Origin of the sequence: Ensifer sp. Root558, assembly GCF_001427045.1 — a bacterium.
Taxonomy (GTDB): Bacteria; Pseudomonadota; Alphaproteobacteria; order Rhizobiales; family Rhizobiaceae; genus Ensifer; species Ensifer adhaerens.
Genome location: NZ_LMGC01000003.1, coordinates 54,969 through 109,702 on the forward strand (window position 1 = coordinate 54,969; position 54,734 = coordinate 109,702).

Genomic DNA, 54,734 nt, shown 5'->3' on the forward strand with positions numbered 1-54,734 from the left:
TCCTTCCAGACCGAGTTCGAGACGAAGAGCGTGTAGCCCTCCTCCGGCACGCTGTCGCCGCGCAGCAGATGGAAGGAAACGAAGCCGGGCATTTCGGAAAGGCTGGAATCGCGCCCCTTCCACACCGCTTCGAAAGCCTCCTCGTGGCCGATGGCGATACGAAAACGGTTCATGGCAACAAACATCTTGGTCTCCTAGGTCCTTTCGCCGATACGGCGAAACGATCTGAATCTTTAAACGGACGCAACCCCGCACGGAAAACCGCTTCGCACTTTTCCTGGAATTGCTTCCTAGCTTACGCATTTCCGGACGGAAAACCGCTTCGCACTTTTCCTGGAATTGCTAGGCACTTTCCTTCTTGAGGGCGGCATCGCTTGTGGCCCGTGGAAAGGCGAGGATAGTTCCTTCCTTCGGCTCCGCAAGCCCGAACGGGTCGCGCACCGGCGGGCGCGCCTGCCAGGTGGGGAACTCGGCGACGTTGGTATTCTCTTCCACCATCCGCGCCCGTCGCGTCAGGATCTCGTAGAGCTCGGGCACCAGGCCGTCGCCCTGCTGGGCCGCCAGCTTGTGCAAGCCGATCATCATGGCGAGGTCGGGACGTTCTTCGTTCATTGCAAATTCTCGTCTTGTCTTTCAGAGGATTAGCGCTCGTTGCGGCTGGTGGTCAGGTCCTGGAGCGCGCGTTCCAGGCTCGACTTCGAGCCGTTGCGCAGCGGCACGAAGGCCTTGCCCCACTTCTTGCAGCCGGTCTTCACGCGAAGACATGCGTCATGGCTGATGCAGTCGATCGGGCAGAAGACGCAATCGACAGACGGCAGCACGCGGTCGATACGCGAAACGGCCTCACGCAGGCCACCGTCGTGGTGCAACAACTCGGCGCCGAAGGAGCTGGCGATTTCGCGCAAGTGCGCCACCTGGCAATCACGGCCACCGACATACAGGAAGCTGCGCCCTTCGAGCGTCGCCTTGCCGGCCTCCTGGCGGGCCTCGACCGGTTCCGAACCCGAGCGACCCTTGCCGTTCTTCGCCGCATTCTGGTGACGCTTGCCGCGCATGCAATCTTCTCCGTCTGGTCGCGCAACAAGGGCCTTCGTCAGGCAGCCGGTCGCATCGGGATATCCTCTCGACACACACCCTTCGGCTGCGTGACGAGGGCAACCTATTAAACTTGATAAACAGAGTAAAGTATAAACAGGAGTTTTCTAATCATATTTTTTCTTGCAGCTTCTGCGCGAATCCCACCAGCAAGGGGAGAAGGTCAGCGGACGGTCGCAACCATCGGCACGATGAAGGATTCGGAGCTTGGCGCTCCGGCCGGAAACGCCGGGAATGGCGCAGCGCGGCGAACCGCATCGATGGCGGCCTCGTCGATCGCCGGCGAGCCGGAACTGCCCGCGAGGCTGACACGCGTCAGGTTTCCATTCGACGTCAAGGTGAAACGAACGGTCGCCGTGCCGGATACGCCGTCGCGTCTTGCAGCCGACGGAACCTTGAACCGGCGTGTGATCCGCTTGCGGATCTTGCCGCCATAGTTCTCCATGTTGGCGTTGCCGACCTCGGACGCGCGGCTGTTGCCATTCGCAGCGGACGAACTGCCATTCTCCTGGCCGTCCTGCTTGCCCTTGACCTGATTTTGCGCCTGCTCGCCCTGATCGCCCGCCTTCTTGCGGGTGACCTTCTTCTTTTTCACCGGCTCCTTCTTCGGCTCCGGCTTTTCGACCTTTTCCTTCTTCGGCTCCTCGGGCTTTTCTTCCGGCACGACAGTCTCGACCGGCGCGACGCTCGCCGTCACCACAGCCTCGGCGACTTGCAGGGTAGGCATTTCCTCGGCCGGCAGGATCACGTCTGCCTCCGTCGCCGTCAGGTCGTGGGGTTGCTCTGCAGCGATCTCCTGCGTGGGGGCAACATCCTCGACCGGCTGGATCTCGGCGGGCTGAACCTCCTCGGGCAGATCTTCCGTGGGCTCGACGATTTCGGACACTTCACCCGACTGAAGCGTTTCCTCGAATGCATCGCCGAGAAGCGCCACTTCGACGCTTTCGCCACCCTGGATCAGATCCAGTTGCGTCTCGGGCGGGCTGCTACCAAACAGCGTCGCGAGCACGACGCCGTGGGTTGCAAGCGATAAGACGGCGGCCCCGCTCCAGATGACGATACGCTTCATTTCAGCCTTACCTTCGTCGCACCAGGGCGACGCAAACCTCATGCTCGGATTGCCGGACGCGCTAAGCCCCAGTCCCGCTCACCCCTTGAGTTCGACCGCCGACTTAGAGCCGGTCTTGATCCCGCTCATGCAGGCGCCCGGCTGAACCCCGTCGCCGACACAGGCCGGCGCGTCGTTGATCAGCAGGCTCTTCACCGCATCGCAGTTGGTGCCGGGCAGATCGAACTGGCGAACCTTGGTCTTGCCGGCGGGAAGGTCGCGGAAATCGAGCACGGCCATGCGTTCGACCAGCCCCTTCTGGTCGAAAATGACGAACTCGAAGGAAACCTTGCTCAACGACTGCGCGAATTCGTTGCCGGCAACGAAGGTGAGCTTGCAGCCCTTCTGGGACGGCGCCACCTCGTTGAGCTCGATGGTCAGCCCCCCAGCCGCTGCGGTCTCCTGCGCCTTGGCAGCGGTTGCGGCAACGAGAGCCGCAAGAGCAACGGAAACAATCGGAAGGCTGGGAAACTTCATGACGACACCACTCCAAAGGATCGAGCACACCACCGAACGCCGGCCGCACGCCCTTGTCCACAACCCGGCAGCAACTAACTTGAGTTTATAAGTCCGGTATTGCGTCCATAAATAAATATGAGTAATGAAGTCAAGATAGTAATCGAATTGCACGGCGGGAAATGCGGGGAAATCAGCGCGGCCTGCCCACTCGAAACGGCCGAAACACAGTGACCAACGACAACAATCTCGCACGCCCCTCGGAGCCTCCGGTGCTGACCGGACGGGCGCAACGGATCATCGAAAGTCGCGAGCTCTTCGGCACCGAAAACGAGATTCTCATTTCCCACGACGGCGCGATCTACCGCATGAAGATCACCCGCCAAGGCAAGCTGATCCTGAACAAATAGGCAGATGAAAATGACCGAGAGCCTTCGCCCCACTCCCGTTGAAATCCGCGCCTACCGCGCTGAAAACCCGAAGTTGCGCGAGCGTGATATCGCAGCCCAGCTCGGCGTTTCCGAAGCCGCGCTGGTCGCTGCCGAATGTGGGCTGACCGCCGTTCGTATCGATGCCGACGCCAACCGCTTCCTGTCGCGCGTCGAAGAGCTCGGTGAAGTCATGGCGCTGACCCGCAACGAAAGCGCCGTCCACGAAAAGATCGGCGTCTACGAGAAGATCACCACCGGCGAGATGGCGAGCATCATACTTGGCGAACAGATCGACCTTCGTGTTTTCCCGAGCGCCTGGGCACACGCCTTCGCCGTGACGAAGACGGACGACAAGGGCGAAGTCCGCAAGAGCCTGCAGTTCTTCGACAAGTGGGGCAACGCCGTGCACAAGGTACATCTGCGCGCCGCATCGAACGACGCAGCCTACGAAAAGCTCGTCGCGGATTTCCGCCTCGACGATCAGACGCAAGAGTTTGTCGCCGACACCAGCGTTCAGCCGACCGACGACAAGCCGGAAACCGTCGTGGACGTCGTCGAGCTGCGTGAGCGCTGGACGAAGATGACGGACACCCATCAGTTCCACGGCATGTTGCGCAAGCTGAAGATCGGCCGCCGCCAGGCGCTGAGCAACATCGGCGACGATTTCGCCTGGCAGCTCGACCCGCAGAGCGTCGAAGCAATGATGCGGGCAAGCGCCGAAGTCGAACTGCCGATCATGTGCTTCGTCGGCAACCGCGGCATGATCCAGATCCATTCCGGCCCGATCGCCAAGATCGCGACGATGGGCCCCTGGCTCAACGTCATGGATCCAACCTTCCACCTGCATCTGCGCACCGACCACATTGCCGAGCTCTGGGCCGTGCGCAAGCCGACAGCCGACGGCCATGTCACCTCGATCGAGGCGCTCGACGCCAAGGGCGAAATGATCATCCAGTTCTTCGGCAAGCGCAAAGAGGGCCTGGCGGAACGTCCCGAATGGCGCTCGATCGCCGAAGGCCTGCCGCGCCTCGATACGACGGTTGCCGCCTGAGCGAGAGAATAGGATACGCAAGATGATCAACGGTCTCGACTTCCGTCGCCTTCGCCGCTCGGGGCTGGCGCTCGGCGCCTTCGCCCTTTCGGCGACCTTCCTGCTGCCGGCAGTGGCACCCGATGCCCCCGCCTTCATCCGGACGGCCATGGCCGAGGACACGCAGAAGGCCGACGTCTCGCGCGTCGTTTCGGTCGGCGGCGCCGTCACCGAGATCATCTATGCGCTCGGCGAAGAAGGCCGTCTCGTCGGGCGTGATTCCACCAGCACCTATCCGGAAGCAGCAAAGACGCTTCCGGATGTCGGTTATATGCGCCAGCTCGCGCCCGAAGGCATCATTGCGGTCAATCCGAGCGCCATCGTCGCAGTCGAAGGCAGCGGCCCGCCGGAGGCGCTGGCGGTGCTGAAGGAGGCCAACATCGCCTTCACCAGCGTGCCCGAGACCTTCGACAAGGCCGGCATTCCCACCAAGATCCGCGCCGTTGGCGCTTTTCTCGGCGTCGAGGACAAGGCCGAAACGCTCGCCAAGAGCGTCGAAGCCGACCTCGATGCAGCCGTGGCGGAGGGTGCCGCGCGCGCCGACGGTGAGCGCAAGCGCGTGCTGTTCATCCTGAGCACCCAGGGCGGCAAGGTCATGGCCTCCGGTCAGGGTACCGCCGCCAACGGCATCATCGAACTCGCCGGCGCGGTGAACGCCGTCGGCACCTTCCCCGGTTACAAGGCACTCACCGACGAAGCGATCGTCGAAGCCAAGCCCGACGTCATCCTGATGATGGATCGCGGTGGCGAACACGCCGCCAAGGCGGAAGAACTCTTCGCCATGCCGGCATTGAGCCTGACCCCTGCTGCCCAGAACAAGGCGCTGGTGCGCATGGACGGCCTGCACCTGCTCGGCTTCGGCCCGCGCACAGCAAGCGCCGTTCGCGAACTGAATGCCGCCATCTACGGGAAGAAGGCCAATGCCTCGCAGTGAGGCATTGGGCCGCGGCATGCGCCTGACCGGATTGGCCGCCGACATCCGCAACGAATGGCGTGCCGGCAACCGCTCGCGGCTGGCCCGGCTTCTCGTCGTCGCCCTCGTGGTAATCGCCATCGCCACCTTCGTCGGCTCGATCATGACCGGCGCGGCCGACGCGTCGCTCGCCAATGTCTGGCGCTGGCTGATCGGCGAGGCCGACCAGGCCCTGAGCATTCGCGACCGCATCATCATTCTCGATATCCGGCTCCCTCGCGCCGTGCTCGGCATGCTCGTTGGCGCGTCGCTTGCGGTTTCCGGCGTGGTCATGCAGGGGCTCTTCCGCAATCCCCTGGCCGATCCCGGCCTCGTCGGCGTTTCCTCGGGCGCGAGTCTTGGCGCCGTGCTGCTGATCGTGCTTGGAACCGCCACCTTCGGGCCACTATTTGCCCTGTTCGGTTTCTATGCGCTGCCGGTCGCTGCCTTCTTCGGCGGCCTCGTCACGACGCTTTTGCTCTACCGCATTGCCACGCGCGGCGGGCGGACCTCGATCGCCACCCTGCTTCTGGCCGGCATCGCGCTTGGCGCGCTGACCGGCGCCGTCACGGGCGTGCTCGTCTTCATGGCCGACGACAAGCAATTGCGCGACCTCACCTTCTGGGGCCTCGGCTCACTTGCCGGCGCCAACTGGACGAAGATCCTGGCCGCGGCGCCGATCATTCTGCTTTCGCTCGCCGTCACCCCTTTTCTCGCCCGCGGCCTCAATGCGATCACGCTCGGCGAGGCGGCAGCCTTCCACATGGGCATTCCCGTCCAGCGGCTGAAGAACGTCGCGATCGTCAGCGTTGCTGCGGCGACCGGCGCGTCGGTTGCCGTCAGCGGCGGCATCGGCTTCGTCGGCATCGTCGTGCCGCATCTGCTGCGCCTTGTCATCGGCCCCGATCACCGCTACCTGCTGCCGGCCTCGGCTCTGCTCGGCGGCACGCTGTTGATCCTTGCCGACATGATCGCCCGCACCATCGTTTCCCCGGCGGAACTGCCGATCGGCATCGTCACCGCTTTTATCGGCGCACCGTTCTTCCTCTGGATCCTGCTGCGCGGCCGTTCGAACATGGGATTGTGAGCGAAGCCATGATCAACGTTTCCAATCTCTCCGTCCGCCTCGGCGGGCGACCGGTCATCCACGGCGTTTCGCTCGAGGCCCGACCCGGCGCGCTGACGGCGATCGTCGGCCCGAACGGCTGCGGCAAGACCACGACGCTGAAGGCCATTTCCGGAGAGCTTGCACCAGCAGGCGGGACGATCCGCATCAACGGCCGCGACCTGCGCGGCCTGAAGCCCTGGGAACTCGCGTCGATGCGCGGCGTGCTGCCGCAATCGACCGTCATCTCCTTCCCGTTCACGGTGCGAGAAGTGGTTCGGCTCGGGCTTGCCGCCGGCGCAAACGCCGACGCCGCCCTGCACGACCGGATCGCGGCGGAAGCGCTCGAAGCGGTCGATCTCGGCGGCTTTGCCGGGCGTTTCTATCAGGAGCTGTCCGGCGGCGAGCAGCAGCGCGTGCAGCTTGCCCGCGTGCTTTGCCAGATCTCAGAACCCGTTACCGATGGCCAACCGCGTTACCTTCTGCTCGACGAGCCCGTCTCCAGCCTCGATATCCGCCACCAGCTGGGCATCATGCAGCTCGCGCGCAACTTTTGCGAACGCGGCGGCGGTGTCGTCGCCGTCATGCACGACCTCAATCTGACCGCCATGTTCGCCGACCACATGGTGATGATGAAGGCCGGCAAGGTCCGCGCCAGCGGCGCGCCGGCCGAGGTACTGACGGACGAGACGATGGAAGCGGTCTTCGGCTGCCGCATGCGGGTGGGCGTGGCTCCGCCGGCGCCCGTGCCCTTCGTGCTGCCGCAAACCGCATCGCTCTGACGCCAGCGCACGTCCTCATTCTTCCGAGAGCCAACACCAAGATTTATCGAAACAATTTCCGCACTTGCGCGTTGTTCTCCCGAAGCGCCGGCGTGGGCCTGCAGTTGTGCCCGCCGGTTTGATCAGGAAGCGCCGACCGTTCGCGGCCGGCGCATGTGTGAAAGGGAGTATTCGTCATGGCGTCAGGCCTCTTCTCCGGTTCGAGCTCGCGTTCGACAAAAAGCAACGGCAAGCTCGCCGACATCTCCATCGAGGAACAACTGGGCGAATTGCGCAATGATGTGGCGACGCTTGTCGCCCTCTTGGCCGATCGCGGATCGACGGCTTCGCAGCAGGCGCGCAGCAAGGCACAGGATGCCCGCGAACAGGCTGAAGCGGGCCTCAGCGAACTGTTGGCAAGCGGTGAAGATCTGCTGGCCGAGCTTCGTGATCGCTACGCCGGCACGGAAAAGCAGGTTCGGCACGCCGTGCGCGAACATCCCGTCGCAACCCTCGGCGCCGCCGCCCTGATCGGTCTGGCCATAGCCGCGCTTCTTCGTCGCTGAAGAAGATGCAAGCCGTTGAGGCGGATGGGTTGCACCCATCCGCTGAGATCGAGGGGAAGATGATCGAGGGCAATTCATGGGACCATTGACGGCAGCCCTGACCGCGCTCATGAGCGCCGATATCGGCGCGGCCACTGCGCGCGTGAAACGCAACGCGATCTTGTGGGGCATTATAGGATTGCTGCTTGCCACGGCCTATGTCTTCGGCCTCGCAGCCGCGTTCCTGTATCTCAGCGCACTTTACAGTCCGGTCGCAGCCTCCGCCGCGATCGCGATCGCGTTTTTCGTGACCGCGCTGGTGCTGTTCGGCATCATGGCGATGCTGCAAGGACGCGACCGCCGCCTGGCCGAGGAGCGTCGCCGCCGCAGACAGATGCAAACAAACCTGACACTGCTTGCCGCGGCGGGCATCCTGCGCAAACAGCCGCTGCTTGCGGTCGCCACCGCTCTAGCGATCGGGGCACTCGTGGGAACTGGCAAACGGCGCGAGCGGCGACGGACGACTGACGATTAAGCACGGGCTTCCCAACCCGGTGCGGGCCTTTCCCTCCGAACGTTGGTGTCTGGCAGGAGAGCCTTGCGCGCTTGCGCCTTTCGGCCGTCCCGATTGCGATCAACGCCTTAAAGCGGCAGGCGAATGAGCGCAGTGACGCCTGCCGGCAGATATTCCACCTTGACCGAGCTGCCCAAGACCTTGTCGAGGCTCCGCTCGATCAGGATCGAGCCGAAGCCGCGCCGTTTTGGCTCGCGCACCGGCGGCCCGCCGACTTCGGTCCAGGTGAGATGCAGAACGTTGTCGCCATCCTCGATCATGTTGCGCGCCGTCAGAACCACCTTCCCCTTCGGCACCGACAGCGACCCATATTTGACGGCGTTGGTGGCAAGCTCGTGCAGAACCAGACCGAGGCCGACCGCCTGGTCAGGCCCGAGCGATATCTCGTCCTTGTGGATCTCGATCTGCTCGGCATAGCAGTTGACATGCGGCAGCAACTGCTTGGCGATGAGGTCGGCGAGCCGGATGGTGCCCCATTCGTGATCGGAAAGCAGGCCGTGCGCTTCGGAGATCGCCTGCAATCTCCCGGCAAAGGCGGTCATGAATTCCGCCGGATCGCTGGTCTGGCGCAAGGTCTGACGGGCCAGTGACTGCAGCATCGCGAGCGTGTTCTTGACCCGGTGGTTGAGCTCCTTCAGCAACAGCCGCGTGCGCTGTACCGACGCCTGCTGGTCGGTGACATCGATCGTGACGCCGATGAACGTCAACGGATTGCCCTTGCTGTCGCGATCATGCACGCGGCCGCGCCCGAGCAGCCAGCGGCCGGTGTCGCCGACGCGGAACATGCCGTCGTACTCGTCGTCGGCCTTCATCGCCTGGCGTAACTTGGAAAAAGTCGCGCCGCGATCGTCGATATGGATCGCTCCGAAGATCTCGCGGGCGCCGACGAAGCTGTCGGCCGGCAGTCCGAACATGCGTTTCATCGCGCTGTTACCGGCAATGACCCCGGAGCGGATATCCCACAACCAACTGCCGATGTTCGCTGCTTCGAGCGCCATTGCGTGGCGCTGCTCCTCGCGTGACAGCGCCGCCTCTTTCAGCGCGCGCCGGCGCGCTTCGTCCTTGATCTTGAAGAGGGAAGCGGCCAGCCCGGCGAGCCGGCTCAGCTGGTCCATCAGCGCCTGTGGCACGTCGGCGCGCGGCTTGTCGTCGAGAACGCAGACCGTGCCGACGGCCTGCCCGTCGAGCATGATCGGCGCGCCGGCATAAAATCGCAGGAACGGCGGCCCTACGACCCGCGAACGTCGCATGAACCGCGGATCAGTCGACGCGTCGAGCACGACGAGACTGGCGTCGGCTTCGGCCGCCACTTGCACGCAGAAGGACTCCTCCGACGACGCCCGGCTCTCCGTGGTTCCGACGGCCGCTTTGAACCATTGCCATTCGCGGTCGATCAAGGTCACCAGCGCAATCGGCGCGTCGAACAGGCCGGCCGCAATTTCAACGATGCCGTCGAAGTCCCGATCCGGCACCGCCATGTCGGGCACGGTCGCGTGCAAGACGCTCAGACGTTCAGGCGCGTCGAGCAGCGTCATGACGGGCGGGTCTGTCCTTTCAGTCCTCATGCGCATTCGGTCTCAATTCCCAATCTGAGCGGCTTGGGGAGCCCTTGCAGGCTGCACCCGCATCTCGCTCGGTTCTGGGCATATCGACCCAAAATCGTCATGATTTGCGCTCTGCCTCCACCACCCGCCTGCCCCCTCGGGCACAGGCGTCAGTGAAAGCAGGACACCGCCGCTTTTGCAACGGTGTCCGGCTCGAAACTTTCCTCAGGAAACAAAGGCGCGCGACGTGATCGGGGCCGACGTCTCGTCGGGGCCGTAGTCGTTTTCGCCCTTCACCTGAAGAATGTCCTGCAAGCGCTGGCGCGCGCGGTTGACACGGCTCTTGATCGTTCCGAGCGCGCAGCCGCAGATCGTGGCCGCTTCCTCGTAGGAAAAGCCGGAAGCGCCCACGAGGATGATCGCTTCACGCTGGTCGGGCGGCAACATCTCCAGCGCCTTGCGGAAATCCTGCAGGTCCAGCGAGCCGTATTGTTCAGGATGATGGGCGAGAGACTCGGTGAAATGTCCGTCGCTGTCCTGAACTTCGCGTCCGCGCTTGCGCATCTGGCTGTAGAGTTCGTTGCGCAGGATGGTGAAGAGCCAGGCCTTCATGTTGGTGCCCATCTCGAAGTGGTCCTGCTTCGCCCAGGCCTTCATGATCGTGTCCTGAACCAGGTCGTCGGCACGGTCGTGACGTCCGATCAGCGACATGGCGAAGGCACGCAGACTCGGCAACGCGGCCAGCATCTCACGCTTGAAATCATTCTTTTCGGATGACATTCCGGTACTTACTCCCTGCCCTGCAGCGCCGATTGCTGCTCGGCCGCGTCGAGTTTTTCCAGAAGATCGAGAAAACGCGCGGGTATCGCCTCTTCCTGCACGGACTGATAGAGCGCCTTCAGCTTCGCTGCAATTTGCGCATTTGGATCTTCTGTCCATAAGGTCGTGCCGGTGGTCCGCCCTGCCCCTGTTTTATGTTTCATTTTCAAACTGTCGCCTTCAAGTGTCGAAATCGCCAAAACTGTCCATAGCCGCCATAACGCTGTTGAAAATTGAAATGTTCCCTCGCGGAACCTTTTTTTACGCGGAGCGTTCTCGCAACGTCACCGTAAAACGATTTTCGAGGGAGTTCCTCTATGACTTTGTCCACGCGGATCGCACCGCTCCTGCCGTATCTGCGCCGCTACTCACGCGCGCTAACCGGCTCGCAGACATCAGGCGACGCCTATGTTGCCGCCGTTCTCGAAGCGCTGATCGCCGACACGTCGATTTTCCCCGAAGCAAGCAATGATCGCGTTGGCCTGTTCCGCCTGTTCACCTCGCTCTTCGGCTCGTCGTCCGTGCTCGTGCCTGAACCAGTTTCTCCGTTTGCCTGGGAGCAGCGCGCGTCGATCAATCTCGCAACCGTCTCGCCGCTTGCCCGCCAGGCATTCCTTCTGGTCTCGGTCGAAGGCTTCCGGCCGGAGGAAGCGGCCGAAGTTCTCGATGTCAGCATCGACAAGGTCGGTGGCCTGCTCGATCGCGCCTCGCAGGAAATCTCGCGCCAGGTCGCGACCGATATCATGATCATCGAGGACGAACCGCTGATCGCCATCGATATCGAGCAGATGGTCGAGAGCCTTGGCCATCGCGTCACCGGGATCGCCCGCACGCGCGACGAAGCGATCGCGCTCTACAAGAAGACACGGCCGAGCATGGTGCTTGCCGATATCCAGCTTGCCGATGGCAGCTCCGGCATCGACGCGGTCAACGACATCCTGAAGACGAGCGCCATTCCGGTGATCTTCATCACCGCCTTCCCGGAGCGGCTCCTGACCGGCGAACGGCCGGAACCGACCTTCCTGGTCACCAAGCCGTTCAACCCGGACATGGTCAAGGCGCTGATCAGCCAGGCTTTGTTCTTCAACGAATCCACCAAGGCGGCGGCCTGAGCGCGACTGCATGTTCCCCTCGACTGTAAGCGGTCGAGGGGGCATGCGCCGATCCAGATCTTGCAGCGGCCCGCGTCTTACGGCGCGTAGGCCGCTGCAGGTCGTTTCGGGAGTTGTTTGGCAAGATTGCCGGAACGTCCCGACGAGAACTCTCTGAGCTGACATCAGCAATTTCGTCACTGGACCTGCGCATTCACCGGCGGCTTCTGCCAATCTGCGCGTACCACCACACTTGGCCAGGTTTCTCGCAAAGGAAGCCCCCTGAAAACACAACAGCCAGTGCCGAGGGAAGGCACTGGCTGGTATGTGCAACTCACTCGGGGAGTGTGAGTTGTAGGCCGGCGGTCTGCCTCCGGCGCCGCGTTGGGGGCTATGCGCGCCACCGTCCGGTCAACAACAGAATGCGCGACACGGAAAAAGGTTCCATGACCCCGCAACAACCTTTTCGGCAGCAGCCGTCACGCCATCTTGTCGAGCTCGTCACGGTGGCGATAGAGCGCCAGGAAGCGGCGATAGTCGCGATCATAGGCGTCGCGAACCGCGGTGTTCGGCAGGCGCTCGTGCCCACCTGACGCCATTTCGGCGCCGGCCGCGGCGAGATCCGCGTGCATGCCGCCGGCAACCGCTGCCGCCATTGCCGTTCCGAGCAGGACGGCATCCGGCGCTTCCGGCGCCACAACCCGGCAGCCGGTAACGTCACAATAGAGTTCCATGAGCAGCGCATTGCGCACGTGGCCACCGGTGACGTGCAGTGTGTCGAGTTGGTAGCCGACCTCGCGCATCATCTCCAGGATATGGCGGATGCCGAGCGCGATCGCGACGCAGGTGCGCCAGTAGAGCCGGCAGAGCGCGTCGAAGGAGGAATCAAGCGGCAGGCCGCTGATGACGCCGAGGCCATGCGGATCGGCGAGCGGCGAGCGGTTGCCGTGGAAATCCGGCAAGACATGCAGGCGATCGGCAAAGGCCGCGCCCTGCTCGGCGCGCAGTTCCTGCACCCGGGCGATGATCCGGCCATGGGTTTCAGCGGTCGGTTCGAGACCGCCGCCATGGAGCCGCACGATATGGTCGAGCAGCGCGCCGGTCGCCGATTGCCCGCCCTCGATCAACCAGGCGCCGGGCAGCACCGCCTCGTAATAGGGGCCCCACATGCCGAAACCCGGCTTCATGTCCTTGGAAAAGGCGACGATGCAGCTCGACGTGCCGGCAATCAGGGCCAGCTGTTTTTCGAGCTTCTCCGGCTTGCCGATGAAGCCGCCGACGACGCCGAGCGCGCCGGCATAGGCATCGATCATGCCGGGGGCTACCTGGCAGGCCTCGTCGAGGCCAAGCTCGGCGGCGGCCGCAGCGCTCAGACGGCCGACGGAGCTTCCGATCGGCAGGGTCTCTTCCGGCAGCCCGCCGTGCTCAATGAGATCCTCGAGCCCGATCTTTGCGAGATAGTCCGGCTGCCAGCCGCGCTTCTCATGCGCCAGGTAATTCCACTTGGCCGTCAGCGTGCAGCGCGAACGCGCAGCACTGCCGGTCGCCCGCCAGGAAAGATAGTCGGCAAGATCGAAGAAGAAGCCGGCCTTCTGCCATTGCTGCGGCAGATTGCGCTTCAGCCACATGAGCTTCGGCATTTCCATTTCCGGCGACATCACGCGGCCGGAGAAGTCGAGCACCGGATGGCCGGTCGCCGTGCAAAAATCCGCCTCGGCGAGCGCCCGGTGATCGAGCCAGACGATCGTGTCCCAGCGCGCCTCACCCTTGCGATTGACCGAAAGCGGCTTGCCCTCGCGGTCGCGCACCACCAGCGAGCAGGTGGCATCGAAGCCGATCGCTCCAATATCCTCCGCAGCGATCCCGGCCTTTTCCTTCGCCGCTTTGACGGCGCCGCAGACGGCGCGCCAGATATCTTCGGAATCGTGCTCGGCGTGGTTTTCTTCCGGCCGGTTCATGGCGATCGGCAGGTCGGCACGCGCAAGCAACCTGCCCTTGCCGTCAAAAATACCGGCGCGCGCACTGCCGGTACCGACATCGACCGCAACGACGAATTCACGCATCAAAGAAAGTCCCCGCCCCCAAGATCACGATGATTTAGGATCTGCCCGACCCAATCACAACCGCGATCGATTGTCATGAAGGAGAGCGGACGTGCGGGCGGAAAACCGCACACATGTTCCTCGTCCCGCTCCCGTTTCGTCCCTGCTGCTATCGGCCGACAAACTGTAGCAATTCGCCCATGTCGTCAAACAGCGCGTCGGGACTGAGAGCGGCAAGACTCTGCCGGTGCTTGTCGGTGCGCGCGTGGCTGCCGCCGGCAAAGGCAAAGACCCGCATGCCCGCCGCCTTCGCCGCTTCGATGCCGGCCGGACTGTCCTCGACGACGACGCAGTCGTGGGGAACGAAGCCCATCTGGCGGCTCGCGTGGAGAAAGAGATCCGGTGCCGGCTTGCCGTGTTTCACCATGGTGGCGGAGAAGATGTTGGGCTCGAAGAGGTCGATGAGCCCCGTGACGGTCAGCGACAGGCGGATGCGCTCGGGCTGGCTGGAAGAGGCGACGCAACAGGCGCCCTTCAGGCCTTCAACGGCGCCCCGGATGCCGGCGATCGGCTGGAGTTCGGTGCGGAAACGGTCGTAAAGCCGGAGGCGCATGCCTTCGAGAAACGCATCGTCGGTGGCAAGCCCGTATTCGTCGTGCAGGATCGCCGACATGCTCTTGAGGCTGCGTCCGAGAAAGCGTTCGGTCGCCTCCTCGGTGGTCATCGAGACGCCGGCGGCCGAGAGCACGTCCACCAGCACCTCCAGCGAGATCGGCTCGCTGTCGACGAGTACCCCGTCGCAGTCGAAGATCACCAGCCCGGACGCCGCATCCGCCATCGCATTTTATCCCTCAAGCTTGCCGTCCAGATAAAGCTGGAGCGTAGCGCGCGTACCCTTTTCCCAGAGGGTTTTCAATGCATCGGCGAAACGACGTCGGAAGAGATCGGAGCGAGCAACGTCGCCGAAGATGTCGCCGAGCGCCAGGAAGGCCATGGGGTCGTCCTTGGCGGCAAGCGCTGCCTTGTTCAGCCGGTCGGCGCTCTGGTCGTTGAAGGCGATCGTCTTGCCGCTGTCCGACGTGCCGGCAAAGTATCGGCACCAGAGCGCTGAAACGAGCGACAGCCCGACGACATCCTCGCCGCGCGCCAGCCGATCGGCCGTCGAAGGCAGGATGAACTTCGGCTGCCGGTTGGAGCCGTCCTGGGCCAGCCGCGGGATCGTGTCGCCGATCTTCGGATTGGAAAAGCGCGTCTCGATCAGCTTGTAATAGTCGCAGAGATCGGTGTTCGGCACCGGCGGAATGACCGGGATGATCTCGTCATGCTCCAGCTTGGCAAGGAAGGCGCGGATCAGCGGCTCCTCCATCGCCTCGTGGACAAAATGAATGTCGAGCAAGGCGGCGGGATAGGCGATCGCCGCATGGCCGCCATTGAGAATGCGGATCTTCATGTGCTCATAGGGCGCCACGTCAGGCACGAACTGGACGCCGACCTTCTCCAGGGCCGGGCGACCGAGTGGGAAGTGATCTTCGAGCACCCACTGCTTGAATTCCTCGCAGAACACCGGCCAGGCATCCTCGATGCCGTAGTCGTCGGCGACGATGCCGATCTCGCGCGCACCGGTTGCCGGCGTGATCCGGTCGACCATGCCGTTCGGGAAGGCGACATTGGCGTCGATCCAGTCGGCAAAGGCGGGATCATGGAGACGGGCCAGCCCCGAAACCGCCGCATGGGTAACCTCGCCGTTGCCCGGGATGTTGTCGCAGGACATCACGGTGAACGGCGGCACGTTTTTGCCGCGGCGCGCCTTCAGCCCGGCAACGATCAGCCCGAACACCGTCTTCGGAGCCGCCGGGTTCTGCGCATCGGCAACGATATCGGGGTGGGTCGGATTGAACACACCCGAGGCCGGATCGATGAAATAGCCGCCTTCAGTGATGGTCAGCGAGACTATGCGGATCGAGGGATCAGCGAGCCTGGCAACGATCCCGGCGACGTCGCCCGGTTCCAGATAGTCGATCATTGCGCCGGTGACATGGGCGCCTGTGCGGTTGTTGTCCTGCTCGACGACGGTCGTCAGGAAATCCTGCGCCGCGAGCTTGGCCCGCATCGTTGCGTCGGAGGGAAGGACGCCGGCACCGATGATCGCCCAGTCCCTGTCGTGACCGGCGTTGAAAAGATCATCGAGATAGACGGCCTGGTGCGCCCGGTGGAAGTTGCCGACGCCGAAATGCACGATGCCCGCCGTCAGTTGCGACCGATCGTAGGCAGGCACGCCGGCTTTGGCCTTGATCGTGTCGAGGGCGGCAATTGAGAGTTTGGTCGTCATGATCCCGTATCCTTTCGAGGCTTCACCGACTGGCGCCGGTTCAGCTCATCCAATTGCCGCCATCGACGTTGTAGGTCTGCGAGACGACGTAGTCGCTCTCGGCTGACGCGAGGAAGATCGCCATGCCCGTCAGGTCCTCTGCCGTTCCCATCCGGCCGAAGGGCACCTCGGCGCCAACGAGCTTCTTCTTTTCGCCGCGCGGGCGGTTCTCGTATTTGGCAAACAGCGCATCGACGCCGTCCCAGTGTTCGCCATCGACCACGCCGGGCGCGATCGCGTTGACGTTGATGCCGTGCTTGATGAGGCCGAGGCCGGCCGACTGGGTGAGACTGATGACCGCCGCCTTGGTGGCGCAATAGACGGCGACCAGCGCCTCGCCGCGCCTGCCTGCCTGGCTTGCCATGTTGATGATCTTGCCGCCCCTGCCCTGATCGATCATCTGCCTGGCTGCGGCCTGCATCGTGAACAGCGTGCCCGATACGTTGATCGCAAACAGCCGGTCGTAGCTCTGACGGCTGATCTCGACGATCGGCGCAAGGTCGAAGAGCGCGGCATTGTTGACGAGAATGTCGAGCCCACCCGCCTGCCGGACGACGGCGGCGATCGCCTCGTCGATCGACGCCTGTTGGGTCACGTCCATCTCCACCGCATAGGCGCCGGCGCCGATCTCGGACGCTGTCTCACGCGCCCGCTCGATGTTGATGTCGGCGATCGCGACCGTGGCGCCCTCGCGGATATAGGCCTCCGCGAAGGCACGACCGATCCCTCGCGCAGATCCGGTGATCAGCGCGCTCTTCCCGTCGAGCCTCTTCATCGAACCGCCAGCCCCTTTTCGTCGAACCTGTGGACGCGCTGCGGATCGGGCGTCAGGAAGACCCGGTCACCATGGGTCACGGCGAAATCGCCGCTGACCCGCGCCGTCACCGTGCCGACATTGTCGACATTGACGTGCAGGAAGGTGTCGGAGCCGAGATGCTCGGCGACACCGACCGTGCCCTGCCAGGTTCCGCTTTCCTTCGAAAGCGCCAGATGTTCAGGCCGAATGCCCATCGTGTGCGCCTGATAGGCGGAAGCCGCCGCACCGCTGACGATGTTCATGCGCGGCGAGCCGATGAAGCCGGCGACGAACAGGTTGTCCGGCTTGTGGTAGAGGTCGAGGGGCGAGCCGACCTGCTCGATGCGACCACGATTGAGCACCACGATCTTGTCGGCCATGGTCATCGCCTCCACCTGGTCGTGGGTGACGTAGATCATCGTCGTCTTCAGGTCCTGGTGCAGTTGGCTGATTTCAAGCCGCATGTTGACGCGCAGCGCCGCGTCGAGGTTCGACAGCGGCTCGTCGAACAGGAACGCCTTCGGCTGGCGCACGATCGCTCGGCCGATCGCGACGCGCTGGCGCTGGCCGCCCGAAAGCTGGCGCGGCTTGCGGTCGAGATAGTCGGTGAGGTTCAACACGCGGGCTGCATCCGACACCTTCTTGTCGATGACGGCCTTGTCCTCGCCCGCCATTTTCAGGGGAAAGGCGATGTTGGAACGCACGCTCATATGCGGATAGAGCGCATAGGACTGGAACACCATCGACAGGCCGCGCTGTGCCGGTGGCAGTTCGGTGGCGTTCTTGCCGTCGATGACGATGTCGCCGTCACTGACGTCTTCGAGGCCGGCAATCAGCCGGAGCAGCGTCGACTTCCCGCAACCGGACGGTCCGACGAAGACGACGAACTCGCCATTGTTGATGTCGAGGTCGATCGAGGGGATGACGGCATGGGCGCCGAAGACCTTCGAAACCTTGCTGAGTGTAATGCTTCCCATTGTCGTATCCCTTATTTGACCGCGCCGAAGGTGAGGCCGCGTACGAGCTGCTTCTGCGAGAACCAGCCGAGTATGAGGATGGGGGCGATCGCCATGGTCGAGGCGGCCGAGAGCTTGGCGTAGAACAGGCCTTCAGGGCTCGAATAGGAGGCGATGAACGCCGTCAGCGGTGCTGCCTTGGCGGCACTGAGGTTCAGCGTCCAGAACGCCTCGTTCCAGGCGAGGATGATGTTCAAGAGCAGCGTCGAGGCGATGCCCGGGATCGCCATCGGCGTCAGCACATAGATGATCTCCTTGGAGAGCGATGCACCGTCCATGCGCGCGGCCTCCAGGATCTCGCCGGGGATTTCCTTGAAGTAGGTGTAAAGCATCCAGATGATGATCGGCAGGTTGATCAGCGTCAGCACGATCACGAGGCCGGTGCGGGTGTCGAGCAGGCCGGTGTTGCGGAACAACAGATACATCGGCACCAGCACACCGACCGACGGCATCATCTTGGTGGAGAGCATCCACATGAGCACGTCCTTGGTGCGCTTGGTCGGCGAGAACGCCATCGCCCAGGCGGACGGGATGGCGATGATCAGGCCGATCAGCGTCGAGCCGAAGGAGACGACGACCGAGTTCATGAAGTGCAGGAAGTAGTTCGAGCGGCTTTGCACCTCATGATAGTTTTCCGTCGTCCAGTCGAAAAAGAACAGCGACGGCGGTGATGCGATCGCCTCGGCCTCGGTCTTGAAGCTCGTCAGGAACGTCCAGAGGATCGGGAAGAAGATGAGGATGCCGATCGTCCAGGCGACGACGGTCACGACGATCTTTCTTTGGGTGGAGACGTTGCGTGCCATGGTTCTCAAGCCTCCAGCGTCTTGCCGATCATGCGCATCAGGAAGAATGCGACGATGTTGGCGAGGATGACCGCGATGATGCCGCCGGCCGAAGCACCGCCCACGTCGAACTGCAGCAGGGCCTGCGCATAGACGAGGAAGGTCAGGTTGGTGCTCTGCGTGCCCGGGCCGCCATTGGTGGTGACCAGAATTTCGGCAAAGACCGAGAGCAGGAAGATCGTCTGAATGAGGATGACGACGGTGATCGCGCGAGAAAGATGCGGCAACACCAGGTAGATGAAGCGGCTCCAGGCGCCGGCGCCGTCCATCTGCGCGGCTTCCTTCTGCTCCTCGTCGAGCGACTGCAGCGCCGTCAGAAGGATCAGTGTCGCGAACGGCAGCCACTGCCAGGCGACGATCAGGATCACCGACATCAGGGGTGCGTTGGCGAGAAAGTCGAAAGGCTGCAGCCCGAAGAGCTTGGCGATCCAGGCAAAGAGCCCATTGACCGGGTTCATGAACATGTTCTTCCAGACGAGTGCCGCGACCGTCGGCATGATCAGGAACGGCGCGATGACCAGAATGCGCACGATCCCCTGCCCGAACATCGGCTGGTCCAGCAGAAGCGCCAGCGCGATGCCGCCGATGACAGTGATGAACAACACGCCGAGCACGATCGCCAGCGTGTTGAAGAGCGCCTGGAAGAAAGCGGGATCGGTCAGGAAGTAGCTGTAGTTGGAAAAGCCCGCGAACTCCTCCATCCCCGGCATCAGAAGATTGTAGCGCAGGAACGAGAAGTAGATCGTCATGGCCAGCGGAACGATCATCCAGGCCAGAAGCAGAAGCACCGAAGGCGCAATCATCAGACGCGCGGCGGAGCGGGTGTGCAAGGTCGCCATGGCGTCCCCCCAAATGACGGAATTCAACGCTGTTTCGAGATCGGGTCGGGCGGCGCGTTTTTCCGCGCGAGCCCTGCGGCTACCTTCGGGATTTACCGGGGCGCCAGCCATTTGCGGCCAGCACCCCGGGCCCTTGGGAGCCTTACTTGATGTAACCGGCCTTGGTCATTTCGCGTTCGGTCAGCTTCTGGGCGCTGGCAAGCGCGTCGTCGACGCTCATCTGGCCGGCAAGAGCCGCCGAGAACTGCTGGCCGACCGCCGTGCCGAGACCCTGGAATTCCGGGATCGCCACGAACTGCACGCCGACATAGGGAACCGGCTTGACCGCCGGGTTCTTCGGGTCGGCCGCGTTGATCGAGTCGAGCGTCATCTTCGCGAAGGGTGCTGCCTTCTGGTACTCGGGGTTGGCGTAGAGCGAGGTGCGCGTGCCCGGAGGAACGTTCGCCCAGCCTTCCTTGTCTGCGACGAGCTTCAGATAGTCCTTGCCGGTTGCCCAGGAGATGAACTTCTCGGCCGAGGCGACCTTCTGCGAGCCCGCGGGGATCGCAAGGTTCCAGGCCCAGAGCCAGTTGCCGCGTTTGCCAAGGCCGGTGTCCGGCGCCAGCGCGAAGCCGACCTTGTCGGCAACGGTCGATTCCTTCGGGTTGGTGACGAAGGAAGCGGCCACCGTCGCATCGATCCACATGCCGCACTTGCCGGTCTGGAACAGCGACAGGTTCTCGTTGAAGCCGTTCGAGGATGCGCCGGGCGGTCCGGCGTCGTTCATCAGCTTGACGTAGAAGTCGAGCGCGTTCTTCCATTCGGGCTGGTCGAACTGCGGCTTCCAGTTCTCGTCGAACCAGCGGGCGCCAAAGGCGTTCGCGGTCGCCGTCAGGAAGGCCATGTTCTCGCCCCAGCCGGCCTTGCCGCGCAGGCAGATGCCGTAGACTTCGGCGTTCTTGTCGGTGATCTTGCGCGCCGCGTCGGCAATGAACTCCCAGGTCGGCGCGTCGGGCATGGTGAGCCCCGCCTTCTCGAACAGATCCTTGCGATACATCACCATCGAGCTTTCGCCGTAGAAGGGCGCCGCATAGAGCTTGCCGTCGATGGTGAGGCCGGAGCGGATCGCCGGCAAGAGGTCGTCGACATCGTAGTCGGCGCCGAGATTGTCGAGCGGCAGCAGCCAGCCCTGCTTCGCCCAGATCGGCACTTCATAGGTGCCGATCGTCATGATGTCGTACTGGCCGCCCTTGGTGGCGATATCGGTCGTCACGCGCTGGCGCAGCACGTTTTCCTCAAGCGTTACCCACTCGAGCTGAATGTCCGGATTCTTGGACGTGAAATCTTCCGTCAGCTTCTGCATCCGGATCATGTCGCCGTTGTTCACGGTCGCGATCGTCAGGGTTTCTGCTTGGGCCAGACCCGACAGTGCGACTGCCGAGCACGTGCCCAGCAGGAAAGTTCTCAAGTTCATCGACTTCCTCCCAGAAGAAATTGAGCATTTGCCTCGCTCATGGGCAATTACTCACTTCTCATGACGAATTGTCAATGCGCATTCGTTGCTGCGGCGCACACAGAAACATTAGAAGATTGTTTTGATTGCCGATTTTTTCGTTTCGCAAATGCGAAAGGCCGGCGCTGGGACCGGCCTTTTCAATCGTTTCGCATAACGATCATGCGTTGAGCAGATAGATCGCCGTCGCCTCATCGGTGATAAGGCCGTTGATAATGCCGCCCTTTACGGCCGCCCGCAGCGCCTCATATTTGCGCTGCCCCTTGGCAAGTCCGATGACAGACGCCCGGTCGCGCGGCGGCAAGGGAACGGAGGCGACGCGCTCGTTGAAGCTGCCCGAGAGCAACGCGCCATCATGATCGAACATCCAGCCACAGATCTCGCCCGCGGCACCCGCCTTGGTCAGACCGGCCATCTCGTCCTGGGCGAGGAACCCGTCCTGGCAGAGCGGCGCGTCCGGGCCGAGCTCGCCGACGCCGACGAAGGCGACATTGGCTTCGGCGCCTAGCTTCAGAGCCACCTGCACCAGGCTCTGGCTGTGCAGCACCTCCCGCTCCTCGGCCGAAGCGGCGAGCACCGGCAGCGGCATCGGAAAATGCCGGGCCTTGACCGCATCGGCCATGCTGAAGATGACGTTGTAATAGGCGGCCGAACCGTCGAGGCCGATATTGCCCGTGAGCGACACGATGCGGTGCTGCGGACATTCCATCGGCGGCAACTGATCGACCGCCGCTTTCAGCGTGCGCCCGGTACCGATCGCCAGCACCTGCGGCTCGGACGATTTCAGCCAGCGCTCGATCTCGGCCGCCCCGGCTTCCGCGATGCCAACGGTCGTCGAGGTCGAGCCGGGATCGCTCGGCACCACCTCCACATGTTTCAGTCCGTATTTGTCGCGAAGACCTGCGGCCGCCTCGAGGCAGGCGGCAATCGGATGGTCGAGCCGAACCTTGATCAGCCGCTCGGACATGGCGAGCGAAACCAACCGCTGCGCCGACTGGCGCGAGATTCCCATGACGGTGGCGATCTCATCCTGGGTGCGGCCAGCGACATAGTATAACCAGCCCGCCCGGGCAGCATCGTCAAGCCTGTTGTTCGCCTCGCCCCTGCGTGCCATCGCTGTTCTCCATCCCCCCCGATCACGATACTTTTGGATCCTGTCGATCCAAAAGTATCGTGATCGATCCTCATAAGCAGAGCGGGGTGCGGGCGGAAAACCGCGCACACTTTTCCTCACCCCGCTCTGATCTGCTGCCACTATTGCCCCGCCCTGTCAAACATCGGCCAAGAACAAGGGCTTGGCAGGTCTGCCGCAAGGCCCGGGATCACAAGGCTTTTCGCCCGTTTCGACCTTAAATTTTTACCGTTTGATAAAAAAATAAAGCGTGTTACCGTTCCATCATCCTGAGAAAACATTGGGAGCCAAAAATGGGAACGACACAATCTGGGATCCTCGGCGGCCGCCTGCCGCTCGGGGAGTACGAGAGCAATTTCTCCGACCTGCATCCACCGCTCGACAAGCACGAGGCCCTCGTCGCTTCCGACCGCTGTTATTTCTGTCATGACGCGCCGTGCATGACGGCCTGTCCCACCTCCATCGATATCCCGCTGTTCATTCGGCAGATATCGACCGGCAACCCGATCGGATCGGCCAAGACGATCTTCGATCAGAACATCCTGGGCGGCATGTGCGCCCGCGTCTGTCCCACCGAAACGCTGTGCGAACAGGCTTGCGTTCGCAACACCGCCGAGGAGCGCCCGGTCGAGATCGGCCGCCTGCAGCGCTATGCAACCGACGTGGCGATGAAAGAGAACAAGCAGTTCTACACCCGTGCTGAAACCTCCGGCCGCAAGATCGCCGTCGTCGGCGCCGGCCCGGCCGGCCTTGCTGCTGCCCATCGGTTGGCCGTCAAGGGCCACGACGTCGTGATCTACGATGCCCGGCCGAAGTCCGGCGGCCTCAATGAGTACGGCATTGCCGCCTACAAGTCGGTCGACGACTTCGCGCAGAAGGAAGTCGACTACGTGCTGGCGATCGGCGGCATCGAAGTGCGCCAGGGCCAGGCGATCGGCCGCGATTTCACCCTCGCCGACCTCTCGGAACAGTATGACGCCGTCTTCCTCGGCCTCGGCCTTGCGGGCGTGAACGCGCTGCGTCTCGAAGGCGAAAGTGCCGAAGGCGTTGACGATGCCGTCGACTTCATCGCCGCCCTTCGCCAGTCGAAGACCAAGGCCGATATCCCGGTCGGCCGTCGCGTCGTCGTCCTCGGTGGCGGCATGACCGCAATCGATGCGGCGGTGCAGGCAAAGCTGCTCGGCGCGGAAGAAGTGACTATCTGTTATCGCCGCGGCAAGGAGCACATGAACGCCTCCGAGTTCGAGCAGGACCTGGCGGCCTCCAAGGGAGTCACCATCCGCCACTGGCTGCAGCCGAAGCGCATTGCCGAAAAGGATGGCAAGGTCGCCGGCATCGAGCTGGAATACACCACGCTCGAAGACGGAAAGCTGACGGCGACCGGCGAAACCGGTATCATTGCTGCCGACCAGATCTTCAAGGCGATCGGCCAGAGCTTCCTCGGAGCAGGCCTCGGCGCGCTGCAACTCGAAGGCGGCCGCATTGTTGCCGACGCCGAAGGGCGCACGTCGCTGCCCAACGTCTGGGCCGGCGGCGACTGCGTGCTCGGCGGTGAAGACCTCACGGTCTCGGCCGTCGCCATGGGCCGCGACGCGGCTGAATCGATCAATCGGGCCTTCGCCGCGGCAGCGCCGCGCGCGAGCGCAGTTGCCTAAGGGATCGGGAGGAGAAACCAATGGCTGATCTTCGCAATAATTTTGTCGGCATCAAATCCCCGAACCCGTTCTGGCTGGCATCCGCCCCACCAACGGACAAAGCTTACAACGTCGAGCGCGCCTTCAAGGCGGGCTGGGGCGGCGTCGTCTGGAAGACGCTCGGCGAGGAAGGCCCGCCGGTCGTCAACGTCAACGGCCCGCGCTACGGCGCGATCTGGGGCGCCGACCGCCGGCTGCTCGGGCTGAACAACATCGAGCTCATCACCGACCGCGACCTCTATGTGAACCTGCGCGAAATGAAGCAGGTGAAGATGAACTGGCCGGATCGCGCCCTGATCGCCTCGATCATGGTGCCCTGCGAGGAAGAGGCGTGGAAGGCGATCCTGCCGCTGGTCGAGGAAACCGGCGCCGACGGCATCGAACTCAACTTCGGCTGTCCGCACGGCATGTCTGAACGTGGCATGGGTGCTGCGGTCGGCCAGGTGCCGGAATACATCGAGATGGTCGTGCGCTGGTGCAAGCAGTACACGCGCATGCCTGTCATCACCAAATTGACGCCCAATATCACCGACATCCGCAAGCCCGCCCGCGCCGCCAAGGCCGGCGGCACCGACGCGGTGTCGTTGATCAACACGATCAATTCGATCGTCTCGGTCGACCTCGACAACTTCGCCCCCAACCCGACGGTCGGCGGCAAGGGCACCCACGGCGGCTATTGCGGCCCGGCGGTGAAGCCGATCGCGCTCAATATGGTCGCCGAGATCGCTCGCGACCCGGAAACCTACGGCCTGCCGATCTCCGGCATCGGCGGCATCACCACCTGGCGCGACGCGGCCGAGTTCCTGGCACTTGGCGCCGGCAACGTCCAGGTCTGCACCGCAGCCATGACCTATGGCTTCAAGATCGTCCAGGAAATGATCTCGGGCCTCTCCGACTGGATGGACGCCAAGGGTCACCGCAACCTCGATGATATCACCGGACGCGCGGTCCCGAACGTTACCGACTGGCAGTATCTGAACCTCAACTACATCGCCAAGGCGAAGATCGACCAGGATGCCTGCATCAAGTGCGGTCGCTGCCACATCGCCTGCGAGGATACCTCGCACCAGGCGATCACGCAGTTCGTCAACGGCGTACGTCACTTCGAGGTAATGGAAGACGAGTGCGTTGGCTGCAATCTCTGCGTCAACGTCTGTCCCGTCGAAAACTGCATCACCATGGAAGAGCTGCCGGCCGGCACGCTCGACCAGCGCACCGGCAAGCCGGTCGATCCGAACTACGCCAACTGGACGACCCATCCGAACAACCCGATGGCCCGCCAGGCCGCTGAGTAGCGGATCTCGTCACTTCATCGAAACGCCGCCGGACCACAAATCCGGCGGCGTTTTCTCATGTGCCCTCAGAACTCGACGACGACCTTGCCGAACGGGCCGCGGTCGAGATGCGCCAAAGCCTCGCGGAACTGTTCGAACGAATAGCGCGCATCGATGACTGGCTTGATCGCGGTCCGGTCGATCGCCACGACGAAATCCTGCAGCGCCCGGCGGTGAGCGACGCCAATGCCCTGGATGACCGGCGATTTCAGCAGGACCGGCGTGACCGGCGCCGAGATCTCCGCGCCCTCGAACACCCCGATCACCGATATCCGCCCTTGCACGGCAACCGCCTGCAGCGACTTGCCAAGATTGGCACCGCCCGCCATCTCCAGAATATGATCGGCGCCGTGATCGCCGGTAATCTCGAGAACCCGCTCCGCCCAATCCTCTCTTACGCGGTTGATGCCATGGTCGGCGCCCAGAGCAAGCGCGCGCTCGAGCTTTTCCTGGCTGGCCGACGTGACGATGACCTCGGCGCCATGCGCCTTGGCGATCTGCAACCCGAACAGCGATACGCCGCCGGTGCCCTGCACGACCACGCGGTCGCCAGCCTTGGGATGCCCCTTCTCGACCAGGGCGAACCAGGCCGTCACCCCGGCACAGGGCAAGGTGCTCGCCTCGCCATCGTCCAGGCTCTCGGGTGCTGCTACGAACCAGTCCTCGGGGAAAGCGACATATTGCGACGCGACACCCGGGTTCAGGCCGCCAAGGGCAAACGACGTTGGGTGACGAGCCGTTCCCGGCTTTTGACCGTCGATCCAGGTCGGATCGAAAACGGAGATGACCCGATCGCCGGGCTGGAAGCGCGTCACGCCGCGGCCGACCGCTTCCACCACCCCTGCCATGTCGGAGCCCGGCACGAAGGGGAAGGAAAGCGGCATGCCCATGCCGTTTTCCAAGACCAGCTTGTCGCGAAAATTGAGCGACACGGCCGTCGTGCGAACCAGCACCTCACCTGGGCCCGGCTCCGGAACACGGCGCTCGGTAATTTTGAGGTTTTCGGCTCCAAGCGCGTCGATCGTCCATTCCTTCATCAGTCTTGCCATAGTCCGTTCCTTTCACTGCATTGATCTGATGGAGGAAGCATAGCGTTGAATTTATCTCTCCAGTTGCGATAAGAATTCGCCATATTGGTTCTCAAAAGGAGACAATCTTGGAGCGGTTGGGAGGCATTTCGATCTTCGTCGAGGCGGTCGAAGCTGGCGGATTTTCAGCGGCGGCCGAACGGCTGAACCTCTCGCGCTCCGCTGTCGGCAAGACGATTGCCAAGCTCGAACAAAGACTTGGCGTCCGGCTCTTCCATCGCACGACCCGCACGCAGAGCCTGACGGCCGAAGGCCAGCTCTATTATGAAAGTTGTCTCAGAGCCGTTGGTGAGATTCGTGCCGGCGAGGCACTGCTGGAATCGGGCAAGCAGGAGATCAGAGGTCGGCTGCGCATGTCCCTGCCCGTGGTTTTCGGACGGCAATGCGTCATGCCGCTCTTGTCGGAACTGCTGGGTCAGCACCCGCTCCTGGAACTCGACGTCAATTTCAGCGACCGCAGGGTCGATCTTGTCGAGGATGGCTTCGATCTCGCCATTCGCACAGGTCCACTGCCCGATGAACCCGATGTGATGGCGCGCAAGGTTGCCGACCAGCCCATGACGGTCTGCGCCTCCCCCGCCTACCTGCAGCGGCACGGCACGCCGCGCAGCATCGATGACCTTCTTCACCATCAGGCGATCCTCTATCGGCGCAGCAGCGATGCGCTTTCCTGGTCCTTCCCGGTCAAGGGAGCGGTACCCCGGCAGGTGACGCCGCCGGCACGGCTGAAACTGGACGACCTGACCTCGATCGCCGATGCGGCGGCAGACGGCTTCGGCCTTGCATGGCTGCCGTGCTGGCTGGTGCGCAGCCACATCGACTCAGGACGGCTCGTCCGCATTCTTACCGATGTGCCCGCCCTCTCCTTCGCAGCCCATGTCGTGTGGCCGCGCACGCAATACATGCCGCCGAAATTGCGGCTGATGATCGACACGCTGGCCGATCGACTGGCCCCCATGATGCAATGATCCGCGGAGCATTCCTGCTTCCGAAGGCGGCGGCGTGCGGATAATGGCCGGCTTTGGCGGCCGCTTCGCCCGGCTCTGCGGATCCCGCCCGCACCCGAGCGCGTTCCTGCGGCCGGATTCGGATGAATAGCGTGCTGCGCCGATAACGAACAGGACACGAAAACGAAACAGATTGTGTAAAAATGGTAAGTTGTCGGCTCGTACGATCTGGATGATAAGGGAGAACTCATACGGGGTGCCCCGCGGGCTCGATCAGGGCCGTAGCGCTGTCTCCGACGGTTTTGACCCTGCAGCCGGACGAAGCTCCGGCAGAGCCGGACTTGCTGCTTGACGATCATTTCGGCCAACCGACGCAAGCGAATGCACCTCGTCTCCGGGGCCATACTCGGTACGTTCGTTCTGGCGCATTTCTTCAACCACTCGCTCGGCCTGATCTCCGTCGAAGCGATGGAAACCGCCCGCAAAGGCTTCAATCTCATCTGGCACAGCCTGCCCGGCACGGTGCTGCTCTACGGCGCCCTGCTGCTGCATTTCGCCATGGCGCTCGAAAGCATCTATCGTCGGCAGACGCTCAGAATGCCGGCGCGCGAGGCGCTGAAGATCGTCTTCGGCCTCAGCCTGCCTTTCCTTTTGATCGGCCACGTGACGGCCGCACGCGTCGAGCCACTTCTCACCGGGGTCGACGCGGATTATCCGGACATGCTCCGCATGCTCTGGTCGAATTCCGTCAATGCCACGAGACAATCGCTCGCCCTGCTGCTCGTCTGGGGCCACGGCTGCCTCGGGGCTTGGTTCTGGATGCGCGGCCGAGCCTGGTTCCCGCGCTACGAAATCCTGCTCTACACAGTCGCGATCCTCGTGCCGATCTTCGCGCTGCTCGGCTTCGTCAGCGGCGCCCGCTCGATCGAGGACGGTTACGCCGAACATGGCGGCTACGGCGACCGTTCCTATTCGAAGCCTCCGTTCGACCTCACGCTTCTCGAGGATATTCGGCTCGGCCTCTATTTCGGCTTCGGCGGCCTGATCGCCGGCACGTTCCTGCTGCGGGCCATGCCAAAGGGCGGGCGCATTCGCGTGCGCTATCCCGACGGTCGGGTGGCCACCGTCAATCTCGGCTTCAGCGTGCTCGAGGCGAGTAGGGCCGCGGGCATCGCCCACGTCTCGGTCTGCGGCGGCCGTGGCCGATGCTCGACCTGCCGGGTACGCATCATCCAGGGGCTTGAAGACCAGCCGCCACCCGAGGATGCAGAGCTCGCGACACTCACCCGGATCGGCGCACCCGACAATGTCCGCCTCGCCTGCCAGTTTCGCCCTGTCCACAACGTCACCGTCGTGCCGATCCTCGACAGCGACAGCCTCGGCATCAAGAAGCAGATCGGCCGCGAGGGCGGCGAAGGTCGCGAACGGCGCATCGCCGTGCTCTTCTGCGACCTGCGCGGCTTCACCAGCATTGCCGAACACAAGCTGCCTTTCGACACCGTGTTCCTGCTCAACCGTTACTTCGAGATGGTGGGCGAAGCGGTCGAGGATTCCGGTGGCGTCATCGACAAGTTCATCGGCGACGGCGCATTGGCGATCTTCGGGCTGAAGAGCACCTACACGGAGGCCTGCCGGCAGTCGCTTGCCGCCGCCGTGCGCATATCCAAGGGCCTCGAGACGCTGAACCAGACCTTCCGCGGCGAACTCGACGAGCCGCTGCGCATCGCCATGGGCCTGCACGCCGGCCCAGCGATCATCGGGGAGATCGGCTACGGCCAAGCGACGTCGCTGACCGCGGTCGGCGATACGATCAACACGGCGAGCCGTCTGGAAGGCCTCGCCAAGGAACACGACGTACAATTGGCCGTCTCGGCCGAGCTCGTCAACCGCGCGGGCCTGGTGATCGAAGGGCATGAGCGGCTGGACATCGGCCTGCGCGGCCGGCAGGCGACGCTCGAAACCTGGATCGTCGGGGATGCAGCCGGTATCTCCGAAGCCTTGCAACCGGCACCGTCGAACGAGTAGTGCAACCCCTTGAAAGCGTGAAACAGTTTTCACGCCCGAAGTTGCATACCTTCAAGGCTTTGGATCTTTTCACGGTTTCAATGAAGCGCTGAAATGATCTAGTAGTGGAGATCCTTCCCGCCCTCGCCGCCGATCCAATCCGGAAGCCCGCATGAAACAGGACGTCTCCCCGAAAACCGCGCACCAGGTTCATGCGAAGGGCGCCGAGAAGCTGAAGGCGCACCTGGCGATGATGACCTTCGCCGTCCTGATCGCAGGCTCCTTTTCCTTCGGCGGCCTTGCCACCCAACATATGGGCGCCGGGCCGCTGACGCTCTGGCGCTATCTGTTGACCGTCGTGGTCCTTGGCCTGCTCACCTTCGGCTATGCGCGCGTTCCCTTTCGCTTTCCCAAGCAAGCGTGGCGTTTCGTGATCCTCGGCGGGTTGATCGCCGTCTACATGCTGACGATGTTCAAGGCGCTGGAGTTCACCAGCCCTGTTTCAACAGGCGCGGTCTTCACGCTGATGCCGCTCTTGAGCGCCGGCTTCGCGTTTGTGTTGCTCGGTCAGCATACACGCCCTGGCGTGCTCGCCGGGCTCATCATCGCTGCCCTTGGCGCCGTCTGGGTGATCTTTCGCGCCGACGTCGGCGCGATCCTTGCCTTCGACGTCGGCCAGGGCGAATTGATCTTCTTCGTCGGCGTCGTCTGCCACGCGGTCTATGTGCCGCTGATCCGCAAGTTCGGCCGAGAGGAAAGTCCATTCGCCTTCGGCTTCTGGGTGGCTGTCTTCACCGTGCCCTGGCTGCTGGTACCGGGCGCGGCCGGTCTCGTCACGGCCGATTTCGCCAGCCTGCCACCGGTCGTCTGGCTCGCCGTCCTCTATCTGGCCGTTGTGACCACGGCGATCACCTTCCTGCTCCTGCAATACGCCTCGATGCGGCTACCCGCATCGAAAGTGCTTGGCTACGGCTATCTGACGCCGAGCTTCATCATCCTGCTCGAAGGTCTGCTCGGTCATGGCTGGACCAGCCTGCCGGTGCTTGCCGGCGCGCTGACCACGGCCTGCGGCCTGCTGTTGATGGCGCTGCTGCCAGATTGAAAGGCGGCTCAAGCCGCCGGCTGCTCGCTCACCTGCAGCCCGTCGACGAAGAGCCGTTCGAGGAAGCGTGCCGCATCCTCGAAGCGCCCATCGCCAGCATTGCCCTGGCCGAGCACGGCGCGCACCTGCACGTCGAAGTCGGCGTAGTGCTGGGTGGTGGACCAGATCGCGAAGATCAGGTGATAGGGATCGCATTTGGCGATCTTGCCGGCTTTGGCCCAGGCCCGGATTACCTCGGCCTTCTCGTCGACCAGCGACTTCAAGGGCCCCTTGAGCTCGTCCTCGATATGCGGCGCGCCCTGCAGCACCTCGTTGGCGAAGAGCCGGCTTTCGCGCGGATAGTCACGGGCCATTTCGAGCTTGCGCCGAATATAGCTGCGGATTTCGGCGACCGGATTCCCCTCGGCGTTGAACTCCCGCAAGGGGTCGAGCCAGGTGTCGAGCACCCGGTCGATCAGCGCCCGGTGCATCGCTTCCTTGGTGCGGAAATAATAGAGCAAATTGGGCTTCGACATTCCCGCCACTTCGGCAATCTGGTCGACGGTCGAGCCGCGGAAACCGTTGGCGGAAAAGACTTCGAGCGCGGCCTCGAGAATGCGCTCTTCCTTCTCCCCTTGTATGCGGGTCCGCCTCTGGGTCCTGGCCGCTCTCGGTAATACCATCTTTCCCCCTGGCCATGCCTGCGCAGCTCGTCGCGCAGGAACCGGCTGCCCAATTTCCGGCCTCGCCATCTTATTGGGCAACAACTTCGTTTTTTTGTTTTTCCGGCTTGAGTGCCGCAACGGAAGTTGTAATGTTTACCAACCGGTCAAATTATCAGCCAGTTCACCGCCAAAGGCAACGGCTGATCGAAGGGCACCAGAAAAAACCAAGCCTGGATTTGACCACGGGAACATGAGGGCGCGCCGATCCAGGCAAAGCCCTGAAGAGATGAGGAGACCGCCGTGGCTGCACCTGGCGAGAACATGCGCGTCAATGCCGACCGCCTGTGGGATTCACTTATGGAAATGGCCAAGATCGGCCCTGGTGTCGCGGGCGGCAACAACCGCCAGACGCTGACCGACGAGGACGCCGAAGGGCGCCGGCTGTTCCAGTCCTGGTGCGAAAAGGCCGGCCTCACCATGGGCGTCGACACCATGGGCAATATGTTCTTCACAAGGCCCGGCACCGACCCGGATGCGCTGCCCGTCTATATCGGCTCGCATCTCGATACCCAGCCGACCGGCGGCAAGTATGACGGCGTCCTCGGCGTGCTCTCGGGCCTTGAGGTCGTTCGCTCGATGAACGATCTCGGCATCAAGACCAAGCATCCCGTCGTCGTCACCAACTGGACCAACGAGGAAGGCGCGCGCTTCGCGCCGGCCATGCTCGCATCGGGCGTCTTTGCCGGCGTGCACAGTCAGGATTTCGCCTATGGCCGCAAGGATCCGGAAGGAAAGACCTTCGGCGACGAACTGAAACGCATCGGCTGGGTCGGCGACGAGGAAGTCGGCGCCCGCAAGATGCACGCCTATTTCGAGTACCATATCGAGCAGGGCCCGATCCTCGAAGCAGAGGGCAAGGACATCGGCGTCGTCACCCACTGTCAGGGCCTGTGGTGGCTGGAGTTCACGCTCACCGGCCGCGAAGCCCATACGGGCTCGACGCCAATGAACATGCGCGTCAACGCCGGCCTTGCCATGGCCCGCATCCTGGAAATGGTCCAGGGCGTCGCGATGGAAAACCAGCCGGGCGCCGTCGGCGGCGTCGGCCAAGTGTTCTTCTCACCCAATTCCCGCAATGTGCTGCCGGGCAAAGTGGTCTTCACCGTCGACATCCGCTCGCCGGACAGGGCCAAGCTCGACCGCATGCGGGCAAAGATCGAGGCCGAGGCACCGAAGATCACTGACGCGCTTGGCGTCGGCTGTTCCATCGAGGCGATCGGCCATTTCGAGCCGGTCACCTTCGATCCAAAGCTCGTCAGCGCCGTGCGTAACGCCGCCGAGCATCTCGGCTACAGCCACATGAACCTCATCTCGGGCGCCGGGCATGATGCCTGCTGGGCCGCCAAGGTGGCGCCGACGACGATGATCATGTGCCCCTGCGTCGGTGGCCTCAGCCACAACGAGGCGGAGGACATCTCCAGGGAGTGGGCCAGCGCCGGCGCCGACGTCCTCTTCCACGCCGTCGTCGAAACGGCCGAAATCGTCGAATGAGTTTGCGGGCGGGACGAAAGTTCCGCCCTTTTTCGTGGCGGTTGCCTGGCCGCCGGAAGAGCAATCGCGAGGATCAAGAACCATGAGCACTGTCATCAAGGGTGGAACCATCGTCACCGCCGACCTGACCTACAAGGCGGACGTCAAGATCGAGGGCGGAAAGATCGTCGAGATCGGCCCGAACCTTTCCGGAACCGAGACGCTGGACGCGAACGGCTGCTACATCATGCCCGGCGGCATCGATCCGCACACCCATCTCGAAATGCCCTTTATGGGCACCTATTCCTCGGACGATTTCGAAAGCGGAACGCGGGCAGCACTCGCCGGCGGCACGACCATGGTGGTCGACTTTGCGCTGCCCTCGCCCAACCAGTCGCTGCTCGAAGCGCTGACCATGTGGGACAACAAATCCACCCGTGCGAACTGCGACTATTCCTTCCACATGGCAATCACCTGGTGGAGCGAGCAGGTCTTCAACGAGATGGAGACCATCGTCAAAGACAAGGGCATCAACACCTTCAAGCACTTCATGGCCTATAAGGGCGCACTGATGGTGGATGACGACGAAATGTTCTCGTCCTTCCAGCGCTGCGCCGCCCTCGGCGCGCTACCACTGGTGCATGCCGAAAACGGCGACGTGGTCGCCCAGCTCCAGGCAAAGCTGCTGTCAGAAGGCAACAACGGGCCGGAGGCGCACGCCTATTCGCGTCCGGCCGAAGTCGAGGGCGAAGCGACCAACCGCGCGATCATGATCGCCGACATGGCCGGATGCCCCGTCTACATCGTGCACACCTCCTGTGAGCAGGCGCATGAAGCGATCCGCCGCGCCCGCTCCAAGGGCATGCGCGTGTTCGGCGAACCGCTGATCCAGCATCTGACGCTGGATGAAACCGAATACTTCAACAAGGACTGGGACCATGCAGCCCGCCGCGTAATGTCGCCCCCCTTCCGCAACAAGCTGCATCAGGACAGTCTCTGGGCAGGCCTTGCCTCGGGCTCGCTGCAGGTAGTGGCGACCGACCACTGCGCCTTTACATCCGAGCAGAAGCGCTTCGGCGTTGGCGATTTCACCAAGATCCCGAACGGCACCGGTGGCCTCGAAGACCGCATGCCGATGCTCTGGACCCATGGCGTCAACACCGGCCGCATCACCATGAACGAGTTCGTGGCCGTGACCTCGACCAACATTGCCAAGATCCTCAACATCTACCCGAAGAAGGGCGCAATCCTTGTTGGCGCCGATGCCGACCTCGTCGTCTGGGATCCGAAGCGCACCAAGACGATCTCCGCCAAGAGCCAGCAGTCGGCGATCGACTACAACGTCTTCGAAGGCAAGGAGGTAAAGGGCCTGCCGCGCTTTACCCTTACCCGCGGCGTCGTCGCGATCGAGGAGAGCACGGTCAAGACCCGCGAGGGCCACGGCGAATTTGTCCGCCGCGATCCTTTCCCAGCCGTGAGTTCGGCCCTTTCCACCTGGAAGGAAGTCACCGCCCCCCGCGCCGTCCAGCGCAGCGGCATCCCGGCCACGGGCGTTTGAATGAAGGAGAACACGAACAGGGTGTTGCCGATACCTGCACGTCAGCGCGAGGTTTGGTTTCCGCAGCTCCACGCGGCGGCAGCCCTCGTCGGCACATACACGGCATCTGCCCTGTTGGTGATCATTGAGCCGAAATCGATTGCCGGCATCCCTTTGCAGGTAATCATTCCCGCCGGCCTTCTTGTGCCCTTCTGCGCCTCATTGTTCGCATTGGTCATCTTCGCGCCGGCAAGCTTCGGAATTTACCGACTGATGGAGCGATTTCGGGTACGCAACCTTAGCCTTCACTGCTTCGCAGGCGTCCTCTGCGTGGCTTCGACAGGTGCTGCCGTCCTCCTCCTGGGGCAGGCGGCGTCGTTCTTCGGATACGTTCGCGCAGATGCAGAGGCAACAGGTCTCCTCGCCTCGATGAAAGGCTCCGGGGATCTCCTGCTCCTCGCAGTCGCTGCCATCAGCGGGGCCGCCGGAGGAGCAGCCTTCTACTTCGCGCGGAAAATAAGACTTGCCGAGATCTCCGTTGCGCAGACAGTCGGAGGACGATCATAGATGGTCCAGATCCTGTCGATCCGGTCGCTACGTTTGCCTCCTTCCGTCAGCTTAGCCGACGCTCCCCCACATCTCTGTCCCACCGGACATGTCCCGCCACCTTGGCGGGGCGTTTCGGCCTGGGAGCCGTCAGGCGGGCACGAGCTGATCGAGCTCGGGCAGCAGCACGAGGCTTTCGCGCTGGTTCGGATCCGTGCGCGCGATGACGGCCGAACAGGGCGCGTTCGAGCGGTTCTCCGGCAGATGCGGCATGCCGGCGGGGATGTAGACCATCTCACCGGCCCTAGCGACGATGTGCTCCTCAAGCCTCTCGCCAAACCAGGTCCAGGCCTCCCCGGAAAGCACGTAGATCGCCGTCTCGTGGCTCTCGTGCAGATGCGCCTTGGCGCGCGCACCGGGCGGGATCGTGACGATGTGCATGCAGAGCCCGGTTGCCCCGACGGTCTCCGCTGTAATGCCCTCGAAATAGTTGAGCCCCTGCTGGCCGGCCACGGCGCCTTCAGGACGAACCACGCGACAGCCCGGATTGGATGATCGAGACATGAGCGTTCTCCAGAATTCCCTGAAAAACCAGCAACAAACGGCTTCGCACCCAAATCCGCGATTGCATGTTGCCGGTCCGGATAGCAGTCTGACACAGACCAGCCAGAATGAGTATTCGCCGATGACGTCCAATACCGCATCCGTGGTTTCGGCCCGGGACCTCTGCCTGACTTTCGAAACCGCCGATGGCCCGGTGCATGCACTGACCGGCGTCAACCTGGATGTCGCCAAGGGTGACTTCGTTTCCTTCATCGGTCCGTCCGGCTGCGGCAAGACGACCTTCTTGCGCGTGATCGCCGATCTGGAAAAAGCGACCTCCGGCACGATCAGCGTCAACGGCATGACGCCTGAGCAAGCGCGCAACAAGCGCGCCTATGGCTACGTCTTCCAGGCCGCAGCGCTCTATCCCTGGCGCACCATCGAAAACAACATCGCTCTACCGCTGGAGATCATGGGCTATTCGAAGGAAGAGAAGAAGGCCCGCATCGAGCGCACGCTCGACCTCGTCAACCTCTCCGGCTTCGGCAAGAAATATCCCTGGCAGCTCTCCGGTGGTATGCAGCAGCGCGCCTCCATCGCCCGCGCACTGGCGTTTGATGCCGACCTGCTTCTGATGGACGAGCCCTTCGGCGCGCTCGACGAGATCGTTCGCGACCACCTCAACGAACAGCTCTTGAAGCTCTGGGCCCGCACCAACAAGACGATCTGCTTCGTCACCCATTCGATCCCTGAAGCTGTCTACCTCTCCACCAAGATCGTGGTGATGAGCCCCCGCCCCGGCCGCGTCACCGATGTGATCGAATCGCCGCTGCCGCGCGAACGGCCGCTCGGCATTCGCGAGACACCGGAGTTCCTCGAAATCGCCCATCGCGTCCGCGAAGGCCTGCGCGCGGGACACAGCTATGACGAATAGCATCGGCATCCGCCGGGCCGAACAGACCGACATGGCCGCCTGCGCCGGCATTCTCAACCGCTGGATCGACGCGACGGCCTGGATGCCGCGGGTGCACGAGCATGCCGATGTCGAACGCTATTATGCCGAGACCGTCTTTGCCGAACGCATCGTGCTCTTGGCAGAGGACGACGGCGAGATCGCCGGCTTCCTTTCCCTCTCTGACGACCACCACGTCGCCGCGCTTTACATCGATGAGCGGCATCGTGGCGCAGGCATTGGCGCCCGGCTGATCGACACCGCCAAGGCGATGTCATCGGATGAATTGAGCCTATGGACCTTCGAACACAATCGTGATGCCCAGCGCTTCTACGAGCACCAGGGCTTCGAGGCTGTGCGGCGGACCGACGGCGACAACGAGGAGCAACTGCCGGATATCCTCTATCGCTGGCGCGGCAGAAAGGTGCGGGCATGAACCTTGCCTTCGGCCTCTGGATGCTCTTGGCAACGACGATCTTCCTCGGTGGCGCGACCGCCTCGCGCGCCTATGTCTCCAACAACCACCTCGGCATGCTCTTGCTTGCACTCGGGCTCTACGTGATCGGCAACATCATCATGGTGAAGCTCATGCGCGAGGGCGGCCTCGGCCTGGCAATCTCGCTGTCGGCGATCGTGCAGCTCGTTATGGTCAATGTCATCGCCTTCACCGTGTTCGGCGAACGATTGAGCCTCACGCAGGCCGCCGGCGTGCTTCTCGGCATCGTCGCAATGGGCCTGATGTTGTTCCCCGCAAGCGGAAAGGCGTGACAATGCAGGAACCAAGTTTCTTCAGGGACAAGTTGGTGCCGGTCGGCACCGTCGTCCTGCTGCTGATCGCCATCTGGTATGTCGCGGTCGTCTTCCTCAACGCCCCCTTCGAGCGTGATACGGCAGCCCGCGCCGGCACCGAGATCAGCTTCTCTGAGATCGTGCGCAACACCATGGCGCAGGAACGTCCGGTACTGCCGGCACCGCACCAGGTGATCGCCGAGATCTGGGACACCACCTTCAACAAGGCAATCACCTCGAAGCGCAGCCTCGTCTACCACGCCTGGATCACGCTTTCGGCAACCCTTCTCGGCTTCGGCATCGGCGCCGCCCTCGGCATCCTCCTGGCAGTCGGCATCGTGCACAACCGCGCCATGGACCGCTCGCTGATGCCCTGGGTCATCGCCAGCCAGACGATCCCGATCCTCGCGATTGCGCCGATGATCATCGTCGTCTTGAACGCCATCGGCATTTCCGGACTTTTGCCGAAGGCACTGATCTCGACCTATCTCTCCTTCTTCCCGGTCGTCGTCGGCATGGTGAAGGGCCTGCGCAGCCCGGAAACGATCCAGCTCGACCTCATGCACACCTACAATGCCTCCCCGTCGCAGACTTTCTGGAAGCTGCGCTGGCCGTCGTCGATGCCCTACCTCTTCACCTCGCTGAAGGTTGCCGTCGCCATCTCGCTGGTCGGCGCCATCGTCGGCGAATTGCCGACCGGTGCGGTCGCAGGTCTTGGTGCCCGGCTGCTGGCCGGCTCCTACTATGGCCAGACGGTGCAGATCTGGGCCGCTCTCTTCATGGCGGCAGCCCTTGCGGCCGTTCTCGTCATGATCGTCGGCTTTGCCCACACCGCCGTCCTGAAGCGCATGGGAGCCAAGCCATGAACCTTCCCGTCCTTGCCGCCGCGATCATCTTCTGGCTCGCCGCCTGGGCCTTCAACGAATGGCTGGTGCGCCAGAACTTCCGGAGCGCGGCCGCAAACAGCGCCGCCCGCTTCGCCGTGCCGGTGATCTTCGGCATCACTATCCTGGTTCTCTGGGAAGGCATCGTCCGCGGCTTCCAGGTCCCCTCCGTGCTTTTGCCGGCACCCTCGATGATCTGGCAAAAGCTGATCAATTCGCTGCCGACGCTTGGGGCCGATTTCCGCCAGACCTTCCTGAAGGCAGTGTTGATCGGCTATGCGCTCGGCTGCGGCCTCGGCTTCGCCGTTGCGATCCTGATCGACCGTTCGCCCTTCCTGCAGAAAGGCCTTCTGCCACTCGGCAATTTCGTTTCGGCCCTTCCCGTCATCGGAGTAGCCCCGATCATGGTCATGTGGTTCGGCTTCGACTGGCAGTCGAAGGTCGCCGTCGTCGTCATCATGACCTTCTTCCCGATGCTGGTGAACACGGTTGCCGGCCTTGCCGCCGCCAGCCACATGGAACGCGACCTGATGCGCACCTACGCCGCCTCCTGGTGGCAGACGCTGGTCAAATTACGCCTGCCGGCCGCCTGGCCGTTCATCTTCACCGCGCTCAAGATCAATTCGACGCTGGCGCTGATCGGCGCCATCGTCGCCGAGTTCTTCGGGACCCCCATCGTCGGCATGGGGTTCCGGATTTCCACGGAAGTGGGACGCATGAATGTCGACATGGTCTGGGCCGAGATCGCCGTTGCGGCGGTCGCCGGTTCCGCCTTCTACGGCGTGGTCGCACTCATCGAGCGCGCCGTCACCTTCTGGCATCCCTCCATTCGCGGAGGGCGCGCCTGAGCCTGCTTGAAGAACTTAAATAAAACGAAGTAAAAACAAGAGGGAACTGACATGAACAAAAGACTTGCATCGCTTCTCGCCGCAGGCGTCTTTTCGCTCGCAGCGTTCCAGGCTGAAGCTGCCGAAAAGGTGACGCTGCAGCTGAAGTGGGTGACCCAGGCGCAGTTTGCCGGCTACTACGTCGCCAAGGACAAAGGCTTCTACGAAGAAGAAGGCCTCGACGTCGACATCAAGCCCGGCGGTCCGGACATCGCCCCGGCCCAGGTGATCGCCGGCGGCGGCGCCGACGTTATCGTCGACTGGATGCCGTCGGCCCTTGCCACCCGCGAAAAGGGCGTGCCGCTCGTCAACATTGCCCAGCCGTTCAAGAAATCCGGCATGATGCTGACCTGCCTGAAGGAAACCGGCGTCACCAGCCCGGACAAGTTCAAGGGTCAGACGCTTGGCGTGTGGTTCTTCGGCAACGAGTATCCGTTCCTCTCCTGGATGGCGCACCTGAAGATCCCGACCGACGGCGGCCCGAACGGCGTGACCGTCCTGAAACAGGGCTTCAACGTCGACCCGCTGATCCAGAAGCAGGCAGCCTGCATCTCCACCATGACCTATAACGAGTACTGGCAGGTCATCGATGCCGGCATCAAGACGGACGACCTGGTGACCTTCAAGTATGAAGACCAGGGCGTGGCGACGCTCGAAGACGGCCTGTACGTACTTGAGGACAAACTCAAGGATCCCGCCTTCAAGGACAAGATGGTCAAGTTCGTCCGTGCCTCGATGAAGGGCTGGAAATATGCCGAGCAGAACCCGGACGAGGCCGCCGATATCGTTCTTGAAAACGATTCCACCGGCGCCCAGACGGAGAAGCACCAGAAGCGCATGATGAGCGAAGTGGCAAAGCTCACCGCCGGCTCCAACGGCTCGCTCGACGAAGCAGACTACAAACGCACCGTGCAGTCGCTGCTTTCGGGTGGTTCCGATCCCGTGATTTCCAAGGAGCCCGAGGGCGCCTGGACACATGAGATCACCGACGCCGCGCTGAAATAGGCCTGTCTCCGCAACGCAAAAGAGGGTCGCACGGCTCAGTATCGTGCGGCCCTCTTCCGTTTTCTTAGCGGTCGTTCGCATCCGCCAAGCTGCTGCCGGGTACCGGGCGTGGGGGTGGTAATCCGGCGAACAACGGCGCTACCTTTGCTTGCCATTGTCAAGATCGTGTCAAGATCGCAACCATAACCGCAGAACGAACGGAATATTGAGGCACCATCTCTTCGTGCACCCTTGTAAGCGCCGAAGGCCGAGATTACATAGGCCACGATGTTTGTTGGAGGCAGGCATGATGGAGGACGTCTTTTTTCCAGTGCCTTGCCTGCGGTAACCGGTCCCAGTTCCGCCCGCGTCTACGGTCTGATACCGTGCACGCGGAGCGCGAAGTGAGGAATACGCCATCTCCTGTTCCCGAGCACTTTGCCGGGACCTTGTGGCGGTGCGGTAAAATAGCCTGATTGCCCGTGGATCCTGCATCAAGCGGAGATCCGCTCGATATTGTTTCCATTGCCGGGACTGTGAAGCCGATGGCTCAAAAAGTATTGCCTGTCCTCAGCGTGTGCGCTGCGATGACCCTTGGTTCGCTTTCCTTCGCCCGGGCGGAGGAAGCAGCGCAACCGAAACCAGCACCGAGCTTGCCCTCCATCGTCGTGACGACGGCGGTCGACCAGTCGATCAGCGACCGGGTGGTCGCGACCGGCACCATCCAGGCCGTCGAGCAGGTCTATGTCGCCCCGATGGTCGACGGCCTCTCCATCCGCACGCTCAATGTCGATGTCGGCGACACGGTCGAGGCCGGCAGCGTTCTCGTGGTTCTCAACGACGACGCGCTTCGCCTGCAAAAAAGCGAACTCGAAGCCTCGCTTGCCAAGGCCGAGGCCGGGCTTGCCCAGTTGAACGCCCAACTCAGCGAAACCAAAGCCAACAACGACGAGGCCAAACGCGTCAGCGACCGTGCGGCCGAACTCTCCAAGAACGGCACCGTCTCGACGGCCGAGGCCGATCGCGTCCGGGCGCTCGCGATCGCGACGCATGCCCGTGTGCTTTCGGCCGAACAGGCCGTTGCCGTGGCCAGTGCCGACATCAAGGTCGCCGAAGCGCAAATCGACGACATCGACCTGCGCCTCGCCCGAACCGAGGTCAAGGCACCGGTCGCAGGTGTCATCTCGGCCAAGAATGCCAAGGTCGGCGCGATCGCCACCGGTAACAGCGACCCGCTCTTCGCCATGATCCGCGACGGTGCCATCGAGATGAAAGCCGACGTCGCCGAAGCCGATATCATCAAGCTCGCCGTCGGCCAGCCGGCCGTCGTGACGCTTGCCGGCGGCAACACCAAGGTCGAAGGCAAGATCCGCCTGATCGCTCCGACGGTCGATCCCGTCAGCCGCCTCGGCACCGTCTTCATCAGCCTGATGGACACCGAGAAGGCACGCGCCGGCATGTATGCGAGCGCGCTGATCACCGCCGAACAGAAGCAGACGGTGGTCCTGCCGCAAACGGCCGTTACCAATGAGAACGGCCGCACCATCGTTCGCAAGGTCGAAAACGGCGTCATCCGCATCCTGCCGGTCAAGACAGGGATTTCCGACGGCAAGTTCATCGAAGTCCTCGAGGGCCTGAAGGCCGGGGAGGAAGTGGTAGCGAGAGCCGGCGCCTATGTCCGCGACGGTGACCGCATCAACCCCGTCAAGTCCGCCGCATCAGCGACCAACTGACAGGAACCGTGACCATGAACTTCTCAGCCTGGTCCATACGCAATCCGATCGCTCCGATCCTCTTCTTCGTCGTCCTGATGGTGCTGGGCTACCAGTCCTTCGTGTCGTTGCCGATCACCCGCTTCCCCAATATCGACGTCCCGATCGTCTCGATCAACGTGACGCAGAGCGGCGCCTCTCCGGCCGAGCTCGAAACCCAGGTCACCAAGGAAGTCGAGGACGCGGTCGCAAGCGTCACCGGCGTCGATCATATCCAGTCGACGATCAACGACGGTACCTCGACCACCGCCGTCATTTTCCGCATGGAAGTGCCTACGGCCCAGGCGGTGCAGGACGTCAAGGACGCGATCGACCGTATCCGCAGCGACCTGCCGACCTCGATCGAAGAACCGATCGTCTCCAAGGTCGACGTCGAGGGCCAGGCGATCCAGACCTTCTCCGTGTCCGCGCCGGGCATGTCGCTCGAAGAACTCTCCTGGTTCGTCGACGACGTCATCAAGCGTGAGATCCAGGGCAAGAAGGGCATCGGCCGCGTCGACCGTTACGGCGGCGCCGACCGCGAAGTCCGGGTCGAACTCAACGAAGACAAGCTGAATTCGCTCGGCATCACCGCCGCCGACGTCAACGGCCAGCTGCGCCGCATGAACATGGACCTCGGCTCCGGCCGTGGTCAGGTCGGCGGCAGCGAGCAGGCGATCCGTACGCTGGGCGATACCCGCAATGTCGAGCAGCTCGCCAACACGATGATCTCGGTGCCGAGCGGCCGCTTCGTGCGCCTGTCCGATCTCGGCACGGTCACCGATACCTATGAGGAACCGCGTTCCTTCTCGCGCTTCAACGGCAACCCCGGCGTGACCTTCGCGGTCTTCCGCGCGAAGGGCGCCTCGGAAGTCAGCGTCGCCGAGACGGTCGCAAAGTCGCTCGAAAAGATCCGCGCGGCGAACCCCGACGTCACCATCGAGATGGTCGACGATTCCGTCTACTTCACCTACGGCAACTACGAGGCGGCGCTGCACACGCTGATGGAAGGCGCGCTGCTCGCCGTCATCGTCGTCATGCTCTTCCTGCGCAACTGGCGGGCAACGCTGATTTCCGCCGTGGCCCTGCCGCTGTCGGCGATCCCGACCTTTTGGGTCATGGACCTGCTCGGCTTCTCGCTGAACCTCGTCAGCTTCCTGGCGATGACGCTCGCAACCGGTATTCTCGTCGACGATGCGATCGTCGAGATCGAGAACATCGAGCGGCACATCCATATGGGCAAATCGCCCTATCGCGCCTCGATCGAAGCGGCGGACGAAATCGGCCTTGCCGTTATCGCGACGACCTTCACCATCATCGCGGTCTTCGTGCCCGTATCCTTCATGCCGGGCATTCCCGGCCAGTACTTCATCCAGTTCGGTCTGACGGTCGCCGTCGCGGTGTTCTTCTCACTGCTCGTCGCGCGTCTGATCACGCCTGTGATGGCCGCCTATCTGATGCGCCCGTCGGACGCCGGCAGTGATCATCATGACCGGGACGGCTTCATGATGCGCAACTATACGCGCCTTGTGGTCGCCACCACGAAGCACTGGTACACCCGCTACCTGACGCTGCTTGCGGCCATCGTCTTCTCGGTTGGTTCTGTCTTCGCGCTCGTCCTCTTCGTGCCCGGCAGCTTCCTGCCGCCGGAAGACGCCTCGCGCGTCAGCCTGTCGATCGAGCTGCCGCCGGACGCCATGCTCGAGGACACCGACCGCACCACCACCGAGATCTACGATCGGATCAAGGATATCGAAGGCGTCGACAACATCTTCGTACTTGGCGGCGCTTCGCCGAAGGGCGACCTGGAACTGCGCCGCGCGACGGTGACGGTGCTTCTCAAGAAGCTCGACCAGTCGCTCGTCAACAAGATCGTCAATGACGTCATCGGTCGCACGCCGGTGATCGGCGCGTACCTGCCGAAGATGCCGCCTGCCGGCCGCATCATCCCGCAGTCGCAGATCGAGAAGGAAATCTTCGCTCGCGTCCGTGACATTCCGGATGTGCGGGTGATCAAGCTCAACGACCGCGGTGAGCGCGACCTCTCCTTCAACCTGCTCTCCAACAACGAGGCCGATCTCGACCAGGCGGTGGCGACGCTGGAAGGCAAGTTGAGGAGCGACTCGTTGCTGGCCAATGTCAGCCCGGATGGCGCCCTTCCCCGTCCGGAACTGCAGATCCGTCCGCGGGACGAGCAGATGTCGCGCCTCGGCATCACCACCGCGCAGATCTCCGAGGTGATCCGTGTCGCCACCATCGGCGATATCGACGCGGCGCTGACCAAGATCGCCCTCGACGGGCGGCTGATCCCGATCCGCGTGCAGATCAACCGCGACTTCCGCACGGATATCGCCGCGATCCGCAATCTGAAGATCACGACCGCCGCCGGCGCCACCGTGCCGCTGTCGAGCGTTGCCGACATCAACTATTCGGAAGGCCCGAGCTCGATCAAGCGCTACGATCGCAACCGCGTCGTATCGCTCGGCGCGGATCTCCCGGTCGGTGTTGCGCTCAACACCGCCTCGGAGCGCTTCAAGCAGATCGCCGGCCAGGCCGATCTGCCGAAGTCCGTGCAGTTCCTCGAAAGCGGCGACGCCGAGGTGCAGGCGGAAATGCAGCAGAGCTTCGGCAACGCCATGCTGCTCGGCCTGATGCTGGTGCTGGTGGTGCTGATCCTCTTGTTCAAGGACGTGATCCAGCCCTTCACCATCCTGTTCTCGCTGCCGCTCGCAATCGGCGGCGTGGCGGCCGCGCTGATCCTGACACAGAACGCGCTATCCATGCCGGTTCTGATCGGAATCCTGATGCTGATGGGTATCGTCACGAAGAACGCGATCCTGCTCGTCGACTTCGGTATCGAGATGATGCATCACGGCATGGACCGGCAGGTCGCCATGATCGAGGCCGGCCGCAAGCGCGCCCGCCCGATCATCATGACCTCGATCGCCATGTCGGCGGGCATGCTGCCCTCCGCGCTCGGCGTCGGCGAAGGCGGCTCGTTCCGCGCCCCGATGGCGATCGCCGTGATCGGCGGCATCATCGTCTCGACGGTGTTGAGCCTCGTGATCGTGCCGTCGTTCTTCCTGATCATGGACGACCTCTCGCGACTGCTCGCCCGCATCTTCGGCCGCTTCGTCGGCAAGAAGGACGAGGAAAACCTGCCGCTCGACCGCGAGGCCCTCACCGATCTGGTGCATGAGCAAGGCAAGACGATCGAAGGCCTGGAAGACCGGCTGAAGACGCTGGAAACGGACCAGACCAAGGGACGGTCCGGCGGCAAGGTCATCAACCACCCGGCGCTCGCTGCCGAGTAGGTCATCGCCGAAGAGGCTCTCCGCCCGGGGCGGCCACAATTCTAAAGCAAGCCCGCGCCCTGCAAGCGCGGGCTTTTTGTGATTTCTATTTGATCGAGGTCAAACCAAGATCTGCAAAGCCCTCTACCCTAGCGCTGGATTTTACTCAGGACGGGTACGATGAAGACGTTGCGATTGAACTCGAACGACAGGGCGGTGCTGCTCGGCTCCTGCTTTTTCGAAAAGCTGCCGGCGGCGGCGTCGAGCGCCATTCTCGATGATGTCGTGGTTTCCACCCACGAGGAGCACGACATCCTCTTTGGCCAGGGCGAGGCACTGGACCAAGTCTTCTTGGTCCTCTCCGGTCTGGTGCGGCTCTACCGGCTGGGCAAGGACGGGCGCGAGGCGGATATCGCCGTCTTCCCGAAAGGCGAACTTTTCGGCGAAAGCGCCATGTTCCTTGGCAACCGCGCCACCGCCAACGCCCAGGCGATCGAGACGACTATGCTTGCGCGCATCGACAGCCGCAGGCTTCGCAAGCTGGCCGAACAGACGCCCGAGATCGCCGACGCACTGATGCAGCTTTTGTGCCGGCACGCGCAAATGGCGGAGGATTGCCTGGCCGAAGACCGGCTGCTCACGGCACCGCAGCGGGTCGCGAGCTATATCCTCGGCAATTGCCCCGATGGCATCACCAACTTTTCCTTCCGCCTGCCCTTCCAGAAGAATGTGCTGGCCGGCAAGTTGGGCCTGGCGCCCGAGGCACTGTCTCGCGCCTTCTCGGCCCTTCGCCGCTCCGGCGTCACCGTCAAGGGCCGCGTCATCGAGATCCATGACCGGCAGGCGCTGGAGCGCTTCTGACGCGTTGACGAAGGTTCAGGCGCCAGAAGCAACAAAAGCGGACGGCGTCAGAGGCCGCCGTGCAGCGTCAGGAAATCGACGATCCGGTTGATGCCGTCGCCGCGCTTCATGTCGGTAAAGACGAAGGGCTTTTCCGCCCGCATGCGCGTCGCATCCCGCTGCATCACGTCGAGATCGGCCCCGACATAGGGCGCCAGATCCTTCTTGTTGATGACCAGAAGGTCCGATTTGGTGATGCCCGGCCCGCCCTTGCGCGGGATTTCCTCGCCCTGGCAGACCGAGATGACATAGATCGTCAGGTCAGCGAGATCAGGCGAAAAGGTCGCCGCAAGATTGTCACCGCCGGATTCGATGAAGACGACATCGAGATCGGGGATGCGGCGGTTGAGATCAGCGATCGCCTGCAGATTGATCGTGGCGTCCTCGCGGATCGCCGTATGCGGGCATCCACCGGTCTCCACCCCGACGATGCGATCGGAGGGCAGCGCTTGCATGCGCACCAACGCCTCGGCATCTTCCTTGGTGTAGATATCGTTGGTGACGACAGCGACGGAGTACTTCTCTCGCATCGCCTTGCAGAGCTTGTCGGTCAGCGCCGTCTTGCCCGAGCCCACCGGCCCGCCGATGCCGACGCGAAGGGGACCGTTCTTCGATGCCATCTGGATGTCCTTTCAAGGTGGAAGCAATTCCAGGGAAGCGTGAGACGGTTTCCGTCCGAAATTGCGCAGTTCTATGAGTTACGAACGGAAGAGCCGCGAATGCAGGCTCTCGTGTCTGAGCGACGAAATATCCGCTGTCATCGTGGCCGAGCCGAGGTCGTCGAGCGAGACGCCGGCGGCCTTGACGGCTGTCGCCGCGATGACCGGTTCGAGTGCTGCAATGATGCCGACGCCATCGCGCTGGCCGGTCACGCCGCAACGGATCGCCACCGAGACGGCGTTCGAGACCGAGGCGTTGAGATAGGCGGCAAGCGCCGGCTCGAGGCCCGTTTCATGAGCGCCGGCGACGGCACCGACTGCGACCGGATAGGCGACACTCTTAGGCAGCGCATCCAGAACCGGATGCGGCCACGAGCGCGCCGCTGCCAGAAACGCCTGGCCCTGCAGCATCGTTTCCATATGGCGCTCGCGGCCTCCCGCCAGGGCTTCGGCAAGCTCTGCCGCCGCAGCCAGCCGGGCATGGTCGTTCACGGCGCGATAGCTCTCGGCCAGAAGCAGCGCATCGTTCCAGCCGTAGCCCAGAGAGATGACCGCCTCCAGCCAGTTGCGAAGCTCGCCGGCGTCGCTCACCAGACGGTCGTGAACCGCCTGCTCAAGCCCGCTGGAATAGGAAAAGGCGCCGACGGGAAAGGCCGGCGACATCCATGTCACGAGGCGAAGCAGCGCTTGCGTGTCGACCCGCTCAGCCATGGTGGTGATGATTATGGCCATGGTTGTGGCCGCCGGCATGGTAAGCGCCGCGCAGCGGATGGAAAGGCAGCGAAACCTCGTTCACCGCCGCGCCCAGGCCTTCGAGCATCTGGCGGATCACCGGATCGCGGACAATCAGGATGCGGCTCTCTTCGAACTGTGCCGGCAGGTGGCGATTGCCGAGATGCCAGGCAAGCTCGATCAGATGCATCGCGTCGCGCGGGCGGATCTCGTAGAGCGCCTCGGGCGCGGCAGCGATGCGGATATGGCCGCCGCCTTCGAGCACCAGGAGGTCGCCATCGGCAAGCATAACCGCTTCCTTGAGATCCAGCATCACCACATCGTCGTTTTCGAGATGCAGCAACTTGCGGCGCAGATGCCGCGCGTCGTGCGTCAATGTCACGCTATGAAGCGGCGCAATATCGGCCGGCCCCGGCGAGAGAACCTCTGTCGAACGATAGGGCATCGTCAGAGAACCTCGACCTTTTCCGGCGTCACGAGCTCGAGGCGCGCCTCGACGAGCAGGTCGGCCATCGCCGCCTGAAAGGCCTTCAGATGTGGTTCCTCGAAATGCGCGTCGACGGCTGCCTTGTCCTTCCAGGTTTCGACAAAAACCAGCGCGTCGGGCTCGGCCGGCTTGCGGTAGAGATCATAGGTGATGCAGCCGGCCTCGCGCCGGGTGGCCTCGATCAGCGGTGCTGCGAGCGACACTACCTCATCCCCCTTGCCGGGGTGTGCGGTCAGGTAGGCGATAATGTAAACCATTGAACCCTCGATATCTTTTCTGCCGGCTACTTTAGCAAGAAAAAGCCCTGGCGCCAGCGGCGGGTGCGGCTTTTCAGGCGCTTGCGGCGGCTGTACCGCGCAAGAAAAAGCCCGAAGACCGGATCCGATCTTCGGGCTCTTTCCAATCAGGAACGATAGGTCGCTGCCATCAGGCGGCAAGCTTCTGGGACTTCAGCGTCTCCAGAATGTTCTGCGGCGAGGAAACGCCATAGGGGTCGCTGTCGCAGTTGTCGGAATAGCCCTCTTCCTCGAACCACTGCTCGACAACGCCGTTGTTGACGACGGCAGCGTAGCGCCAGGAGCGCATGCCGAAGCCGAGATTGTCCTTGGCGACGAGCATGCCCATCTTGCGGGTGAACTCACCCGAACCGTCCGGGATCAGCTTGACGTTTTCGAGGCTCTGGGACTTGCCCCAGGCGTTCATGACGAAAGCGTCGTTGACCGAGATGCAGTAGATTTCGTCAACGCCCTCGGCGCGGAAATCGGCCGTCAGCCTTTCGAAATCGGGCAGCTGGAAGGTCGAGCAGGTAGGCGTAAACGCGCCCGGCAGCGAGAACAGCACGACGCGCTTGCCTGCGAAGTAATCGTCGGAGGACACGTCCTCCCAGCGGAACGGGTTCGAGCCGCCAACGGCCTCGTCGCGAACGCGGGTGCGGAACGTTACAGCGGGTACTTTTCTGCCAAGCATCGTCATCTCCTTTGGACCACGATGATTTGGATCGGTTCGACCAAAATCATGAACGTGATCGTCTCTTGTAAGTTAGAGCGGGATACATGCGGAGAACCGCAAACCGCTCTGGCGCAGCTCTCGGTCGGCAGGTCTTGGGAGGATTGCTGGCAACCGAGGAAGGTCAGCCGTCTTCCTATCGGATATTGCGCTGCGACGCAGCACGAAAGGCCCCAATTCACATGCGAACATGGCAGCCATGCGGTGGCCGCATGGCTGCCGCCTGCCAATCACTGCCTGCCAATCATTGCTCAATTGTGGAGCCGCAGCGACAGCCCGAGGCTTGGCGGGACCGGGTTCCACAGGCCCGTTCGCAAGCCCGCCTCACGCAACGCGCGCGCCGTCCATGTGTTGCAGCCGAAAAGCGCGTTGAAGCTGCCTCCGGCCTCGAAGAAGCGGTCGTTGCCATTGTAGGAAAAACCCTCGATCGAAACGACAGCTCCGGCCTCGCGGGTGAAGCTTTCGGCAATAAAGCCGAGCAGCCGATCGTATCCCGCTTCGTCCAGCTCGAAGCCGGTGACGGCAGCCTGCGGCTCGACGATCCGACCGGCGATATCCACATGCATCACCGAGCGGTCGACGGTCAGCGCCTTGAACACGGGCCCGGGCTTCAGCTCAGACCAGGTCGGCGTTTCCAGATAGAAGGACCGCCCGCCCCAGCCAAAGATCAGCCATTCAGCCTGCGGATGCGCAAGCGGCACGCCGGCCGCCTCGACAAAGCCGAACCGCGCTCGAATCTCGTCCGTCAGGGGTATGGCGATGTCCGTGTGGATCGGGCCGGAAAGCAGAAGGATGCGCGTGCCCCCTGCTCCCGCAGCGGAGGCGGAAACCGGCAGGAGCGGCAGCGGCAGCAAGGTTCCGGCAACGATGGCAAGTATCGCCGCCAGTAGGCCGAAGAAAGCCCATTTCAGGCCACGCTTCATTCCCTGTCCCTGCTTGTTCAGAATAGGAAATAGCGCTGTGCCATCGGCACGACCGTCGCCGGCTCGCAGGTCAGAAGCTCACCGTCGGCGCGCACCTCATAGGTCTCCGGATCGACCTCGATATGCGGCAGCAGGTTGTTGTGGATCATCGATGCCTTGCCGATGCCGCCACGGGTGTTGCGGACCGCCACAAGCTGCTTGGCAACGCCGAGCTTGGCGGCAAGGCCGGCGTCGAGCGAGGCCTGCGACACGAAGGTTACAGACGAACTCGTGCGGTTCTTGCCGTAGGCGGCAAACATCGGCCGGTAGTGCACCGGCTGCGGCGTCGGGATGGAGGCATTCGGATCGCCCATGGGGGCCATCGCGATCGAGCCGCCGAGAAGCACGAAGTCGGGCTTCACGCCGAAGAAGGCTGGGTTCCAGAGGACGAGATCGGCGCGCTTGCCGACCTCGATGGAGCCGATCTCATGGCTGAGGCCGTGGGCGATCGCCGGATTGATCGTGTATTTGGCGATATAGCGCTTCACCCGGAAATTGTCGTTGTCGCCGGTTTCCTGCGGCAGCGGCCCGCGCTGACGCTTCATCTTGTCGGCAGTCTGCCAGGTGCGGATCGCCACTTCGCCGACGCGGCCCATGGCCTGGCTGTCAGACGAGATGATCGAGAAGGCGCCGATATCATGCAGGATGTCCTCGGCCGCGATCGTTTCCTTGCGGATGCGGCTCTCGGCAAAGGCGATGTCCTCGGGGATCGAGGGCGACAGGTGATGGCAGACCATCAGCATGTCCAGATGCTCGGCAAGCGTATTCTTGGTGTAGGGCCGCGTCGGATTGGTCGAGGACGGAATGACGTTCGGCTGGCCGCAGATCTTGATGATGTCGGGGGCGTGGCCGCCGCCGGCCCCTTCCGTGTGGAAGGCATGGATGGTGCGGCCCTTGATCGCCGCGATCGTATCCTCGACGAAGCCGCTCTCGTTCAAGGTGTCCGTATGGATCATCACCTGCACGTCGTATTCGTCGGCGACACCGAGGCAGCAATCGATCGCCGCCGGCGTCGAGCCCCAGTCCTCATGCAATTTCAGCGAGGTGGCGCCAGCGAGCACCATTTCCACCAGCGCGCCCGGCCGCGACGCATTGCCCTTGCCGGCAAAGGCGATGTTCATCGGGAAGCCGTCGGCCGCCTCGATCATGCGGGCGAGATGCCAGGGACCGGAGGTGCAGGTGGTGGCGAGCGTGCCATGGCCCGGCCCGGCGCCGCCTCCAAGCATGGTCGTAAGCCCGCTCACCAGCGCTTCCTCGATCTGTTGCGGGCAGATGTAATGAATGTGGCTGTCCATGCCGCCCGCGGTGATGATCTTGCCTTCGCCCGCGATGACCTCCGTGCCGGGACCGACGATGACGGTGACGCCCGGTTGCGTGTCCGGGTTGCCGGCCTTGCCGATGCCGGCGATGCGTCCGTCCTTGAGGCCGATATCCGCTTTGACGATGCCCCAGTGATCGACGATCAGCGCATTGGTGATGACGGTGTCGACGGCGCCCTCGGCGCGTGTCGCCTGGCTCTGCCCCATGCCGTCGCGAATGACCTTGCCGCCACCGAACTTCACCTCCTCGCCATAGGTCGTGAAGTCCTTCTCCACCTCGACGAAAAGTTCGGTGTCAGCGAGCCGCACCTTGTCGCCGACCGTCGGGCCGAACATGTTGGCATAGGCCGCGCGCGACATCTTGTAGGGCATGGTTCAGGCTCCTTGGGACGAAGTAGAAATGGGATGGAGGCGGCGAAGACGGCCGCTGGCTGCAAGCGCATCGACATGGCGGCGCTCGGCGGCGAAGGGATGCCATTCCCAACCGACATGGCCGAAGCCGGCAAGAACGACCTCGTCGTCGGGTGTCGCTAGATGCGCGAGCACATCGGCAATCACGATCATCCCGCTCGATGGAACGACATAAGGGGCCGGCGAAAAGCCGGCGAGATCCTGCTCCACCTGGTCGTGCACATCGACCGGGACGACGCGAAAGCCGCGGTTGGTCGAACGGGCGAAGCTCTCGAAACCGACAGTGTAATCGTCGCAGAAATCGTCGAGGTCCGGATGCGTTTCCGCAAGCCCGGCGCGCATGGCGGCAAACTTCGCGCCGGAGCGAACGCACCATATCTCCCGCGCCTGGCGCACGGCGGCATTCGTCTTCCAGCGACCACCGCCGAGCATGGAAATCCCCGGGCGTCCGGTATTGCAGACCGCGACGATATCGGTCCTGTGGCCGCTGGCGCCGACAGAGCGGCAATCGTTGAAGCGCACGACGAGATCGGCGGCATCGATCGTTGCGCCGGCGCCGTCAGGCACCTCGCCATTGCCCACGATCATGATGACGCGGCGAGCCTGCAATGGTCAGTTCCCTTGAGCTTCGAGAAATTCGTTGAGTTCGGCGGTACGCTTCTGCGTGAGCTGGGCAAGGCAGCCTGAAACCAGCATCGGCTCGGCCTGGCCGCCACGGGCCTGGAAACCGGCCAGCTCGCATTGTCCGTCCCGATAGCCGATCCAGGCGCGCTGCGTCGTCTTCAGCGCCTCGACCGCGCCGATATCGGCGCCTTCCAGCTCCTTGTCGACCTTCTGCGCCGCCGTCATCGCCTGCCTGTAGACCGCATTCAGTTCCGCGTCCGCCGCTTCGTATTCCCGGTAGGCGCAGTCATTCAGATCCGGCTGAGCCATCGCATTCGCGCAATCCACGTCCGGCTCATCCTCGGCGAGCGCCGGGGTGGCAAGCACCAGAAGCAAACCGAGAACCGGCAGCACTCTCATAGCTTGCCCATCACCTGCTGGCGGAAGCCATAGACCTCGCGCTTGCCGGAAAGCGGTATCAGCGTCACCTGGCGCGTCTGGCCCGGCTCGAACCGCACGGCCGTGCCGGCGGGAATGTCGAGCCGGCAGCCGTAGGCTGCTTTCCTGTCAAACTGCAGCCCCGCATTGGTTTCGGCGAAGTGATAGTGGCTGCCGACCTGGATCGGGCGGTCGCCGGTGTTGGCAACCTCGATCGTCGCCGTGTCGAGACCGGCATTGAGCTCGATCTCTCCGGCCGCAGCAATGATTTCTCCTGGGATCATGGTCTTCTCCTCAAGCCGCCCTCGGCCGGCCGCATGCTTTTATCCCGCGTTCAGGCCTCAGGCACCCTGCGCCAACAAGCCACGTACTCACCTCACGCTTAGCGGATCGGCTCGTGCACGGTGACGAGCTTGGTCCCGTCAGGAAACGTCGCCTCGATCTGGATGTCGTGGATCATCTCGGGGATTCCCTCCATCACCTGATCGCGCGTCAGCACCTGGGCGCCCGCCTCCATCAGTTCGGCAACCGAGCGCCCGTCGCGCGCGCCCTCGACGACGAAATCGGTGATCAGCGCGATCGCTTCGGGATGGTTGAGTTTCACGCCGCGCTCCAGGCGCCTGCGGGCGACCATGGCCGCCATCGAAATCAGCAGTTTGTCTTTCTCGCGCGGGGTAAGATTCATGCGTCGCCACCGGTTGTTCGTGAAGCAATTTCCTGGAAATCTGCGAAGCGGTCTTCCGCCGGGAATTACAAAGTTTCAATGCGTTAGATCATTTCACTGTTTCAAATAAAAATGTGAAACGAGCTAGAGAACCCAGACTTTCGGCACAGTCTTCTGCATGCGCAAGTGCGAAATAACCGGGATGAGGATTTTTCTGAGCGCGAAGCCATCCGGCGCCACGAAACGGGCAACCAGCTTGTCGCGGCCATGGACCTGAAAATGGCTGATGCCGACGCACGCTGCGCCATCGACGAGCGACCGAAGACGCGGCAGCAAGGGTTCGCAGTCGGGACCGACATGGAGCAGCGTGGCGAAGGCGGCCCCACCATCGAGCACCGCCTTGCGCTGACTGAGGCGCGCGACCTCTCCTGATAGCGCCAGATTGTCCGCATGCAGCAGCTTGCCCTCGACGCGGATACGCCAGCGATCGCGGAAGAGCCCGGTTTCAACCGCCTCGCCCATCGCCTTGCGACCGAGCAGAACCGCTTCCACCGCGAGAAACGTCGCGTCGGCAGCAAGCTCCACCTCCAGCGAGCGCGACAGCGAGGCACGGTCGAAGAGGATCGTCTCCTGTGGCAACCAGTCGACACGCGCGCCGGCGGCAACCTCGATGCGCGTTTTCACTTCGACGGTATCGGCGCTCGCCTTATAGATCTTCTCGCAGGCCTGCGTCGTCACCGTCACGTCCGTTCCAGCCCCTGCCGCAACCTCCCAGACCATGCGGTCGCCGCCGGTGAGGCCGCCGGAGGAATTGATGAGCACTGCCTCCATCGAGGTGTCGAAGGTCTTTGGCAGGCGGATCTTGGCGCAGCCTTCCTGGTAGAGTTCGGCAATGCGGCTGTGGCCGAGCGCCGCCTTGGCGACCACCCGTCCCTTGCCCCAGGCCCGCTGCGGGGCGATGCGTGCTGCCTTGTCCATGTCAGACCGCTAAGCGGCGTCCTTCATTTTCGACGCGGCGCCCCATAGGCGCGATCGCCTTATCTTGGCGCTATCGTCCGCATCGCGGCACGACAAGTCAAGTTATTGTTTTGCAAAGAAAATCGTCAGCATGCCGCATTTCCGTGCAGGCCTTGCGCAGAAAACGGGCAGCCGCCTACGCCACGCGATCCGGCGGTTCGCGACCGTCGAAAAACGCCGTGATATTGTCGGCCACCTTCATGCCCATGGCGACGCGCGTCTCCTCCGTGGCACTGCCGAGATGTGGAAGCAGCACGACATTTTCCAGCCCGCGCAGACGTTCCGGCACGTTCGGCTCCGCCTCGAAGACATCGAGCCCGGCGCCGCGGATGACGCCGTTTTCGAGCGCCGCAATCAGCGCCGGCTCGTCGATCACATCACCCCGCGCCGTGTTGACGAGGTAGGCGCCCTTTTTCATCAGCGCCAGCCGTTCGGCGTTGATCAGGTGACGGTTTTCGCCGCCGCCGGGGCAATGGAGCGACACGAAGTCTGCAACCTTCAATACGTCCTCGACCGTGTCGAGTTGACGCGCACCGTAGCGGCTTGCCTCGGCCGGGTCGATGCGCGAGCGATTGTAGAAGACGACATCCATGTCGAAGCCGAAATGACAGCGCTTGGCCATGGCCTTGCCGATGCGGCCGAAGCCGATGATGCCGAGCGTCTTGCCGGTGATCTTGCCGCCGATCATGTGGGTCGGCCGCCATCCACTCCATTCGCCGGCCCGTACCTGCCGCTCGCCCTCGCCTGCCCGCCGCGCGACCGCAAGCAGCAACGTCATGGCGATGTCGGCGGTGCAATCTGTGAGAACGCCGGGCGTGTTGGTGACGACGATGTCGGCAGCCTTGGCGGCCGCGACGTCGATGTGATTGTAGCCGACGCCATAGTTGCCGAGGATCTTCGCGCGGAGGCCGCCACCGGCGAAGAGGTCGG

General features: G+C 63.1%; 58 protein-coding genes (2 of these 58 cut by a window edge). 25 read left to right on the plus strand and 33 right to left on the minus strand.

The annotated features are described in order from the left end of the window. The 5 genes from ASD63_RS07150 to ASD63_RS07170 form a co-directional block, all read right to left on the minus strand. Window positions 1–185, minus strand: the 5' portion of a protein-coding gene (locus ASD63_RS07150; protein ID WP_034794014.1) for an antibiotic biosynthesis monooxygenase. 130 nt of this gene lie to the left of the window's left edge; 185 of the gene's 315 nt are visible here — the first part of the coding sequence; the start codon lies at window positions 183–185; its stop codon lies beyond the left edge, outside the window. 157 nt (window positions 186–342) lie between these two features. Then, window positions 343–612, minus strand: coding sequence for a hypothetical protein (locus ASD63_RS07155; protein WP_034794016.1), 270 nt, complete (start codon window positions 610–612; stop codon window positions 343–345). A gap of 29 nt (window positions 613–641) precedes the next feature. Beyond that, window positions 642–1,055 carry a DUF2325 domain-containing protein gene (locus ASD63_RS07160; protein ID WP_034794019.1) on the minus strand — a complete coding sequence of 138 codons (414 nt, stop codon included), beginning with the start codon at window positions 1,053–1,055 and terminating at the stop codon, window positions 642–644. Window positions 1,056–1,258: 203 nt separating this feature from the next. After that, window positions 1,259–2,164 carry an energy transducer TonB gene (locus ASD63_RS07165; RefSeq protein WP_034794022.1) on the minus strand — a complete coding sequence of 302 codons (906 nt, stop codon included), beginning with the start codon at window positions 2,162–2,164 and terminating at the stop codon, window positions 1,259–1,261. A 78-nt stretch (window positions 2,165–2,242) separates the two neighbouring features. Beyond that, window positions 2,243–2,680, minus strand: coding sequence for a hypothetical protein (locus tag ASD63_RS07170; RefSeq protein WP_034794025.1), 438 nt, complete (start codon window positions 2,678–2,680; stop codon window positions 2,243–2,245). Window positions 2,681–2,841: 161 nt separating this feature from the next. Here ASD63_RS07170 and hemP point away from each other — a divergent pair, with 161 nt between their 5' ends. The 7 genes from hemP (at window position 2,842) to ASD63_RS07205 (ending at window position 8,078) form a co-directional block, all read left to right on the plus strand. Then, on the plus strand, window positions 2,842–3,069 hold the full coding sequence (gene hemP, locus ASD63_RS33975; protein ID WP_082566325.1) for a hemin uptake protein HemP: 228 nt from the start codon (window positions 2,842–2,844) through the stop codon (window positions 3,067–3,069). A 10-nt stretch (window positions 3,070–3,079) separates the two neighbouring features. Then, window positions 3,080–4,141, plus strand: a complete 1,062-nt coding sequence (locus ASD63_RS07180; protein WP_060528933.1) for a hemin-degrading factor — start codon at window positions 3,080–3,082, stop codon at window positions 4,139–4,141. Window positions 4,142–4,163: 22 nt separating this feature from the next. Further along, window positions 4,164–5,114 carry a hemin ABC transporter substrate-binding protein gene (locus ASD63_RS07185; protein ID WP_034794028.1) on the plus strand — a complete coding sequence of 317 codons (951 nt, stop codon included), beginning with the start codon at window positions 4,164–4,166 and terminating at the stop codon, window positions 5,112–5,114. Further along, window positions 5,101–6,219, plus strand: coding sequence for an iron ABC transporter permease (locus ASD63_RS07190; RefSeq protein ID WP_034794033.1), 1,119 nt, complete (start codon window positions 5,101–5,103; stop codon window positions 6,217–6,219). The genes ASD63_RS07185 and ASD63_RS07190 overlap by 14 nt, the downstream gene beginning before the upstream one ends. A gap of 8 nt (window positions 6,220–6,227) precedes the next feature. After that, window positions 6,228–7,019 carry a heme ABC transporter ATP-binding protein gene (locus ASD63_RS07195; RefSeq protein WP_034794256.1) on the plus strand — a complete coding sequence of 264 codons (792 nt, stop codon included), beginning with the start codon at window positions 6,228–6,230 and terminating at the stop codon, window positions 7,017–7,019. 176 nt (window positions 7,020–7,195) lie between these two features. Beyond that, on the plus strand, window positions 7,196–7,564 hold the full coding sequence (locus tag ASD63_RS07200) for a DUF883 family protein (protein ID WP_034794036.1): 369 nt from the start codon (window positions 7,196–7,198) through the stop codon (window positions 7,562–7,564). A gap of 76 nt (window positions 7,565–7,640) precedes the next feature. Next, window positions 7,641–8,078 (plus strand): hypothetical protein, encoded by a 438-nt coding sequence (locus ASD63_RS07205; RefSeq protein ID WP_034794039.1) that lies wholly within the window; start codon window positions 7,641–7,643, stop codon window positions 8,076–8,078. A 107-nt stretch (window positions 8,079–8,185) separates the two neighbouring features. Here ASD63_RS07205 and ASD63_RS07210 read toward each other — a convergent pair whose 3' ends face one another. From ASD63_RS07210 to ASD63_RS07220, 3 genes are all read right to left on the minus strand, one after another. Continuing rightward, window positions 8,186–9,688, minus strand: coding sequence for an HWE histidine kinase domain-containing protein (locus ASD63_RS07210; RefSeq protein ID WP_034794041.1), 1,503 nt, complete (start codon window positions 9,686–9,688; stop codon window positions 8,186–8,188). A 198-nt stretch (window positions 9,689–9,886) separates the two neighbouring features. Next, window positions 9,887–10,441 carry an RNA polymerase sigma factor gene (locus ASD63_RS07215; RefSeq protein ID WP_034794051.1) on the minus strand — a complete coding sequence of 185 codons (555 nt, stop codon included), beginning with the start codon at window positions 10,439–10,441 and terminating at the stop codon, window positions 9,887–9,889. A gap of 8 nt (window positions 10,442–10,449) precedes the next feature. Then, window positions 10,450–10,644, minus strand: coding sequence for a NepR family anti-sigma factor (locus ASD63_RS07220; RefSeq protein ID WP_034794063.1), 195 nt, complete (start codon window positions 10,642–10,644; stop codon window positions 10,450–10,452). Window positions 10,645–10,797: 153 nt separating this feature from the next. On the opposite strand from ASD63_RS07220, the gene ASD63_RS07225 reads away from it, so the two are divergent. Continuing rightward, window positions 10,798–11,592 (plus strand): response regulator, encoded by a 795-nt coding sequence (locus tag ASD63_RS07225; protein ID WP_034794073.1) that lies wholly within the window; start codon window positions 10,798–10,800, stop codon window positions 11,590–11,592. A 458-nt stretch (window positions 11,593–12,050) separates the two neighbouring features. Here the strand turns inward: ASD63_RS07225 and ASD63_RS07230 are convergent, their stop codons facing one another. The 9 genes from ASD63_RS07230 to ASD63_RS07270 all read right to left on the minus strand — a co-directional run bounded on the left by ASD63_RS07230 (window position 12,051) and on the right by ASD63_RS07270 (window position 22,080). Further along, on the minus strand, window positions 12,051–13,634 hold the full coding sequence (locus ASD63_RS07230) for an FGGY-family carbohydrate kinase (protein WP_034794075.1): 1,584 nt from the start codon (window positions 13,632–13,634) through the stop codon (window positions 12,051–12,053). A 148-nt stretch (window positions 13,635–13,782) separates the two neighbouring features. Then, entirely contained in the window at window positions 13,783–14,451 is a 669-nt protein-coding gene (locus ASD63_RS07235; RefSeq protein WP_034794077.1) for an HAD family hydrolase, read from the minus strand. 6 nt (window positions 14,452–14,457) lie between these two features. Continuing rightward, entirely contained in the window at window positions 14,458–15,942 is a 1,485-nt protein-coding gene (locus ASD63_RS07240) for a mannitol dehydrogenase family protein (RefSeq protein WP_034794078.1), read from the minus strand. A 40-nt stretch (window positions 15,943–15,982) separates the two neighbouring features. After that, window positions 15,983–16,756, minus strand: coding sequence for an L-iditol 2-dehydrogenase (locus ASD63_RS07245; RefSeq protein ID WP_034794082.1), 774 nt, complete (start codon window positions 16,754–16,756; stop codon window positions 15,983–15,985). Beyond that, complete coding sequence (locus ASD63_RS07250) at window positions 16,753–17,754, minus strand: ABC transporter ATP-binding protein (protein ID WP_034794095.1); 1,002 nt, start codon at window positions 17,752–17,754, stop codon at window positions 16,753–16,755. Before ASD63_RS07250 ends, ASD63_RS07245 begins: the two co-directional genes overlap by 4 nt. A gap of 11 nt (window positions 17,755–17,765) precedes the next feature. Next, on the minus strand, window positions 17,766–18,596 hold the full coding sequence (locus ASD63_RS07255; RefSeq protein ID WP_034794097.1) for a carbohydrate ABC transporter permease: 831 nt from the start codon (window positions 18,594–18,596) through the stop codon (window positions 17,766–17,768). Window positions 18,597–18,601: 5 nt separating this feature from the next. After that, window positions 18,602–19,474 (minus strand): sugar ABC transporter permease, encoded by an 873-nt coding sequence (locus ASD63_RS07260; RefSeq protein WP_034794260.1) that lies wholly within the window; start codon window positions 19,472–19,474, stop codon window positions 18,602–18,604. Window positions 19,475–19,616: 142 nt separating this feature from the next. Then, complete coding sequence (locus ASD63_RS07265) at window positions 19,617–20,927, minus strand: sugar ABC transporter substrate-binding protein (protein ID WP_034794099.1); 1,311 nt, start codon at window positions 20,925–20,927, stop codon at window positions 19,617–19,619. A gap of 199 nt (window positions 20,928–21,126) precedes the next feature. After that, window positions 21,127–22,080: a sugar-binding transcriptional regulator gene (locus tag ASD63_RS07270; RefSeq protein WP_034794101.1), complete on the minus strand. Its 954-nt coding sequence runs from the start codon at window positions 22,078–22,080 to the stop codon at window positions 21,127–21,129. Between the two features lie 311 nt (window positions 22,081–22,391). Between ASD63_RS07270 and ASD63_RS07275 the strand changes: the two genes are divergently transcribed. After that, window positions 22,392–23,753 carry an NAD(P)-dependent oxidoreductase gene (locus tag ASD63_RS07275; RefSeq protein WP_034794104.1) on the plus strand — a complete coding sequence of 454 codons (1,362 nt, stop codon included), beginning with the start codon at window positions 22,392–22,394 and terminating at the stop codon, window positions 23,751–23,753. Window positions 23,754–23,773: 20 nt separating this feature from the next. Next, window positions 23,774–25,087 carry an NAD-dependent dihydropyrimidine dehydrogenase subunit PreA gene (gene preA, locus ASD63_RS07280; protein WP_034794108.1) on the plus strand — a complete coding sequence of 438 codons (1,314 nt, stop codon included), beginning with the start codon at window positions 23,774–23,776 and terminating at the stop codon, window positions 25,085–25,087. Between the two features lie 65 nt (window positions 25,088–25,152). Here the strand turns inward: preA and ASD63_RS07285 are convergent, their stop codons facing one another. Beyond that, entirely contained in the window at window positions 25,153–26,175 is a 1,023-nt protein-coding gene (locus tag ASD63_RS07285) for an NAD(P)-dependent alcohol dehydrogenase (RefSeq protein WP_034794110.1), read from the minus strand. A 107-nt stretch (window positions 26,176–26,282) separates the two neighbouring features. Between ASD63_RS07285 and ASD63_RS07290 the strand changes: the two genes are divergently transcribed. The 3 genes from ASD63_RS07290 to ASD63_RS07300 all read left to right on the plus strand — a co-directional run bounded on the left by ASD63_RS07290 (window position 26,283) and on the right by ASD63_RS07300 (window position 30,267). Then, window positions 26,283–27,182, plus strand: a complete 900-nt coding sequence (locus ASD63_RS07290) for a LysR family transcriptional regulator (RefSeq protein ID WP_034794112.1) — start codon at window positions 26,283–26,285, stop codon at window positions 27,180–27,182. Between the two features lie 327 nt (window positions 27,183–27,509). Beyond that, window positions 27,510–29,186, plus strand: coding sequence for an adenylate/guanylate cyclase domain-containing protein (locus tag ASD63_RS07295; RefSeq protein ID WP_060528924.1), 1,677 nt, complete (start codon window positions 27,510–27,512; stop codon window positions 29,184–29,186). 151 nt (window positions 29,187–29,337) lie between these two features. Next, complete coding sequence (locus tag ASD63_RS07300; RefSeq protein WP_051659304.1) at window positions 29,338–30,267, plus strand: DMT family transporter; 930 nt, start codon at window positions 29,338–29,340, stop codon at window positions 30,265–30,267. An 8-nt stretch (window positions 30,268–30,275) separates the two neighbouring features. Here the strand turns inward: ASD63_RS07300 and ASD63_RS07305 are convergent, their stop codons facing one another. Further along, window positions 30,276–30,929 carry a TetR family transcriptional regulator C-terminal domain-containing protein gene (locus ASD63_RS07305; protein WP_034794116.1) on the minus strand — a complete coding sequence of 218 codons (654 nt, stop codon included), beginning with the start codon at window positions 30,927–30,929 and terminating at the stop codon, window positions 30,276–30,278. 282 nt (window positions 30,930–31,211) lie between these two features. On the opposite strand from ASD63_RS07305, the gene ASD63_RS07310 reads away from it, so the two are divergent. The 3 genes from ASD63_RS07310 (at window position 31,212) to ASD63_RS07320 (ending at window position 34,545) form a co-directional block, all read left to right on the plus strand. After that, on the plus strand, window positions 31,212–32,462 hold the full coding sequence (locus ASD63_RS07310) for a Zn-dependent hydrolase (RefSeq protein WP_090426347.1): 1,251 nt from the start codon (window positions 31,212–31,214) through the stop codon (window positions 32,460–32,462). Between the two features lie 82 nt (window positions 32,463–32,544). After that, complete coding sequence (hydA, locus tag ASD63_RS07315; RefSeq protein ID WP_034794120.1) at window positions 32,545–33,999, plus strand: dihydropyrimidinase; 1,455 nt, start codon at window positions 32,545–32,547, stop codon at window positions 33,997–33,999. Continuing rightward, the gene (locus ASD63_RS07320) at window positions 34,000–34,545 is read left to right on the plus strand and encodes a hypothetical protein (protein ID WP_034794122.1); all 546 of its coding nucleotides are present in this window, start codon (window positions 34,000–34,002) and stop codon (window positions 34,543–34,545) included. A gap of 129 nt (window positions 34,546–34,674) precedes the next feature. Here the strand turns inward: ASD63_RS07320 and ASD63_RS07325 are convergent, their stop codons facing one another. Continuing rightward, entirely contained in the window at window positions 34,675–35,088 is a 414-nt protein-coding gene (locus ASD63_RS07325) for a cupin domain-containing protein (RefSeq protein WP_034794134.1), read from the minus strand. A 121-nt stretch (window positions 35,089–35,209) separates the two neighbouring features. On the opposite strand from ASD63_RS07325, the gene ASD63_RS07330 reads away from it, so the two are divergent. From ASD63_RS07330 to ASD63_RS07370, 9 genes are all read left to right on the plus strand, one after another. Then, complete coding sequence (locus ASD63_RS07330; protein WP_034794266.1) at window positions 35,210–36,001, plus strand: ABC transporter ATP-binding protein; 792 nt, start codon at window positions 35,210–35,212, stop codon at window positions 35,999–36,001. Beyond that, window positions 35,991–36,455: a GNAT family N-acetyltransferase gene (locus tag ASD63_RS07335; protein ID WP_034794136.1), complete on the plus strand. Its 465-nt coding sequence runs from the start codon at window positions 35,991–35,993 to the stop codon at window positions 36,453–36,455. The genes ASD63_RS07330 and ASD63_RS07335 overlap by 11 nt, the downstream gene beginning before the upstream one ends. Further along, window positions 36,452–36,787: a membrane protein gene (locus ASD63_RS07340; protein WP_034794138.1), complete on the plus strand. Its 336-nt coding sequence runs from the start codon at window positions 36,452–36,454 to the stop codon at window positions 36,785–36,787. The genes ASD63_RS07335 and ASD63_RS07340 overlap by 4 nt, the downstream gene beginning before the upstream one ends. Before the next feature lie 2 nt (window positions 36,788–36,789). Continuing rightward, window positions 36,790–37,674, plus strand: coding sequence for an ABC transporter permease (locus ASD63_RS07345; RefSeq protein WP_034794141.1), 885 nt, complete (start codon window positions 36,790–36,792; stop codon window positions 37,672–37,674). Continuing rightward, window positions 37,671–38,540, plus strand: a complete 870-nt coding sequence (locus ASD63_RS07350; protein ID WP_034794144.1) for an ABC transporter permease — start codon at window positions 37,671–37,673, stop codon at window positions 38,538–38,540. Before ASD63_RS07345 ends, ASD63_RS07350 begins: the two co-directional genes overlap by 4 nt. A 51-nt stretch (window positions 38,541–38,591) precedes the next feature. Further along, entirely contained in the window at window positions 38,592–39,584 is a 993-nt protein-coding gene (locus ASD63_RS07355; RefSeq protein WP_034794145.1) for an ABC transporter substrate-binding protein, read from the plus strand. 524 nt (window positions 39,585–40,108) lie between these two features. Then, window positions 40,109–41,296: an efflux RND transporter periplasmic adaptor subunit gene (locus ASD63_RS07360; RefSeq protein WP_034794147.1), complete on the plus strand. Its 1,188-nt coding sequence runs from the start codon at window positions 40,109–40,111 to the stop codon at window positions 41,294–41,296. A gap of 14 nt (window positions 41,297–41,310) precedes the next feature. Further along, on the plus strand, window positions 41,311–44,628 hold the full coding sequence (locus ASD63_RS07365) for an efflux RND transporter permease subunit (RefSeq protein WP_034794149.1): 3,318 nt from the start codon (window positions 41,311–41,313) through the stop codon (window positions 44,626–44,628). 159 nt (window positions 44,629–44,787) lie between these two features. Continuing rightward, entirely contained in the window at window positions 44,788–45,468 is a 681-nt protein-coding gene (locus ASD63_RS07370; RefSeq protein ID WP_034794150.1) for a Crp/Fnr family transcriptional regulator, read from the plus strand. A gap of 47 nt (window positions 45,469–45,515) precedes the next feature. Here ASD63_RS07370 and ureG read toward each other — a convergent pair whose 3' ends face one another. The 13 genes from ureG to ASD63_RS07435 form a co-directional block, all read right to left on the minus strand. After that, window positions 45,516–46,127: an urease accessory protein UreG gene (gene ureG, locus ASD63_RS07375; protein WP_034794155.1), complete on the minus strand. Its 612-nt coding sequence runs from the start codon at window positions 46,125–46,127 to the stop codon at window positions 45,516–45,518. A 78-nt stretch (window positions 46,128–46,205) separates the two neighbouring features. Then, a complete protein-coding gene (locus ASD63_RS07380; protein ID WP_034794157.1) occupies window positions 46,206–46,877 on the minus strand; it encodes an urease accessory protein UreF in 672 nt (223 codons plus the stop codon). After that, window positions 46,870–47,343 (minus strand): urease accessory protein UreE, encoded by a 474-nt coding sequence (ureE, locus tag ASD63_RS07385; RefSeq protein WP_034794158.1) that lies wholly within the window; start codon window positions 47,341–47,343, stop codon window positions 46,870–46,872. The genes ASD63_RS07380 and ureE overlap by 8 nt, the downstream gene beginning before the upstream one ends. A 2-nt stretch (window positions 47,344–47,345) precedes the next feature. Beyond that, entirely contained in the window at window positions 47,346–47,642 is a 297-nt protein-coding gene (locus ASD63_RS07390; protein WP_034794161.1) for a putative quinol monooxygenase, read from the minus strand. Between the two features lie 169 nt (window positions 47,643–47,811). Further along, entirely contained in the window at window positions 47,812–48,351 is a 540-nt protein-coding gene (locus ASD63_RS07395) for a peroxiredoxin (protein WP_060528925.1), read from the minus strand. A 290-nt stretch (window positions 48,352–48,641) separates the two neighbouring features. After that, entirely contained in the window at window positions 48,642–49,313 is a 672-nt protein-coding gene (locus tag ASD63_RS07400) for a TIGR02117 family protein (RefSeq protein WP_034794165.1), read from the minus strand. Between the two features lie 17 nt (window positions 49,314–49,330). Further along, window positions 49,331–51,043: an urease subunit alpha gene (ureC, locus tag ASD63_RS07405; RefSeq protein ID WP_034794169.1), complete on the minus strand. Its 1,713-nt coding sequence runs from the start codon at window positions 51,041–51,043 to the stop codon at window positions 49,331–49,333. Window positions 51,044–51,046: 3 nt separating this feature from the next. Further along, complete coding sequence (locus ASD63_RS07410) at window positions 51,047–51,691, minus strand: Urease operon accessory protein (RefSeq protein ID WP_082572800.1); 645 nt, start codon at window positions 51,689–51,691, stop codon at window positions 51,047–51,049. Window positions 51,692–51,694: 3 nt separating this feature from the next. Beyond that, on the minus strand, window positions 51,695–52,105 hold the full coding sequence (locus ASD63_RS07415) for a lysozyme inhibitor LprI family protein (RefSeq protein ID WP_034794179.1): 411 nt from the start codon (window positions 52,103–52,105) through the stop codon (window positions 51,695–51,697). Further along, window positions 52,102–52,407, minus strand: coding sequence for an urease subunit beta (locus ASD63_RS07420; protein WP_034794182.1), 306 nt, complete (start codon window positions 52,405–52,407; stop codon window positions 52,102–52,104). Before ASD63_RS07420 ends, ASD63_RS07415 begins: the two co-directional genes overlap by 4 nt. 98 nt (window positions 52,408–52,505) lie before the next feature. After that, window positions 52,506–52,808 carry an urease subunit gamma gene (locus tag ASD63_RS07425; protein ID WP_034794185.1) on the minus strand — a complete coding sequence of 101 codons (303 nt, stop codon included), beginning with the start codon at window positions 52,806–52,808 and terminating at the stop codon, window positions 52,506–52,508. A 123-nt stretch (window positions 52,809–52,931) separates the two neighbouring features. Further along, a complete protein-coding gene (locus ASD63_RS07430) occupies window positions 52,932–53,765 on the minus strand; it encodes an urease accessory protein UreD (RefSeq protein WP_034794188.1) in 834 nt (277 codons plus the stop codon). A 175-nt stretch (window positions 53,766–53,940) separates the two neighbouring features. Continuing rightward, window positions 53,941–54,734: the 3' portion of a D-glycerate dehydrogenase gene (locus ASD63_RS07435; RefSeq protein ID WP_034794191.1), read on the minus strand. Its footprint extends 181 nt past the window's final position; 794 of the gene's 975 nt are visible here — the last part of the coding sequence; its start codon lies off the right edge, out of view — the gene reads right to left on this strand; its stop codon occupies window positions 53,941–53,943.

What these genes read in the sequence shown, in the direction of transcription:
- ASD63_RS07255 (WP_034794097.1), bottom strand. Translation starts at nt 18,596, where the DNA reads ATGGCACGCAACGTCTCCACCCAAAGAAAGATCGTCGTGACCGTCGTC.
- ASD63_RS07400 (WP_034794165.1), bottom strand. Translation starts at nt 49,313, where the DNA reads ATGAAGCGTGGCCTGAAATGGGCTTTCTTCGGCCTACTGGCGGCGATA.
- ASD63_RS07420 (WP_034794182.1), bottom strand. Translation starts at nt 52,407, where the DNA reads ATGATCCCAGGAGAAATCATTGCTGCGGCCGGAGAGATCGAGCTCAAT.
- ASD63_RS07225 (WP_034794073.1), top strand. Translation starts at nt 10,798, where the DNA reads ATGACTTTGTCCACGCGGATCGCACCGCTCCTGCCGTATCTGCGCCGC.
- ASD63_RS07365 (WP_034794149.1), top strand. Translation starts at nt 41,311, where the DNA reads ATGAACTTCTCAGCCTGGTCCATACGCAATCCGATCGCTCCGATCCTC.
- ASD63_RS07320 (WP_034794122.1), top strand. Translation starts at nt 34,000, where the DNA reads ATGAAGGAGAACACGAACAGGGTGTTGCCGATACCTGCACGTCAGCGC.
- ureC (WP_034794169.1), bottom strand. Translation starts at nt 51,043, where the DNA reads ATGCCCTACAAGATGTCGCGCGCGGCCTATGCCAACATGTTCGGCCCG.
- ASD63_RS07275 (WP_034794104.1), top strand. Translation starts at nt 22,392, where the DNA reads ATGGGAACGACACAATCTGGGATCCTCGGCGGCCGCCTGCCGCTCGGG.
- ASD63_RS07185 (WP_034794028.1), top strand. Translation starts at nt 4,164, where the DNA reads ATGATCAACGGTCTCGACTTCCGTCGCCTTCGCCGCTCGGGGCTGGCG.
- ureG (WP_034794155.1), bottom strand. Translation starts at nt 46,127, where the DNA reads ATGGCATCGAAGAACGGTCCCCTTCGCGTCGGCATCGGCGGGCCGGTG.
- ASD63_RS07425 (WP_034794185.1), bottom strand. Translation starts at nt 52,808, where the DNA reads ATGAATCTTACCCCGCGCGAGAAAGACAAACTGCTGATTTCGATGGCG.
- ASD63_RS07395 (WP_060528925.1), bottom strand. Translation starts at nt 48,351, where the DNA reads ATGCTTGGCAGAAAAGTACCCGCTGTAACGTTCCGCACCCGCGTTCGC.
- ASD63_RS07205 (WP_034794039.1), top strand. Translation starts at nt 7,641, where the DNA reads ATGGGACCATTGACGGCAGCCCTGACCGCGCTCATGAGCGCCGATATC.
- ASD63_RS07220 (WP_034794063.1), bottom strand. Translation starts at nt 10,644, where the DNA reads ATGAAACATAAAACAGGGGCAGGGCGGACCACCGGCACGACCTTATGG.
- ASD63_RS07265 (WP_034794099.1), bottom strand. Translation starts at nt 20,927, where the DNA reads ATGAACTTGAGAACTTTCCTGCTGGGCACGTGCTCGGCAGTCGCACTG.
- ASD63_RS07350 (WP_034794144.1), top strand. Translation starts at nt 37,671, where the DNA reads ATGAACCTTCCCGTCCTTGCCGCCGCGATCATCTTCTGGCTCGCCGCC.
- ASD63_RS07370 (WP_034794150.1), top strand. Translation starts at nt 44,788, where the DNA reads ATGAAGACGTTGCGATTGAACTCGAACGACAGGGCGGTGCTGCTCGGC.
- ASD63_RS07245 (WP_034794082.1), bottom strand. Translation starts at nt 16,756, where the DNA reads ATGAAGAGGCTCGACGGGAAGAGCGCGCTGATCACCGGATCTGCGCGA.
- preA (WP_034794108.1), top strand. Translation starts at nt 23,774, where the DNA reads ATGGCTGATCTTCGCAATAATTTTGTCGGCATCAAATCCCCGAACCCG.
- ASD63_RS07345 (WP_034794141.1), top strand. Translation starts at nt 36,790, where the DNA reads ATGCAGGAACCAAGTTTCTTCAGGGACAAGTTGGTGCCGGTCGGCACC.
- ASD63_RS07170 (WP_034794025.1), bottom strand. Translation starts at nt 2,680, where the DNA reads ATGAAGTTTCCCAGCCTTCCGATTGTTTCCGTTGCTCTTGCGGCTCTC.
- ASD63_RS07335 (WP_034794136.1), top strand. Translation starts at nt 35,991, where the DNA reads ATGACGAATAGCATCGGCATCCGCCGGGCCGAACAGACCGACATGGCC.
- ASD63_RS07380 (WP_034794157.1), bottom strand. Translation starts at nt 46,877, where the DNA reads ATGGCTGAGCGGGTCGACACGCAAGCGCTGCTTCGCCTCGTGACATGG.
- ureE (WP_034794158.1), bottom strand. Translation starts at nt 47,343, where the DNA reads ATGCCCTATCGTTCGACAGAGGTTCTCTCGCCGGGGCCGGCCGATATT.
- ASD63_RS07330 (WP_034794266.1), top strand. Translation starts at nt 35,210, where the DNA reads ATGACGTCCAATACCGCATCCGTGGTTTCGGCCCGGGACCTCTGCCTG.
- ASD63_RS07360 (WP_034794147.1), top strand. Translation starts at nt 40,109, where the DNA reads ATGGCTCAAAAAGTATTGCCTGTCCTCAGCGTGTGCGCTGCGATGACC.
- hydA (WP_034794120.1), top strand. Translation starts at nt 32,545, where the DNA reads ATGAGCACTGTCATCAAGGGTGGAACCATCGTCACCGCCGACCTGACC.
- ASD63_RS07340 (WP_034794138.1), top strand. Translation starts at nt 36,452, where the DNA reads ATGAACCTTGCCTTCGGCCTCTGGATGCTCTTGGCAACGACGATCTTC.
- ASD63_RS07180 (WP_060528933.1), top strand. Translation starts at nt 3,080, where the DNA reads ATGACCGAGAGCCTTCGCCCCACTCCCGTTGAAATCCGCGCCTACCGC.
- ASD63_RS07210 (WP_034794041.1), bottom strand. Translation starts at nt 9,688, where the DNA reads ATGCGCATGAGGACTGAAAGGACAGACCCGCCCGTCATGACGCTGCTC.
- ASD63_RS07165 (WP_034794022.1), bottom strand. Translation starts at nt 2,164, where the DNA reads ATGAAGCGTATCGTCATCTGGAGCGGGGCCGCCGTCTTATCGCTTGCA.
- ASD63_RS07415 (WP_034794179.1), bottom strand. Translation starts at nt 52,105, where the DNA reads ATGAGAGTGCTGCCGGTTCTCGGTTTGCTTCTGGTGCTTGCCACCCCG.
- ASD63_RS07325 (WP_034794134.1), bottom strand. Translation starts at nt 35,088, where the DNA reads ATGTCTCGATCATCCAATCCGGGCTGTCGCGTGGTTCGTCCTGAAGGC.
- ASD63_RS07215 (WP_034794051.1), bottom strand. Translation starts at nt 10,441, where the DNA reads ATGTCATCCGAAAAGAATGATTTCAAGCGTGAGATGCTGGCCGCGTTG.
- ASD63_RS07235 (WP_034794077.1), bottom strand. Translation starts at nt 14,451, where the DNA reads ATGGCGGATGCGGCGTCCGGGCTGGTGATCTTCGACTGCGACGGGGTA.
- ASD63_RS07240 (WP_034794078.1), bottom strand. Translation starts at nt 15,942, where the DNA reads ATGACGACCAAACTCTCAATTGCCGCCCTCGACACGATCAAGGCCAAA.
- ASD63_RS07230 (WP_034794075.1), bottom strand. Translation starts at nt 13,634, where the DNA reads ATGCGTGAATTCGTCGTTGCGGTCGATGTCGGTACCGGCAGTGCGCGC.
- ASD63_RS07430 (WP_034794188.1), bottom strand. Translation starts at nt 53,765, where the DNA reads ATGGACAAGGCAGCACGCATCGCCCCGCAGCGGGCCTGGGGCAAGGGA.
- ASD63_RS07355 (WP_034794145.1), top strand. Translation starts at nt 38,592, where the DNA reads ATGAACAAAAGACTTGCATCGCTTCTCGCCGCAGGCGTCTTTTCGCTC.
- ASD63_RS07250 (WP_034794095.1), bottom strand. Translation starts at nt 17,754, where the DNA reads ATGGGAAGCATTACACTCAGCAAGGTTTCGAAGGTCTTCGGCGCCCAT.
- ASD63_RS07195 (WP_034794256.1), top strand. Translation starts at nt 6,228, where the DNA reads ATGATCAACGTTTCCAATCTCTCCGTCCGCCTCGGCGGGCGACCGGTC.
- ASD63_RS07270 (WP_034794101.1), bottom strand. Translation starts at nt 22,080, where the DNA reads ATGGCACGCAGGGGCGAGGCGAACAACAGGCTTGACGATGCTGCCCGG.
- ASD63_RS07305 (WP_034794116.1), bottom strand. Translation starts at nt 30,929, where the DNA reads ATGGTATTACCGAGAGCGGCCAGGACCCAGAGGCGGACCCGCATACAA.
- ASD63_RS07200 (WP_034794036.1), top strand. Translation starts at nt 7,196, where the DNA reads ATGGCGTCAGGCCTCTTCTCCGGTTCGAGCTCGCGTTCGACAAAAAGC.
- ASD63_RS07260 (WP_034794260.1), bottom strand. Translation starts at nt 19,474, where the DNA reads ATGGCGACCTTGCACACCCGCTCCGCCGCGCGTCTGATGATTGCGCCT.
- ASD63_RS07300 (WP_051659304.1), top strand. Translation starts at nt 29,338, where the DNA reads ATGAAACAGGACGTCTCCCCGAAAACCGCGCACCAGGTTCATGCGAAG.
- ASD63_RS07160 (WP_034794019.1), bottom strand. Translation starts at nt 1,055, where the DNA reads ATGCGCGGCAAGCGTCACCAGAATGCGGCGAAGAACGGCAAGGGTCGC.
- ASD63_RS07190 (WP_034794033.1), top strand. Translation starts at nt 5,101, where the DNA reads ATGCCTCGCAGTGAGGCATTGGGCCGCGGCATGCGCCTGACCGGATTG.
- hemP (WP_082566325.1), top strand. Translation starts at nt 2,842, where the DNA reads ATGCGGGGAAATCAGCGCGGCCTGCCCACTCGAAACGGCCGAAACACA.
- ASD63_RS07155 (WP_034794016.1), bottom strand. Translation starts at nt 612, where the DNA reads ATGAACGAAGAACGTCCCGACCTCGCCATGATGATCGGCTTGCACAAG.
- ASD63_RS07285 (WP_034794110.1), bottom strand. Translation starts at nt 26,175, where the DNA reads ATGGCAAGACTGATGAAGGAATGGACGATCGACGCGCTTGGAGCCGAA.
- ASD63_RS07390 (WP_034794161.1), bottom strand. Translation starts at nt 47,642, where the DNA reads ATGGTTTACATTATCGCCTACCTGACCGCACACCCCGGCAAGGGGGAT.